Raw genomic sequence first — 57,289 nt, forward strand, 5'->3', positions numbered from 1 at the left:
TGGCTCGAGCCGGGAGATCCCAGCTTTCGCTGAGATGACGGATGAGGCGACGTGCCTGCGTCACACCGACAAACGCCGTGCACGTTCCCCGGATGACGAACCGCCCGCGACTGGCTAAAGCGCGGGCATGACCGATCACACGCCCGATCCCGCCCTGCTCGCCAAGGCGGAAACGCTCACCGAGGCGCTGCCGTATCTGCAGCGTTACGCCGGCAAGACGTTCGTCGTGAAGTATGGCGGCCACGCGATGGGCGACCCAGAGCTCCAGCGCGATTTCGCCGAGGACATGGTGCTGCTCAAGGCGGTCGGCATCAACCCGGTCGTCGTCCACGGCGGCGGGCCCCAGATCGGCGCGATGCTGAAGCGGCTGGGCGTCGAATCGCGCTTCGTCGACGGTCTGCGCGTCACCGATGCGGAGACCGCGCAGATTGCCGAGATGGTCCTGGCAGGCTCGATCAACAAGGAAATCGTCGGCTGGATCGGCCAGGCCGGCGGCCGCGCGGTCGGCATCTCGGGCAAGGACGCGGGCCTCGTCCTCGCGCAGAAAGTCGGCCATGGCCGCGAGCCGGACAAGCTCCAGGGCATTGAGCGCCATGTCGACCTGGGCTTCGTCGGCGAGCCGATCGCGGTCGACCGGACGATCCTCGACACGCTGCTCGCCGCCGACATCATCCCGGTGATCGCACCGATCGGCATCGGCGCCGACGGCCACACCTACAACATCAACGCAGACACGATGGCCGGCGCGATCGCGGCGGCAATGGGCGCCGCGCGGTTCTTCCTGCTGACCGACGTGGTGGGCGTGCTCGACAAGCAGGGCGAATTGCTGACCGATCTTGATCCCGCGAAGATCGCCGAACTGCGCGCCGACGGCACGATCACCGGCGGCATGATCCCGAAGCTGGAGACGTGCGTCGCGGCGGTCGGCTCAGGGGTCGACGCCGCAGTGATCATCGACGGCCGCGTCCCCCACGCGATGCTGCTGGAGATATTCACCAAGCAAGGCGCGGGGACGCTGGTGAGCGCGAACGGGCGGGCGCGGTAAGGGGGAACTCCCTTCGCGTCCTGCCCGAACATATTCGTCATCCCAGCCTTATTCCGTCACCCCAGCGAAAGCTGGGATCTTCCCGGTTCGGGCCCCTGCTCTCGCCACGCGGATACCCCAGCTTTCGCTGGGGCGACGTTTTGCGGTGGGGGTGGCGCTGCAATGGCGGTGTGACAGGACGCAGGCGGTCCGACGAACGGGCGGGAACATCACAGGGCTTCTCGTTCTCCCCCCGCCCCGTTATATCCGGACCACACCAGCGGAGACCTACGCCCTTGATCGCCCTTCTTCAGATCGTCCAGTTGCTGCTCACCGTCATCTGGTGGATCATCGTCGTACAGGCGATCTTGTCGTGGCTGATCGCGTTCAACGTCATCAATACGCACAGCGATTTCGTCCGTACCGTATGGACCGCGCTGCAGCGAATGACCGAGCCGATGTATCGCCCGATCCGCCGAATCCTGCCCGATTTCGGTGCGCTCGACCTGTCGCCGCTGGTCGTGCTGCTGATCCTCTACATCCTCAGCAACATCGTCATCCCGAACATCGCGCAGAATTACCTCGTCGCGACCTATTGAGCGAGAAGTCCGCTTGGCGCGCGGTCGATGACGGTCTCGCGATCGCCGTCCGCGTGACGCCGCGCGGTGGACGGGATGCGCTCACCGCCGGGACAGACGAGCATTTCGGCACGCGCTTGGCGGCGGCGCCCGTCGACGGGGCAGCGAATGCCGGTCTCGTTGCGCTAGTCGCCAAGACCTTCGGGGTGTCCAAGCGCGCCGTGACCATCGTTGCCGGCGAAACCTCCCGGCTGAAGCGCCTGCACATCGCCGGAGATGCCACTGTGCTGGCGGAAATCGCGTCCGCGCTCTATGGCCCGCGGGCATGAGCGCGACCATCATCGACGGCAAGGCCTTCGCCGCCGGCCTCCGGGCCCGTATCGCAGACGGCGTCACCGCCTTTCGTGCACAGGCGGGCCGCGCGCCCGGTCTTGCCGTGGTGCTGGTCGGCGAAGATCCCGCGTCCAACGTCTATGTCCGCTCGAAGGGCAAAGCGACGCGTGAGGCTGGCATGGAGAGCATCGAGCACCGGCTCCCCGCCGACGTGCCGGCCGAAAACCTGCTCGCGCTGGTCGCGACGCTGAATGCCGATCCGAAAATCGACGGCATCCTCGTTCAATTGCCGCTGCCCAACCATATTGACGAGCAGGCTGTGATCTCGGCGATCGATCCCGACAAGGACGTCGATGGCTTCCACCCGATCAACGCGGGCCGACTTGCCACTGGCCTGCCAGGTTTCGTGCCCTGCACGCCGTTCGGCTGCGTGCTGCTGTTGAAAAGCGTGCTACCAAACCTGAGCGGGCTCGAAGCCGTCGTCGTCGGCCGGTCCAACATCGTCGGCAAGCCGATGGCGCAACTGCTGCTCCGCGAGAGCTGCACCGTGACGGTCGTCCATAGCCGCACCAAGGACGTCCCCGCGCACATCCGTCGCGCCGACATCGTCGTCGCCGCAGTCGGGATCCCGGAGATGATCAAGGGCGACTGGCTGAAGCCCGGCGCGACCGTCATCGACGTCGGTATCAACCGCACCGATGCCGGGCTGGTCGGGGACGTCGATTTCGCCAGCGCCGTCGCGGTCGCGGGCGCGATTACGCCGGTGCCGGGTGGTGTCGGACCGATGACGATCGCGTGCCTGTTGCGCAACACGCTGGTCTCGGCAGGACGCCGCGAGAACGTCGCGATCAATGAGGCTGCACTGTGATCGAGCTCTTCGTATCCTCGCTGATCACGTTCTTCGTGGTCATAGATCCGCTGGGCTGCGCACCGATCTACGCGGGGCTGTCAGCCGGCGCATCGGCGACACAAAAGCGCGCGATGGCGTTCCGCGCGGTGGGTGTCGCGGCCGCGATCCTGCTGGTGTTCGCGCTGTTCGGCGAGGCGCTGCTGAAGGGCCTCGGCATCAGCCTGGCGAGCTTTCGCATCGCCGGCGGCATCATGCTGTTCCTGATCGCGCTCGAAATGGTGTTCGAGAAGCGTACCCAGCGCCGCGAGGATCGCGCGGCGAAGGTCGCGGAGGATCCCGAGGTCGAGGACGTCTCGATTTTCCCTATGGCAATGCCGATGATCGCGGGGCCGGGCTCGATTGCATCCGTCATGCTGCTGATGGGCCGCAACGAGGGGATCGAGCGATCGGCGGTGGTGCTCGCCGCGACGGCAACGATCCTGCTGCTGACTTTGGTCGCGCTGCTGGCGGCGGGGCCGCTGATGCGGATCCTCGGCGCGAAGATCGAAGCGGTGATCACGCGTCTGCTGGGCGTGCTGCTCGCGGCGCTAGCGGTGCAGTTCGTGCTCGACGGCCTGTCGGTAGTGCTGCGCTAACCGCCGCAACTCTAGCCGTCATCCCCGCCTCAGCGGGGATGACGGCGCGTCAGTCCACCTTGAACAACCGCAACGGTGACTTCGCGGGCAGCGGTAGCGGGGTCAGCCAAGTTGGCACCTCATTCTTCGCCAGTTCGGCATAGAACCCCTTCGGGTTGCGCGCCTTGTAGTTGGTCGATTCGGCCGCGTTCGGGCACAGCAGCAGCATTGTCGCGCCGTGACGCCTGATGATCGCATGTGCCTCGTCCGCGGTCCGCCCGAACGCGTGCTGGACGTCGAGGATCGCGTCGCCGTTGCGGTGATACGGCCCCGCCACCGCATCGTGATGCGTGATCGTGATCAGCCGCGGCCCCATGTCGACGAAGGTGAAGATCGTCTGCGCCGGATAGCGGTTCAGCGCGAGCAGCACGGTGGTGCGCAGGCAGTTGCCGGTCGCCGAATTGACGCGCTTTTCATACGGCTTCGGTCGGTCGATCGGCAGATACTGGAGCACCATCCCGGCAAACAGGCCCGACACGATCAGGAACGCACCGACGGTCCCCAGCACCCGCACGAACACCGATCGGTTGCCAAGAAGCCAGGGCAGGATCACCCAGCCGAGCGCGGTCGATCCCGGGATCGCCAGCAACTGCGCGGCGGGACCTGCACGCACCTGCCAGAGCAGCATCGCGCAGGCGAATGCAGTGAACAGCGCGACCGCCGCCCAGCCGACCGCACGGGCGTCGCGCCGCGCCCGCCACGCCGCGAGGATGGCGCCGATAAGTCCTATGATCGGCAGTGTCGCGAGCGCGAATCCGACGCGGAAACTGTGCTTGTAGATCGGCTTGGCCTCGCGGACATTGTCCAGCCAGTTGCGTTGCAGCTCGGGCGAGATCCCCTCGGGCCGCCCAAGGCATTGCGGGAACACCAGCGCGAAGCCGATGACGATCGCGCCCCCCGCAGCGACCGCCAGCGCCAGCCGCGCGCCCCGCGAAGCCGGCCCGAACCGCGCCAGCAAGAACAGCAGCATCCCCGCCGCAATCATCACACTCAACCACACGGGCGTCAGCGCATCGCACCGCATCGCCTGGTTGGCGTTCGACGCGAACAGCGCGAACCCAAGCGTGCTGCCACCACCCAGGGTCAGCGCATAGATCGACAGCCGGTCAGCCTCGGTGCGGTCCCATACCCAGCGCAGCGCGATGATCGCCCCCGCCATTGCCGCATACGGCAGCAGCTCCAGTCCGATCGACAGCGACACCGCGCTCGCGATCCCGACCATGGCGCCGCCACGACGCGCGTTCGTATCGCACAACCCCGCGACCGTCAGGCTGAGCATCGCCAGCTGCCAGCCATGATGATCGATCCGCTCTGGCATGAACATCAGCATCGTGCCGGTCGCACCGACCATGACCACGATCGCCAAAGGCCACGCATAGGGGCTGATCAGTCGCCTCACGGTCGCCCCGATCCCCAGCATCGCGATCGACAGCGGCAGCAACGGCGCGATCCCGCACGCGAGGCGCTCCGCCCAGCTGTTGCTGGTGAACAGCCGGAAGAACAGGATCAGCCCGGCGATCGGCAGATCGACGATCCGGCTCCAGTGGATGTCGAACCCGAACGGCGGATTCAGCCGGTAGTTGCGCAGATCGTACCAGCCCTGGCCGTCGAGCAGCGCACGCACCTGCATCAGCCGCATGTTGTCGTCGGTATCGCCCAGCGACAGCCAGCGGACCTGCCCCCAGCGATCAAACATCGACCACGCCGCCACCGCCACCCAGGCGAGCAGCGTCAACGCGATCCAATGCCGATCAAGTTCGTCCAGCAACGTCCGTTCCGTCGACGGCTTCGGCGAGGGCCCCTGATCCAAAACGCTTTCCTCCTGCCCGCACGCACACTAGATGCGCGGGCTTGTGTTCGAGGCCGCTCTATCGCGGTACGGGTAAAGAACAAGGCGGGCATGCAGGCGATTTGGCGACATATGGAGCAGATGCGGTCGAGCGGCGTGCTCGGCCAGCTCGTGCGCTTCGGCATCGCCGGCGGGATATCCAGCGTCGTCTATTCGCTCGTCTACCTGCCGCTGACCGCCTATGTCTTCCCGCCACGCCAGGCGGTAGCCGCAGTGCCGTTCGCCTTCGCCGTCGCAGTGGTGGTCGGGTTCTTCCTGCACAGTCGCTGGAGCTTCAAGGGCCACGCGAAGGAGCCGGGCGCGGCGCGGCACGTCAAGTTCGTGATCGTCCAGGGCTCGGGACTCGCGCTCAATGCGGTCATCACGTGGATCGGCACCGCCCTGCTCCATCTGCATCCCTGGGTACCGCTGATCCCCGCCGTCTTCCTTGCCGCGATCGTGACGTTCGTGCTCAACCGTTTCTGGGTTTTCAACTGAAATGACTCTCAATCGCAGGGCCAAATACTGATGGACCGCATCGTCTACGACCGGATGGCCGCGCATGACTCCACGCATTGGTGGTACCGCGCGCGCCGCGACATCCTTGCCGATTACCTGACCCGCTACGGCGCATTGCCGAAAGATGCGAAGATCCTCGAGATCGGTTGCGGCACCGGGCACAATTTGCCGATGCTGGCCGAGTTCGGCGAAATCGACGCGATCGAGATCGATCCCGCCGCGCGCGAGATCGCGAGCGAACGGCTCGGCAAGCCGGTCGGCGCCGCGCCTTTGCCCGAGCTGCCGGGCGTACCGCGCAAGCATTATGACCTGATCGCGGTGCTGGACGTGGTCGAGCATATCCAGGACGATGTCGCCGCGCTGAAGGCGATGGCCGATTGCCTCGCGCCCGGCGGCAAGATCCTGATCGCGGTACCCGCGCATGCCTGGCTGTGGAGCGCGCACGACGTGGTGAATCATCATCACCGGCGGTATTCGAAGGCGACGCTGAAGGCAGCGATCGAGACGGCAGGGTTGAAGCCCGAGAAGCTCGGCTATTTCAACTCGCTGCTGTTCCCGCTGGCGGCGGCGGCGCGGATCGCCGGGCGGATGACGGGGCGCGACGACAGCGATGATTCGCCGCCGCCGAAGCTGGTGAACGGGCTGTTCGAGAAGATTTTTCGGCTGGAACGGCATCTGGTCGGGCGCGTGCCGATGACGCCGGGGGTTTCGATCGTGACGTTGGCGGTGCCGCGGTAACCTGCCTCGTGATCTTCCCCGTTTCCTAACCCGTTCGTCCTGAGCGAAGTCGAAGGACAGGCCTCGCGCGCAGGTGCTTCGACTTCGCTCAGCACGAACGGAGGGGGGGCGGGCTTGAACGCTTTGCGAATTTCACAAGCTACCACCCCGGCGAAGGCCGGGGCCCAATTGGGGAACGTCGCTAATTTCGGGCGCGCTTCGTTACTGCGACCTTCCCAATTGGGCCCCGGCCTCCGCCGGGGTGGTGTGAGGATTGGGGTGAGGAGTATTCGTCACTCGGTGCGGATTGGAGGGGACGCGTCTGGCAACCGCACCGTCTCAACCGGCTCCGCCCGAAACCCCAGAGTAGCCTTGCCCTGGATCGGTCCGGCCACATCCGCGACGATATACAGCGGCCGGCGCTTGGACTCGACGTACAGCCGCCCGAGATACTCGCCGATCATCCCCAGCACGAACATCTGCACCGCGCCCAAGAATACGGTGACTAGCATCGTCGAGGTCCAGCCCTGCACCGCGCTGCCCGAGAGCCAACCGATCGCGATATAGACGAACAGCAGCAGCGACACGCCGGTCAGCGCGAGCCCGGCATGGCTGGCGAACCGCAACGGCGCGGTCGAGAAGCCGGTGACGGCGTCGAACGCCAAGCGGATCATCTTGGCGAGCGGGTAGTTCGTCTCGCCGGCAAGTCGCTCGGCGCGATCATAGGGGAAGGGGACCTGCTTGAAGCCGATCCACGCAACCATCCCGCGGATGAACCGCGCCTGCTCGGGTAGCGACAGGAACGCGTCGAGCGCCCGCCGGCTCATCAACCGGAAATCGCCGGTATCGAGCGGGATCGGGGTATCCGTCATCCGCGTCAGCATGCGGTAGAAGGCGGCGGCGGTGGCCTTTTTGAACATCGTCTCGCCCGCGCGCTGGCGGCGCACCGCATAGACGACGTCGGCCTGGCTCGCCGCCATCGCCGCGCGCATGTCGGATAGGAGTTCGGGTGGATCCTGGAGATCGGCGTCGATGATCAGGATCTGCTCGCCCGCGCACAGGTCGAGGCCGGCGGTGAGCGCAAGCTGGTGCCCGTGGTTGCGCGAAAGGTTGATTGCGACCAGCCTCTGATCTGTCGCGGCGAGGCGCTGCATCACACCCCAGCTGTCGTCGCGCGATCCGTCGTTGATCAGGACGATCTCGTAATCGTCGCCGACCGCGACCTTTGCCGCACCGGAAATCCGCGCGTGCAGGATGTCGAGGCACGCCGCCTCGTTATAGCAGGGGACGACAATCGAGAGTGCTGGCGAGAGTGCTGGCGATAACGCAGGACGGTTCATAGCGTCCATCTAGCGCCCGCTGCGCCCGCCGTCATCGTCGGATATCGGGCTACACCCGCTCCACGGTATGTACTGCATCCGCCGCACGCAGCCCCGCCATCAGCCGCATCAGCTGCTGCACGTCGTGCACCTCGACGTCGATCTCGTTGGTGTGGAAGCTCTTGTCGCGCGTATCGAGCCGCAGGTTGATGATGTTCGCCTTGTGCCCGCCGATGATCGTCGAGACGATGCCGAGCGACCCCGGCTCGTTCTTCACCATCACCGAAATCCGCGCGACGGCACCTTCGGTCTCGTCACCCCAGGCCACGTCGACCCAGTCGGTCTCGTTCTCCGAGCGTTCGGCGAGTTCGGCGAGGACCTTGCAGTCGATCGCATGAACCTCGATGCCGGCGTCGGGCCGGCGCAGCCCGACGATCCGGTCGCCCGGCACCGGATGGCAACACGTCGCAAGGTCGTAGGCCACGCCGGGGGTGAGCCCCTTGATCGAGATCGCGCTCGATTGCGGCGCCAGCGCATGCGTCACGTCCGCACCCGCCGAGCCCGGCATCAATGCTTCCATAACCGCCGCATCGGACAGCGTCCGCCGCGCGATCGCCACCATCAGCGACGATTCGTCGGGCAGTTTCAATCGCTTGAGCGCGTGGCTCAGCGCGTCCGTCCCGATCTGCGCAGGCAACCGCGTGACGATATCCTCGTACAAGGTCCGGCCAAGCGTGGTCTGCTCGACGCGTTCCTTCTGGCGAAGATGGCGGCGGATCGCGGCGAGCGCCTTGCCCGTTGTCGCGACGTTCAGCCATTGCGGCTGCGGCGACTGGCCCTTCGACCGCAGGATCTGAACCTGGTCGCCATTCTCGATCACCGTCGACAGCGGCACGACGCGACCGTTGACCTTCGCGCCGACCGCCTGATCGCCCAGATCGGTATGCACCGCGTACGCAAAGTCGATCGAGGTCGCGCCCTTGGGCAGCTGGATCAGCTCGCCCTTCGGCGTGAACGCGAAGATGCGATCGGTGTACATCGCCATCCGGGTGTGTTCGAGCAGCTCTTCCGGGCTCTCGGCCGTATCGAGAATCTCGACCAGGTCGCGGATCCAGCTCACCTGGCGGTCGTTGCCGGTGATCTGCTGCTTGTACGCCCAGTGTGCGGCGAGCCCGAACTCGGCCTGCGCGTGCATGTCGGCGGTGCGGATCTGGATCTCGATCCGCGCGCTGTCGGCATGGATCACCGAAGTGTGCAGCGACCGGTACCCGTTGCGCTTGGGCGTCGAGATGTAATCCTTGAACCGCCCCGGCACCATCGGCCAGCGCTGGTGGATGATCCCGAGCGTCCTGTAGCAATCCTCCTCGGTCGGCACGATCGCGCGGAATGCCATTACGTCCGACAGCTGCTCGAAGCTGATGTGACGCTCGGACATCTTGCGGAAAATCGAATAGGGATGCTTCTCGCGCCCCGAGATATCCGCCTCGACACCGGCGCGCGACAGCACCAGCTTCAGTCCGGATGCGATCTTGGCGATGCGGTCACCGTCGCCCTTTTTCAGCTGTTCCAAGCGGCGGTTGATCGACTCCGATGCCTCGGGTTCGAGTTGCTCGAACGCGAGTGACTGCATCTCGCGCATGAACTCGTACATGCCGATCCGCTCGGCGAGCGGCGCGTAGATGTCCATCGTCTCCTTGGCGATGCGACGGCGCTTCTCGGGCTTCGCGATGTGATGCAGCGTGCGCATGTTGTGGAGGCGGTCGGCCAGCTTCACCAACAGCACGCGGATGTCGTCGGACATCGCCAGCAGGAACTTCCGCAGGTTCTCCGCGGCGCGTTCGTTTTCGGTCTGTGCTTCGATCTTCGACAGCTTGGTGACGCCGTCGACGAGGCGCGCGACCGAGGGACCGAACAGCCGCTCGATCTCCTCCGGGGTCGCGACCGTGTCCTCGATCGTGTCGTGGAGGATCGCGGTTGCGATCGTCTCCGCGTCGAGATGCAGGTCGGTGAGGATGCCCGCCACCTCGATCGGATGGCTGAAATACGGGTCGCCGGATGCGCGCTTCTGCGACCCGTGCGCCTGCATCGAGAAGACATAGGCGCGGTTCAGCATCGCCTCGTCGGCGTCGGGATCGTAGTCGAGGACGCGATCGACGAGTTCATATTGGCGCAGCACAGCCCCTTGATGGGGCCGGGGTGCGCCGCTTTGCAACAAATTCCTCGTTATTTCGCGTGGTTGTTGCACGCGGCCAGCGCTTCGGCGTCATACGCCGTGCCTGCGACCGTGAAACTGGCGAGTGGACCAACCCGCTTGGCGACTGCGGCGCAGAGGATCACGTCGCGCTGCGGCGCCTTGCTGGACACGAACGCCGCGTTCTCCCAGCGCCACGGGGTGCCGTTGGTGATCAGTCGCGTCGAGGCGGGCGCGGCGGCGGGGACCGCGACATAGTAGTTTACCGGGACCTGTGCCGATGCCGGCGTCGCGATCAATGCGGCAAACCCTGTCGCAAGCGCGGGTGCGGCGGTCAGAATAGCGCGGGTGATGACGGACATCGGTCGACTCCTAAAAGGTTTCTAATTGCTACCTATTCCGATTAGTTGCGAGTTGCAACCTAAAATCGAGGAGCATTTCGCTTCGTGATTTTATGCGGTAACATCGCTGTCCAAGAAGGAAGACGCCGTGGGCAAATTGCGCGAACCCCTGCTGGAATGCAGTCTCCCCGCCGCACTGGAGGCGATGGGCGAGCGCTGGTCGTTCCTGATCCTGCGGGCGTCGTTCAACGGCCTGCACCATTTCGAGGAGTTCCAGTCGGAACTCGGCATCGCGCGGAATATTCTGGCGAACAGGCTGGCGCGGCTGGTCGAGCACGGCATCCTCGAACGCCAACCGATCCCCGAGGATCGGCGGAAGATCGCCTACGGGCTGACCGACAAGGGTTTTGCGTTGCTGCCGACGATGATCGCGCTGCGGCAATGGGGCGAGCGCTGGGAGACGTGTGTGCCGGCGTTCCCGATCCTGGTCGATGCGCGCGACCGGCGGCCGTTGCAGCCGGTCTCGGTGCGATCGCATGACGGGCGCGTGCTGACCAAGGGCGACCTGATCTGGGCGCTGCCGGGGGAAGTTGCTGGAGATGGCGAGCAGGCTGAGGCGGCGGAGTAACCTCCGGCAACTCATGCCTGCTTGTTCTCCCGCGAAGGTGGGAGCCAGTCTGGACCCCCGCCTTCGCAGGGGAACATGCTTTCTTCGGATTATTGAGTAGGTAGCGCGTCCAACACCGCGCGGATCGCGTCGGGCAGGGGCACCGGCCGGCCGGTCTCGAGATCGACATGCACGCTGACCATGGTGATCACCGTATGCAGCGCCCCCGTCTCGGCATGCGCCAGCTCGAAGCGTTTCGTCAGGCTCGTCGTACCCAGCTTCTCGATCCGCACGAACGCTTCCACCGTATCGCCGAGACGGAACGGCTTCAGGTAATCGATCTCGGTCCGCCGCACGTTGAACTCAGTGGTCGGCCATACATCCGGCAGCGCCTCCGCGATCCCGGTCCATTCCCAGAACTCGGTCACCGCGACGTCGGCATATTCGAGATAGCGCGAGTTGAAGACGATGCGCTGGCCGTCGATCTCGGCATAGCGCACGCGAAACCGCGTCGAGAAGGCGAAACCCGGCCGCACGTCAGAAGATCAGCTTCACGCCGACCAGCGCCAGCACGGTCGCGAGCACCGGTACCAGCACGCGGTCGGAAACGCGCGTCGCGATCAGGCTGCCGACGATGATGCCGGGGATCGAGCCGACCAGCAGCGACACGAGCAGGTCGACGTCGACCGAACCGAGAATCCAGTGGCCGATCCCGCCGAGCAGCGTCAGCGGCACGGCATGCGCGATGTCGGACCCGACCAGTCGGTTGATCGGCAGCGTCGGGTACAGAATGAGCAGCGCGGTCATGCCCAGCGCACCAGCCCCGACCGAGGTGAGCGACACCAGCACGCCGAGCACCGCACCAAGCAAAATAGTCAGCCAAGCCTGGCGCTCGCCCCCGACCGTGCCGATCCGCGGAGTCAGCCACGCAACGATCTTACCGCGGAAGAAGGTGGCGACCGCCGACAGAATCAGCGTCACGCCGAGCACGGCGGTGATCGCGTGGCCGGTGCCAGACGATTTCTCGCCGAGATGGTTCAGCACCAGCAGCGTCGCGATCGCCGCGGGAACGCTCCCGGTGGCGAGCCGACGGACGACGCGCCAGTCGACCGTGCCGCGCCAGCCATGCACCGTCGTGCCGACCGTCTTGGTCGCCGACGCGTAGAGCAGGTCGGTGCCGACCGCGGTGGCGGGGTGGAAGCCGAAGACGAGCACCAGCAGCGGCGTCATCAGCGACCCGCCACCGACACCCGTCAGCCCGACGATGAGGCCGACGAGCACGCCGGCCACCGAATATAACGGATTGATATCCACGCTGGCGGGTTAGCCGGCGCCACGCGCGGGCGTGTTGACGCCCATCGACTGGAGATATTTCTTCACGTTGCGCGCCGCCTGGCGGAGCCGCTGTTCGTTCTCGACCATCGCGATCCTCACATAGCCCTCGCCGTTTTCGCCGTAGCCTACGCCTGGAGCAACGGCGACGTGCGCGTGAGTCAGCAATTGTTTGGTGAACTCAAGGCTACCTAAATGCGCCAGCGCCGGCGGCAGCGGAGCCCAGGCGAACATCGATGCGCGAGGGGACGGGATATCCCACCCGGCCCGGCCGAAGCTGTCGACCATCACATCGCGACGCTTGTGATACAGCTGGCGGTTGCGCTCGACGATGTCCTGCGGGCCGTTCAGCGCGGCGCAGGCGGCGGCCTGGATTGGCGTGAACGCGCCGTAATCGAGGTACGACTTCACCCGCGTCATCGCCGCGATCAGCGTCTTGTTGCCGACCGCGAAGCCGATCCGCCAGCCCGCCATCGAGTAGGTCTTGCTGAGCGACGTGAACTCGATCGCGATGTCCTTCGCGCCCGGTACCTGGAGGATCGAAGGCGTCGGATTGCCGTCATAATACAGCTCCGAATAGGCGAGGTCGGAGATGATCCAGACCTGGTTCTCCTTCGCCCACGCAACGAGTCGCTCGTAGAAGGCGAGATCGACTGCCTCCGCCGTCGGGTTCGACGGATAGTTGACGACCAGGATCGAGGGGCGCGGCACGGTGAACGCCATCGCGCGCTCCAGGCTCTCGAAATAGGCCTCGTCGGGGGTCGTCGGCACCGCGCGGATCGTCGCGCCGGCGATGATGAAACCGAAAGTATGGATCGGATAAGACGGGTTCGGCGCGAGCACGACGTCGCCTGGCGCGGTGATCGCGGTAGCCAGGCTCGCGAGTCCCTCCTTCGAGCCCATCGTGACGACGACTTCGGTCTCGGGATCGACGTCGACGCCGAAGCGGCGGCCGTAGTAGTTCGCCTGCGCTTTCCGAAGTCCCGGAATGCCCTTCGACTGCGAATAGCCGTGTGCGCTGGGCTTGCGCGCGACTTCGACGAGCTTCTCGATGACGTGCTCGGGCGGCGGCAGGTCGGGATTGCCCATGCCAAGATCGATGATGTCCTCCCCGCCCGCGCGCGCCGCCGCCCGCATCGCGTTCACTTCGGCGATGACGTAAGGGGGCAGGCGTTTGATGCGGTAGAAATCTTCGGACATGATCAGCCTCGAGCTGGAGGAGCGGGTGCTGTACCGCAGGTAAGGGGAAGCGTCACCCACTCCGTCACCCCGGGCATCGAAGCTGTCGTCATCCCCCGTAGTCGCTACCGCCGCCAACTTCGTCAGGCCGTTACGACCTTCACGCTGAGACGGCCGTGACGTCCGGTATCGCGTCATGCCCGTCACCACCGACCGCCGTCGCGCTCAACCCCCGTCGCCATCAACCCCGTCACCACCAACCCCGTCACCACCAACCCCGGTCACCATCAACCCTCGTCGCCACCAACCCTCGTCACCCAACTTCCGTCACCCCAGCGAAAGCTGGGGTATCCCGGTTCGGGTCGCACCCTTCGACAACGGGGATACCCCAGCTTTCGCTGGGGTGACGGGGTTGGGGGGGCGGGGCAGGCAGATAACGGGATCGAGGAACGCTGCCATAGCGTCAAACTTGTGGCCCAGAATCACGCGCGCGTTCCAGCGTCGCAGACGACAGGATCGCGGCAGACGACGGGATTTGTGGTGACGGTACGTCGTGCGGGGCAGTTAGCTTCCGCTATCCGCGCAACTGCGTTAAGCTACCGAAAAAGCAGAGGATGCCATGGCCGATACGCCTTCCGACGCCCCGACCCTCCCCGATCTCCAGCACTGGACCTGGGTGATGGGCCGCGCGCAGCAGTTGATGATGGAGCAGGGCCTCGCCGCGATGCAGGCCAAGCCTGACGGCATCCCAGCAATTCCCGGCTTCACCGACCCGGCCACGCTGGAGCGCGCCCGCGACTTCTGGACCGAGAGCCTGACGCTGTGGCAGCGCTTCCTCGATCCCGCCAAGGCGCCCGAACCCGCGCCGATAACCGACAAGCGCTTCAAGGCGCCGCAGTGGCGGGAGCCCGTGTTCGACCTGATCCGCCAGAGCTACGAACTGATCGGCGACCACATGCTGCGCGGCGTCGAAGCGGTCGATGGCCTCGACCCGAAGCAGAAGGAGCAGCTGCGGTTCGCCACCAAGGGCTTTGTCGACGCGATGAGCCCGACGAATTTCGCGCTGACCAACCCGCAGGTGATCGAGAAGACGATCGAGACGCGCGGCGAGAATCTGCTGAAAGGCCTGCAGAACATGATGGCCGATCTCGGCCGCGGGCAGCTGACGCATACGCCGGACGGCGCGTTCGAACTCGGCCGCAACCTGGCGATGACGCCGGGCAAGGTCGTCAAGCGCACGCCGCTGTACGAACTGATCCAGTACACGCCGACCACGGACAGCGTGCTGACGACGCCGCTCGTGATCTTCCCGCCGTGGATCAACCGTTTCTACATCCTCGACCTGACGCCCGAGAAGAGCTTCATCCGCTGGGCGGTGGAGCAGGGCATCACGGTGTTCATGGTGTCTTGGAAATCCGCCGACGCCAGCATGAAGGATGTGGTCTGGGACGACTATGTCGCCGCGCAGGTCGAGGCGATCGACACGGTGCGCGGTATGCTCGAGGTGCCGGCGGTTCACACGATCGGCTATTGCGTGGCGGGGACGACGCTGGCGGCGACCCTGGCGCTGCTGGCGGCTCGCGGCGAGGCGGCGAAGGTTGCGAGCGCAACGTTCTTCACGGCGCAGGTCGACTTCGCGCAGGCTGGCGAACTGCAGCATTTCATCGATGACGAGCAGCTGAAGATGGTCGCCACGCTGTCGCCCGACGGGTTCCTCGACGGGCGCTACATGGCGACGACGTTCAACCTGCTGCGCGGGCGCGACCTAATCTGGAACTACGTCACGCAGAACTATTTGCTCGGCCAGGATTACGTGCCGTTCGACCTGCTCCACTGGAACGGCGATACCACCAACCTGCCGGCGAAATGGCATCTGAGCTATCTGACCGATCTGTACCGCGACAACCTGCTGGTCACGGGGACGATGACGGTGGACGGCACGCCGATCGATCTCACCAAGGTCGCGACGCCGAGCTACGTCCAGGCGGGGCGCGAGGATCATATCGCACCGGCCGAAAGCGTCTGGAAACTGACGCAACTCTTTACCGGGCCGTTGAAATTCGTGCTGGCCGGGTCGGGGCACATCGCTGGGGTCGTCAACCCTCCGGCGGCCGGCAAGTATCAATACTGGACCAATCCTGGCGCGCATACGACGCTCGCGGACTTCGTCGCCGGTGCGACCGAGACCAAGGGCAGCTGGTGGCCGGACTGGACCGCATGGCTTCGCGCGATCGATGCGGAGACGGTCGCGGCGGACGTTGCGCGGCAGCCGGGGACGGGCAGTCTGGCCGCGCTAGGCGACGCGCCCGGCGAGTATGTGAAAGCACGGTAGCGCTACCTTACGTTCACGTCATGGTGCGGTGCACAATTTTATTGTGCGCCGCCACGAATCATGTATATCTCGTCGCGACATAACTCCGGAGAGAGGTGCGTGGATGGCGGATACTGAAAAGCGAGCAGCCAAGGCTGTAAGGCCCGTCGCCACTGCGAAAGCCTCGACCCGAGCCGTCATGAAGCCGGCCGCCAAGAAGTCTGCTCCTGTAAAACTCAACGTGGCTGCATTTGTATCGCCACAGCCAAAACTATCCGCCCCGACCCCGGCCGCCCCGATTTCAGTCGCGGCGCCCTCGGGGACCCCTGTCAGCGAAACGAAGGACGCCACGATGGAAACGATTCAGAGCATCACCGAGAAGACCAAGGCCCTCTTCAGCGGCGTGAACACCGCCGATTTCACCGAGCAGGCCAAGGGCGCGATGGAAAAGTCGGCCAAGATGGTCGAGGACATGACCGCATTCGGCAAGGGCAACATCGAGGCGATCGTCGAGTCGTCGAAGATCGCCGCGAAGAATGTCGAAGCGCTCGGCCATGAAGCCGCCGATTACGCCAAGACCTCGTTCGCCAGCGCGACCGAAGCCGCCAAGACGCTCGCCGCGGCCAAGTCGCCGACCGAGTTCATGAAGCTGCAGGGCGATTTCGCGCGCACCGCGTTCGACACGATGATCGCTGAGAGCTCGCGCTCGACCGAGCGTATGCTCAAGATGTTCGGCGAGTTCGCACAGCCGATCTCGAACCGTGTCGCGATCGCGACCGACAAGATGAAGATCTCGGCGTAATCCACGCGGCGCCGTCTGCGGGTGGCGCGAGACGAGAAGGGGGCGGCCGTCGCGCGACGGTCGCCCCTTTTGCGTTTGGGGCTTTTGCCGTCGCTTATGGCGCGCCCCCTTGCTCTTCCCCCCTGGCATGCCATATTTTGACGACATGCTTTTGACCCCTGAAATGATCGCCCCGGACTCAAGGTTGGCCGCGTTGATGGCCGAGCGCCGTGACGATGGCGGTGAGGACGGTACCGGCGGCACCGGCGCCGGTGTCGCGACCAAGACCCGCGCAAAAACCAAGCAGCCGACGCCGTACCGCGTGCTGATGCTCAACGACGACTATACGCCGATGGAATTCGTCGTGCTGTGTCTCCAGCGTTTTTTCCGCATGGACATGGAAGCGGCAACGCGGGTGATGCTGCACGTCCACCAGAAGGGCGTGGGGATCTGCGGCACGTTCAGCTACGAGGTCGCGGAAACCAAGGTGAGCCAGGTCATGGATTTTGCCCGCCAGCACCAGCATCCGCTGCAATGCACGCTCGAAAAGGCATGAATCTCACGATCGTTTAGGGCGGACATTGCCTCGATCCTCCCCCTGGCGGGAGAGGATCGAAGGAAGGAAGCCTACCGCGCGGCCGGCAACCAGCGCAGGTCGAGACCGTCGAACCGGTTGATGTAGTTCGCCGCGCGTGCCAGCTGCGCTTCGTTGGTCAGCGTCACGCGGCCATTGTCGCGCGCGATCAGCCCGTCTTCCTCCAGCTGTCGCAGCATCCGGTTGACGTGGACCGCGGTCAGGCCGGTCGCGTCGCCGACTTCCTCCTGGGTGAGCTTGAGCGTGAAGGCGTTGCCGATCGTCTTGTCGGTCATCCGCATCCGGTTGCGGATTTCCAGCAGCAGTGCCGCGATCCGCGCCTTTGCCGAGGTCCGACCGAGCGCGGCCAGCCGATCGGTCAGCGCGACCTTCTCGATCTGGTTCACGACCATGATGATCGCCGACAGCCGCGGATGATCGGTGATCAGCGCACCGATCACCGACCGATCGAACGGGCACACGGTGCAGTCGGTCAGCGTGACGATCGTTTCCGGGGAATCGCGGTATACCAGCGCGGAAACCGCCAGCATGTCGCCCGGAAACAGGAAGCGCAGGATCTGCCGGCTGCCATCGTCGAGCAGGACATAGCTCATCGCCATACCGCGTTGCAGGACATAGAGCTCGGAGAAGGGATCGTTCTCGCGGAGCAATATCGTCCCGCGCCGCAATTCACGGGGGCGCTCTTCCAGCCGCGCCAAGGCAGCTCTCTCATTCTCTGTCAGGTCTATGAGATCGCCGAGACGGTCGGCGAAGCAGCTATCCTGCACTTTTGATGATTTCCCCACTGATAGGAACCACTCAGAGCAAACGTCTGATTCCCGCGCATTAAAGTCGATCAAGCGCGGCCAAGACCGGCGCGCCCTTGCGCGACGCGCCAGTGACGATAGACACCCTGCATGGACCGTATTCTCATCCGCGGCGGCAACCGCCTTTCCGGGCGCCTGCCCATCTCAGGCGCGAAGAACGCCGCGCTCACGCTGATGCCGTGCGCGCTGCTGACCGACGAACCGCTGACGTTGCGCAACCTGCCGAGGCTCGCGGACGTGGATGGATTTGGACATCTTCTCAATCAGTTGGGCGCCTCAACTGCGATCGAGGGGACGCGCCCCGAGGATTTCGGCCGGGTCATGACGATTCGCGCGGGCAAGCTTACCTCGACCGAGGCGCCCTATGACATCGTCCGGAAGATGCGCGCCTCGATCCTGGTACTAGGGCCATTGCTCGGTCGCGGCGGTGAGGCGACCGTGTCGCTGCCCGGCGGATGTGCGATTGGAAATCGACCGATCGATCTGCATTTACGTGCATTGGAAGCGATCGGCGCCGAACTGGAGATGGCCGCGGGCTATGTAAAGGCGATCGCGCCGGGTGGTCGTCTGTCGGGTGGACGCTATCGTTTCCCGATCGTCTCGGTCGGCGCGACCGAGAATGTCGTGATGGCGGCGGTGCTGGCCAAGGGCACCAGCGTGATCGAGAACGCGGCGCGCGAGCCCGAGATCGTCGACCTCTGCAACTGCCTCGTCGCGATGGGCGCGTCGATCGACGGGATCGGCACCGAGACGCTGACGATCGAAGGCCGCGACCGGCTGCACGGCGCGACCTATGCGGTGATGCCCGACCGGATCGAGGCAGGTAGTTACGCGTGCGCGGCGGCGATCACCGGCGGCGACCTGGAACTGGTCGGCGTGACGCCGTCGGACATGGGGGCGACATTCGATGCGCTGGTCGAGGCCGGCGTCTCGGTGACACCGACCAAGGACGGCGTCCGCGTAGCCTCGGACGGCAAGCTGAAACCCCTGACCCTCTCGACCGCGCCCTACCCCGGTTTCGCCACCGACATGCAGGCGCAGTTCATGGCGATGCTGTGCATGGCCGACGGTGCGAGCATGCTCACCGAAACGATCTTCGAGAACCGCTACATGCATGTGCCGGAACTGGCGCGGATGGGCGCGGATATCCAGGTGCGTGGGCGGACGGCGGTGGTGCGCGGTGTCGACAAGCTCGTTGGGGCGCCGGTGATGGCGACCGATTTGCGGGCTTCGATGAGCCTGATTCTTGCAGGACTTGCGGCGGACGGTGAGACGTCGGTAGGCCGGGTGTACCACCTTGACCGCGGGTATGAGCGGCTTGAGGAGAAGTTGAGCGCGGTCGGCGCGGATATCGAGCGCGCCAGCGACGGGTGAGGGGTCGGGGTCCTGATTAGAGCCGGGGTAGCCCTCTCCCCTCCGGGGAGAGGGTTGGGTGAGGGCCTGTTCCGGGCGATGCACCGCTTGGCTGCCCCTCACCCCGACCCTCTCCCCGGAGGGGAGAGGGAGTAAGATGCCGGGTATTTTGCGGTGGCAGGCTCGTTCGTTGCCCGAGCTGCTGGCTTCGGTTTAAGCAGCGCTATCCTTGACAGCTCCCTCTCGAAGGCGGGGCCCAGGATCAAGCAAGACCGTCCTTGGTAATCCGGTAGACATCTACTTAGCGCCGCCGGCAAAGCCGCCGTCGGTCGGGTTCGGGCTAGCCGACCCGCCGGCCGTGCCGGGCGCTGCCCGCTTCGCTTTGCTCGCTGGCATCGGCTGCGCGTTGCGCTGCCTGCGCCCGTCAGTACATGTGCTGCCCGCCATTGATGCTGAGCGTTGACCCGGTAACGAACCCACCCTCCTCCGAGCACAAGAAGGCCACGCCACGTGCGATCTCCGTAGCCTGACCCAGTCGCCCGACCGGGATCTTCGCGACGATCTTCTCCAGCACGTCCGCCGGCACCGCCGCCACCATGTCCGTATCGATATACCCCGGCGCGATCGCGTTCACGGTCACGCCCGCGCGCGCGCCCTCCTGTGCCAAGGCCTTCGTAAATCCGTGAATGCCGGACTTGGCCGCAGCATAATTTACCTGGCCATACTGCCCGGCCTGCCCGTTGATCGAGCCGATATTGACGATCCGCCCCCATTTGCGCGTGCGCATGCCGGGGAACACCGCCTTGGCCATGTTGAAACACCCGCCGAGATTGGTGTCCATCACCTCTTTCCAATCCTGGTACGTCATCTTCAGGATCGTGCCATCGCGGGTGATGCCCGCATTGTTCACGACGATATCGACATCGCCGAGATCGGCGGCGACCTGCGCGCAGCCCGCCTGGCACGCGTCGTAGTCGGCGACGTCCCATTTATACGCCTTGATCCCCGTGCGCTCGGTAAACTCACGGGCGCGGTCGTCGTTGCCGGCGTAAGTCGCAGCAACCGTAAGACCCATGTCCTGCAATGCGAGGCTGATCGCTTCGCCGATCCCGCGCGTACCACCGGTTACAATTGCGACGCGTGCCATCAGTATCTCTCCCAAGATCAGCCTTTTGCCGGAGGCTAGCCAGCCCGCACCCATCCTTCAAGCTCGCGTGACAAAATGCTGCGCAACATTTCCACGCCGACCGGGCTGTCGTTGAGGCATGGCAGGTACGCGAACTGCGTACCGCCCGCCTGCTCGAAGCTCTCGCGGCCGCGGATCGACAGTTCCTCCAGCGTCTCCAGGCAATCGGCGGAGAAGCCCGGCGCGAAGATCGCCACCTTGGTCTTGCCGGCCTTGGCCAGCGCGACGAGCGTTTCGTCAGTCGCAGGGCCGAGCCATTTTTGCGGCCCGAACCGTGACTGGAATGCGATCGTCAATTCGCGTCCCATGCGTTCACCGAGCAAACGCGCGGTCTTCTGGCAGTGGCAGTGATACGGATCGCCGAGTTGCAACGTCCGCTTCGGCATCCCGTGGAAGCTGGCAACGATCGCGTCCGGCGTGAAGTCGAGCGCCGCGAGGCCCTCCTCGAGCGAGTCCTTCAGCGCGTCGATATACAGCGTGTCGTCATAGTAAGGCGGCAGCGTGCGGATCGCCGGCTGCCATCGCAAACCGGCGAGATGCTTGAACGCCTTGTCGTTCGCGGTCGCGGTCGTTGCTGCGCAATATTGCGGGTAGAGCGGCGCGAGCAGGATGCGCTCGCAACCGGCCGCCTTCATCGCCGTCAACCGGTCTGAAATCGACGGATTGCCGTAGCGCATCGCCCAGTCGACCAGCACTTCCGGCCCGAACGAGTCCTTCAACGCCGCCGCTTGCAACCGGGTGATCGCGGCTAGCGGCGAGCCGTCCTCGCGCCAGACCTGCGAATAGGCATGCGCGGACTTTTTCGGACGCGTGTTGAGGATGATGCCGCGCAAGATCGGCTGCCACGCGATCTGCGGAATTTCTACGACGCGCGAATCGGACAGGAACTCGCCGAGGTAGCGCTTCACCGATTTCGCATCGGGGCCATCGGGCGTACCGAGGTTCATCAGCAGCACGCCGATCTTCGGCCGGGGTATCGGGGGATGGTCTGGAGGCAGGGTCATGTCGTTGGCCTTAGAGGCAAATTGCGGATGCGATAGCCCGTTGCAGACTGGAGGGCATTGGCGATCGCCGGCGCGACCGCGGGGACGCCGAGTTCGCCGACCCCGCCGGACGCTTCCTCGCTGCGGATCACCTCGACGGTGATATCGGGCGTGTCGGCAAGCCTAGGCAGGCCGATCTCGCCGAACCCGCGGACATCTGCCAGGCCACGGGTAAAGCTAGTCGACGCCCCCAACGCGGAGGCCATGCCGAAGATCAAGCCCCCCTCGATCTGCTGGCGGACGATGTCGGGGTTGATCTGCGCGCCGCAATCCACGGCAGCGACGAGGCGGTCGACCACCGGGCGTTGGTCCGCGCCCATATGCGCCTCCGCCATGACGGCGATATAGCTTCCGCGGAAGGCATGACACGCGATGCCCTGGCCACTGCCGGCGACGCCGCCGTCCCAGCCGCCAAGCGCCGCGGCGGTCGACAGGCAGCGCGCGAGCCGCGGTTCGCCGCCGAGCATGGCGATGCGGAACGACATCGGTTCGGACTGCGCGGTGCGTGCGAGTTCGTCGAGAAAGCATTCGGTGAAGAACGCGGTGTAGCCATGCGCGCCGCCGCGGAGGTGGCCGGTGGGGATGCCGATCTCGGCTGGGTGATGCTCGATCGCGTAGGCGGGAATGCGATAGACCGGCGTCGCGCCGCCCACCGCATAGCGATCGCCCTTCGTGCCGATCAGTGCGGCTTCGGTCGCGAGCCCTGGCATCGTCCGCCGCGCCATCTCGGCCCCGGTCGCAGGCGCGGCGATGTTCGCCGACCACCCCATGATCGCACCGTTGGGCGCGAGCCGCGCCGCCATCTTCGCCACCGCCGGCGCGCGGTAATGGTCGTGGAGAGAGTCCTCGCCGCGCGACCAGACCAGGTTGACGGGGCGCTTGAGCTTCACCGCCAATACCGCGGCCTGCTCGGCCACGTCATGCTTGAGCGCCGCTCCGAACGATCCGCCGATCAGCATCGGATGCACGACGATGGCATTTTCGTTGAGGTTCGCCGCGCGTGCCGCCGCCGCTCGCGCGAGTCCCGGTGCCTGGGTCGCAAGCCAGAGTTCGAGCCGGCCGTTCGAGAATGAGGCGGTCGCACTTCGCGTCTCGATCGCCGCGTGCAGGCCAAGACCCGTGCGGTAGGTCGCGGTGACCAGCTTGGCACCCTGGAAGGTCGCGGCGACGTCGCCGGTCTCCGCCATCCGCGTGCCCGGCCGAGCGAGCGCGGCGTCGAGCGCTGCATTGATCGACCCGGAGCCGGGCATGGGAGCGTGATTCTCGAACCGCGGCGCGAGCGCGTCGAGTGCCTTTTGCGCGGCCCACCACGTCGTCGCCACTGCCGCCACCCAGTGCGGGTTCTCAACCACCGACAGCACGCCGCGGATGCGGTCGGCGGCGGCACGGTCGACCCTTGTCAGGCGCCCGCCGACGGGGCCTTGGCGGATCGCGGCGTGGACCATGTCGGCGAGGCGGACGTCGCCTGCGAAGTTGGCCGAGCCATCGACCTTCGACGGGGTGTCGAGGCGGGGGACCGACTTGCCGACCAGCTTGCCGGCGCCCTGGATACCCAGCGGGAGGGGATCGGGAAGTTTGCACTTCGCAGCGTCCTCGGCGAGTTCGGCGAAGCGGATGCGTTTGGTTTGGTACGTGCAGAAGCCGGCGTCGACGTTGACCTGGGTCCAGTCGGCATCCCACCGCTTCGCCGCCGCCATGCAGAGCAGTGCGCGGGCGCCTGCGCCAGCCTCGCGACAGGCTTGCTCGAACATCCGGATCGAGCTCGAGCCGCCGGTGAGCATTGGCGGCTGCATGGTGCCGTGGGGAACACGGTCGAACAGGCCCTCGAACAGGACGTGCGTGGCGATCGGGTTGGCGTAGAGCGGGTTGAGCGGGGCGGGCTCAATGCCGATCGTGCGCCAGTCCGCACCGAGCTCGTCCGCGACGATCTGGGGGAGGGAGGTGTAGACGCCCTGGCCATGTTCGACCTGCGGGACGGCGACCGTGACATGGCCGTCGGTGCCGATCTTCAACCATGCGCCGAACGGCGTTTCGCCGGGGTTGGCGACGAGGTTGGGTACGTAGCTGCGCGGCCACAGGCCCCAGGCGACCACAAGGCCGATCCCCGCACCGCCACCCACCAGTATCCCGCGCCGATTGATCGTCATGCTGAGCGCTCTAATCCTTCTCCCCCACGGGGAGAAGGTGGCGCGGAGCGCCGGATGAGGGGAGTGGGTCTCGGGCGCCGTCCCGGAGACTCACTCCCCTCTCCCTTCCGTCGCCTTCGGCTCCTCCCTCCTTCTCCCCGTAGGGGCGAGGGACGTTAGGCCAGCGCTCGGTATGTGGCTTTCAGCGAAACCTTGTCGATCTTCTCCGTCCCCAGCCGCGGCAAGGGCGCGTCGGAAATCCAGATCCGCTGCGGCACCTTGAACGCCGCGATATGCTGATAGAGAAATCCGCACAGATCTTCCGACGTCAGGGTCTCACCCTCGCGCAGCACGACGACGGCGCCCGGCACCTCGCCGAACTTCTCGTCCGCCAGCCCGAACGCCGCCGCCTCGGCCACCGCTGGGTGCTCGTACAGCGCGGCTTCAACTTCCTGGCACGAGATGTTCTCGCCGCCGCGGATGATGATGTCCTTCTTGCGGTCGACGATGAACAGATAGCCCTCTTCGTCGAGATAGCCGATGTCGCCGGTGCGGAAATAGCCGTCCGCGGTGAACGCCGATGCGGTCGCATCCGGCCGGTTCCAGTATTCCTTGAAGTTGCAGATGGTGCGAATGCAGACTTCGCCGCGCGAACCCTGCGGCTGTGCGTGCCCCGCATCGTCGAGGATCGCGAGATCGACCAGCGGCGCCGACGGCCGGCCGGCGGAATTGGGTTTCGCGAGATAATTGCTGCGCCAATTGCCCGTCCCGACGCCGTTCGTCTCGGTCAGGCCATAGCCGATCAGCGGTGCGCTTCCGCCCATTTCCTCATCGATCCGGCGGACATGCTCCACCGGCCGCGGTGCGCCGCCTGCCGCAAAATCGGTCACCGTCGACAGATCGTAGTTGGCACGGTCGGGGTGGTTCAGGATCTCGAAGCTCATCAGAGGCACGCCGACGAAGTACGTCACCCCCTCCGCCGCGATCAGGCGCATCGCTTCGCCCGCGTCCCATTTGGGCATGAGCACGAGTTTGCGGCCCATTGCGAAGCTCTGGAGGAACACCGGGACTTCGGCGGTGACGTGGAACAGCGGGATCGTCAGCAACGTGGAGGGCTGGCCGACCGGCGGGTTGCCCTGCGCAGTGGCGATGCCGACCATCACCATCGCCTGGCCGAGATAGTTGAAGATGCCCTGCACGACCGCGCGGTGTTCGGACAGCGCGCCCTTCGACTGGCCGGTGGACCCGCTCGTGAACAGGATCGTCGCGTGATCCTCCGGCCCGAGCAGTGGCAGGTCGGCAGTGTGATCGTCCTTGGCGAGCACCGGCGCGAGCGCACCACCAAGTGCGTGCGAATCGTCGATCTCGACAACAGGTGCGCGCAGCCCCGCGATCTGCGCAAGCCGCTTCACACGCGGTGGGTCGGCGAACACCAGCGTGCAGTCGACCTCGCCGATCGCCGTCTCCAGTTCCTCGGACTGCCACCAGCCGTTGAGCAGAGTCGCGACGCCGCCGGCCATGACGATGCCCATATAGAGCACGATCCACGACGGCGAATTGCGCATCGCGATGCCGACGCGGTCGCCCTTCGCGATGCCGTACCCGCCGACCAGCGCCCGCGCGCACCGTTCGGAGGCGGCGTAGACCTCGCCGAACGTCAGCCGCTCGCCGCCCGACACGAGGAAGACGGTGTCGCGGTGCTCGTTGGCGTAGTGCGCGAAATAATAGCTGAGCGCAGGCGGCGCGGCGGCGATGGTCGGCAGCGTGACGCCGAACCGCTCGGCCGAACCGAGCGCCAGCATGCCGTCGGGCGCGGTCAGCGCGGCCATCGTCGAATCCATAGCCACATCGAGCTCGGTCCGCATATCGCTCTCCTACTTGGTCTTATCGTTATCGGCCTTTATGCAGGGGCGAACGCGTGGGGAAAAGCCTTTGATCCTGTCGACCATTTCAGCTGCCGTCGGCAGCCACATCCGCTTCGAGGATCTCGGGTTGCACCCCGACGTCTTCTCGATCGGCTTCTTCACGCTGCGCTGGTACAGCCTTGCCTATATCGGCGGGATCCTGCTCGGCTGGTGGTATCTGCTGAAGCTGCTCGCCCAGCCCGGCGCACCGATGGCGCGGCGGCATGCCGACGACCTGGTGTTCTACGCCACGCTCGGCATCATCCTCGGCGGGCGGCTCGGCTATGTGATCTTCTACGCGCCCGAGATGTTCCTGCATCCCTTGCGCATCTTCAGGCTCTGGGATGGCGGCATGTCGTTCCACGGTGGGGTGATCGGCACGTCGATCGGGCTGATCCTGTTTGCACGCAAACACCAGCTCAACTGGTTGCGCGTGCACGACTATATCGCGTGCTGCGTACCCTTTGGGCTGTTCTTCGGGCGGCTGGCGAACTTCGTGAATGGCGAACTGTGGGGCAAGCCGACGACCGTCGCGTGGGGGATCATCTTTGAGCGTACCGTACCGTTCGGCATGGTCGAGCCGGCGCGGCATCCGAGCCAGCTGTATGAAGCGAGCCTCGAAGGCGTGCTGCTGTTCGCACTGCTGTGGTTCGCGTTCTGGAAGACCAAGGCGCGCTACGATCCGGGCAAGCTCGTCGGCCTGTTCGTGCTGGGGTACGGCCTGGCACGGTTCACGGTCGAGTTCTTCCGCGAGCCGGATTCGCAGTTGCGCGCGTTCGCGGAGCATACCGGGCTGCACATGGGGCAGTGGCTGTGCGTGCCGATGATCTTGGGTGGGGCGTATCTGGTAGCGACGTCGGCCAAGCGCCGCGTGCGGGTCGAGTCGATCGCGGGTACGGCGAGCGTCGCTTAACTCCCCTCCCGCTTGCGGGAGGGGTTGGGGGAGGGCATGGCCGGACCGTCATGGCCAAAGATCTTCCAGCCCCTCCCCTAACCCCTCCCGCGAGCGGGAGGGGGATAGAAGCCGCCCTTCCCGAACGCCTTGCCCGCTCGATCGCGCTCGCGGGGCCGATTCCCGTCGCGCAGTATATGGCGGCCGCCAATGCGCACTATTACGCGACGCGCGATCCTTTGGGGGCGGGGGGCGACTTCACCACCGCGCCCGAGATCAGCCAGATGTTCGGCGAGCTTGTCGGGCTGTGGTGTGCGGATTTGTGGGACCGTTCGGGTCGCCCCGAAGCGGCTTGGGTCGAGCTCGGGCCGGGCCGGGGCACGCTGGCCGCGGATGCCGTGCGGGCAATGGCCAAGGCTGGCTTCGACCCCGAGATCCATTTCGTCGAGACGAGTCCCGCGCTCCGCGCGGCGCAGGCCGAACGCGTGCCCGCCGCGACGTGGCACGATACGATCGACACGCTGCCGACCGATCGCCCGCTGATCGTCGTCGCCAACGAGTTCTTCGACGCGCTGCCGATCCGGCAGTTGGTCAAGCGCGAGCAATGGCACGAACGCCTCGTCGCCGCGCAGGACCTGCTGTTCCTGCCGATCGCCGGGAAGCCGCTGCCCGATGCGGTCATTCCCGAACCGTTCCGCGATGCTCCCGCGGGATCGATCCTTGAAACGTCGCCTGCCGCCGTCACGATCATCCGCGGCCTCGCCAAGCGGATCGCCGCGCAGGGCGGTGCGCTGATCGCGGTCGATTACGGCTATGAAGGCCCCGCGCTCGGCGACACGTTCCAGGCGGTCCGCGGGCACGCCTTCGCCAACCCGTTCGAAGCGCCCGGCGAGCATGACCTGACCGCGCATGTCGACTTCACCACGCTGGCCGCTGCCGCGCAGAGCGAAGGTGCAGTGGCCTGGGGCCCGGTAAGCCAGCGCGACCTGCTGGGTGGGCTCGGTATCGATTCGCGGACGTCTGCGCTGGCGAAGGCATCGCCTGACCGCGCGGAAGCGCTCGGCGCGGATCGCAGGAGGTTGATGGACGACATGGGGACGCTGTTCAAAGCGCTAGCCATTACCGCGCCGGGGTGGCCGACTCCGGCGGCGTTTGCAGGCTCGGGCGCATGATCGCCTATCGCAATGCCGTCCCTGCCGACGGTCCCGAGCTTGCCGAGATGGCGAAGCGCTCGTTTACCGACACTTTCGGTACGCTGTACCGTCCCGAAGACCTTGCCGTGTTTCTCGATTCTGCGTTCGGGGAGGAGGGGCTGCCGGCTCAGCTGTCCGATCCTGCCTTCACGGTGCGCGTCGCGGTGGACGAGGCGGGTGAGATCGTCGGGTTTGCCAAGATCGGCCCGGTCGCGTTTCCCGGCGACTGGCCCGTGACGACGATCGAACTTTACCAGCTTTATGTGCGTGGTGACCAGCATGGTGCCGGCGTTGGCCCGGCTTTGATGGACTGGGCGATCGATGTCGCACGGGCGGACGGCCGGACGGACATGATCCTCAGCGTCTATGTGGACAACCACCGGGCGCATCGATTTTACCAGCGTCACGGGTTTGTCGAGATCGGGCGGTATGTGTTCATGGTCGGGGAGCAGCCTGACGATGACCGGATCATGCGGCTGGTGTTGTGATGGTTGGCGCTTTGCTAACGCGCCAAGAATGCACCTCCCCGGCGGAGGCCGGGGCCCAGGTGGAAGGGTCGCAGTAACGATGCGCTGCCCGTTGCCAGCAGCGTCTCCTAACTGGGCCCCGGCCTTCGCCGGGGTGGCGAATATGTTTGATGTTGGGTGATTCGCTATGACTGTTGAACCAATTCGCGCCAAATCCCTTGGCGATATCCCGCACGGCTTTCTCGGCCGGCGTGGCGGCGTTTCGACTGGCGCGTATGCAAGCCTTAACGTCGGTATCGGTTCCGACGACGACCCCGGGAACATCGCCGAGAACCGCCGCCGCGCGAGCGAAGCGGTCGTCCCCGGCGCGCGTCTGGTCGGCCTGTACCAAGTCCATTCCGCCGATGCTGTCACCGTGATCGAGCCGTATGACGACGCGCTCCGTCCACATGCCGATGCGCTGGTCACCAATCGACCCGGCCTCGCGCTTGGCATCCTCACCGCCGACTGCGCGCCCGTATTGTTCGCCGACCGCGAGGCGGGTGTCGTCGCTGCAGCCCATGCCGGCTGGAAAGGCGCGCTGGGCGGCGTCACCGATTCGACGATCCTCGCGATGGAGGCGATCGGCGCGCGCCGCGACCGGATCGTCGCCGCGGTCGGGCCGTGCATCGCCCGCGCGAGCTACGAGGTCGACGAGGCCTTCATTCGGCGCTTTTGCGAAAGCGATCCGGAGAACGAGCGTTTCTTCGCCGACGGTCGCGCGAGCCATTACCAGTTCGATCTCGAAGCCTATGTCGTCAGCCGCCTCGCCATTGCCGGAATCGGCCGGATCGAAGCGCTCGGGCTCGACACCTATGCTGAAGAAGACCGCTTCTTCAGCTACCGGCGCGCGACCCATCGCGGCGAGCCCTCCTATGGTCGCCAGATCAGCATCATCGGCCTGTAGCGGGTCCCAAATCCCGCATTGCTCGTTTAGGCTTGCGCATATCGGCCCGCGCCAGACGGGCCACGCAGGAGCCAATGATGTCCGATACCCCCAAGACCGAAACGCCCGAGACCGAAGCCGACCTGACCGGCGTCGCCGCACGCGTCGCACCCAAGCCGTCGATCGGCGAGATCGGTGGGCGCAAGCTGAAGCCGTCGACCTTGATGATGGGCCACGGCTACGACCCCGCGCTGTCGGAGGGCTCGCTGAAGCCGCCGATCTTCCTCACCTCGACCTTCGTTTTCCCGAACGCGGCTGCCGGCAAGCGCCACTTCGAAGGGGTCACCGGCAAACGTCCCGGTGGTGCCGAGGGTCTCGTCTATTCACGATTCAACGGGCCGAACCAGGAGATCCTCGAGGATCGCCTCGGCGTGTGGGAAGAGGCCGAGGACGCGCTGGCCTTCTCGTCGGGCATGTCGGCGATCGCCACGCTGTTCCTCGCGATGGTCAAGCCGGGCGATACGATCGTCCATTCCGGGCCGCTCTATGCGGCGACCGAGACGTTGATCGGCCGCGTGCTCGGCAAGTTCGGGGTGAAATGGCTCGACTTCCCGGCGGGCGCGACGCGCGAAGAGATCGACGCGGTGATGACCGAGGCCGCCAAGGGCAGCGTTGCGCTGATCTACCTGGAAAGCCCGGCGAATCCGACCAACGCGCTGGTCGACGTCGAGGCGGTTGCGGCCAGCCGCGACGCGATCTTCAAGGGTGAGAAGCCCCCGATCGCGATCGACAACACGTTCCTGGGGCCGCTGTGGTTCCAGCCGCTCAAGCATGGTGCGGACATCGTCGTGTACTCGTTGACGAAATATGTCGGCGGGCACTCGGATCTCGTCGCGGGCGGCGTGCTGGGGTCGAAGGCGCACATCAACACGATCCGGACGATGCGCAACACGATCGGGACGATCACCGATCCGAACACGGCGTGGATGTTGCTGCGATCGCTGGAGACGCTGGAGCTGCGGATGAGCCGTGCGGGCGAGAATGCCGCGAAGGTGTGCGCGTTCCTGCGCCATCATCCGAAGGTGGAGCGGGTCGCGTATCTCGGCTTCCTTGAGGACGAGCCCGGCATGGAGCGTCAGGCGGACATCTATCGCCGGCATTGCACCGGCGGGGGCTCGACCTTCTCGCTGTATCTCAAGGGCGGAGAGCGCGAGAGCTTCGCGTTCCTCGATGCGCTGAAGATCGCCAAGCTGGCGGTGTCGCTCGGCGGGACGGAGACGCTGGCGAGCCATCCGGCCGGGATGACGCATCTGTCGGTGCCGGATGCGCGGAAGCAGGCGCTGGGGATCACCGACAATCTCGTCCGTATCTCGATCGGGGTCGAGGATCCGGACGATCTGATCGCCGATTTCGAGCAGGCGCTGGAGACGATCTGACACCGCAAGGCTACCCGTCACCCGGACTCCGTTCGGGTGACGGATTTTTGGGTGAAGTCTGCGTCGCGAGCGGCTAGCACCCGGTAATGCCGATCTTCACTCCCATCCCGCAGCACGAATTCGTTGCTGCAATCCATATCCTCGCCGCCAAGCTGGTCGAGGATACCGAATGGAAGCCCGATTTCATCATCGGCATCGGTCGCGGCGGACTCGTGCCGGCGGTGTTTCTCAGCCATGCGATCGGTCTGCCGACGCTGTCGGTGGACTATTCGAGCCAGGTGAAGGATTTCGCCGACGAGCCGCTGGTGAAGCTCGCCAAGCGCACGCGCGACGGCGAGAAGCTGCTGTTTCTGGACGACATCAACGATTCGGGGCGGACGATCACGCATCTGCGCGGCGCGTTGGCGGCGGCGGGTGCCGTGGACGGCGCAGTGCGGTTCGCGATGCTGATCGATAATGTCAGTTCGGCCGAGCGGATCGATTACAGCGCGCGCGTGATCGATCGGACCGAAACGAAGGACTGGTTCGTGTTTCCATGGGAAGCGGTCGCACCGGCGAAGGCGATCGCGGAGGATGCGGCGGCGGTGCCTGAGCGGATCGCCTGAGCGCAGACGAACAAAGGGCCGGCTTCCAACGGGAAGCCGGCCCTCGCCCTCGATACGCTACGCGAGGGAACTGGGAAACTGGTGTGGTGGCCTCGGCGGGGCGCGACGTCGGCTAAGCCGCCGTCGGTCGGGTCAGGCGTCGGTCAGGCCAGGCCTGCCCGCCGACCGTGCCTACGGTGCTCCGCCGCTTTCGCAGCGAGCACCGGCCCGTTGCCGGGCTTACCGCCGGCAATACCCCGGATTATCCGACTTATCGATCGCGTTGCCGGCGAGGCCACCACCGGCGGCACCGAGGACCGCGCCGAGCGTGCGGTCACCGCGACCGGCGACGGCGTGGCCGAGCAGCCCGCCGGCGAGCGCGCCGATGATCGTGCCGCCGGTGTTGTCGCAGCCGCGGCGGCTGCGGGCGTTGTAGCGGCGGTCGTTGCCGCGATACTGGCGATAGCCACGGTCGTCGCGATAGCCACCGTCGCGGTAGCCGCCCTGATAGCCGCCCTGATAGCCATCGTAGCCCCGCTCGTAGCGCGAGCCATAACGCTGCGCCTCGGCGGCGGCGGGAACGAGGGCAGTCGCACCCAATGCGAGGGCACTGGCAGCGAGGGTAAAAGTCTTGAACATCGTGCGTCTCCCGTTGGGGATTTCCGCGGCGGCGTTGGCCGTGCTTCCATCCTCGATGAGACGCTTATGGGTGATTCGCTTTGAGCCGAGCCTGAATGCGTCCGTTATCCGTCGTTCATGCTTCCGTGCTGCGTGCGACCCCCTATGAGGGCGCGATGCGGCGCCTGCTCACACTCCTGTTCGTCGGCGTCAGCGTCTGTGCGATCGTACCCACCTGGTCCGGCGAAGCGCGGCTCGACCTGCTCGGCAAACGTCCGCAACTTACCGCGACCCGCGTCACGCTCGACCGTACCGATCCGGGTCACGTCCGCATCGGCGGGCTCACGTATCTCGGCGGCGTAGCGCTGACGAGCCGGGATCGGGCATTCGGCGGCTTCTCTTCGCTCGACGTTACCGGTGATCGCTTCACGCTGTTGAGCGACGGCGGCAACGTGGTGCAGTTCGACATGGGGCTCGACTGGCGCCCGCACCGCATCGCCTTCACCAACCTGCCCGCCGGGCCCGGTGTCGGCTGGGAGAAGCGCGACCGCGACAGCGAATCGATGGCGATCGACCCGACGACCGGCAAGATCTGGGTCGGTTTCGAGGATAGCAACGCGATCTGGCGCTATTCGCCCGGGTTCGCGCGCTACGAAGCGCGCGTGTCACCGGATGCGATGCGGAAATGGCCGGCCAATGGCGGTCCCGAGTCGATGGCGCGGCTTCCCGACGGCCGGTTCGTCGTCATCAGCGAGGAGGCGCATGAGCGTCGAACCGACTGGACCGGAACGGAGGAGGAGCGGCTGCACACGCGGCAGGCGCTGATCTTCGCGGGCGACCCGACGCAGGCCGGGGTGCCACTGCGATTCGCCTACGCACCCTATGGCCGCTCCGATCCGTCGGACGTCACTGCGTTGCCGAACGGCGACCTGCTGGTGCTGGACCGGGCTTTCCGCCTGCCGTTCCGGTTCTCGGCGCGGATATCGCGTGTCGACCGGAGCGAGGTCGCGGAAGGCCGAATCGCCAAGGGCCGCCTGATCGCGACGATCGACGCTCCGCTGATCCACGATAATTTCGAGGGTATCACGACGACGCGCGAGAACGGCGCGACGATCGTCTGGATCGTGTCCGACGACAACCAGATGGTGCTCCAGCGTACGTTGCTGCTGAAGTTCAGGCTGGAACGGTAGCGGCCCACGTCCGTCATCCCGCCCCCCAACTCCGTCACCCCAGCGGAAGCTGGGGTATTTCGCGGGGCAGGTGATGCCCGCCAAACGATGAGATCCCAGCTTTCGCTGGGATGACGGGAGAGGGCTGGGATGACGGGAGAGGGGCGTGTGGAGACGTTGCGGATTCACGCACAGACAAACGCCGACGGCCCGCCCTGCGAGGTGCAGGGCGGGCCGCGGTGATCGTCTTGTTCGCCGCCATGAGGCGGCGACCGTCAATCGTCGCTGTTAAGCGGCGACCGCCGACGATGCGATCTTCTTGACGACTTCGCGCTTCAGGCGACGAACGCGAAGCGACAGCTTGTCGTCCGAGGTCTTCACCAGCCAGTTGTCGAGGCCGCCATTATGCTCGACGGTGCGCAGGCCGTGCGTCGAGACGCGCAGCTTGACGCCCTTCTCGAGCGAATCGGAGAGCAGCGTGACGTTCTGCAGGTTCGGCAGGAACGTGCGCTTGGTCTTGTTGTTGGCGTGGGAGACGTTGTTCCCGACCATCCGGCCCTTGCCGGTCAGTTCGCAGATGCGCGACATGTGATTACCTATTCAAGTGTCGGGAGGAACCCCGGAAAGGCGCGCGGATAGCTGGCACGCCGGCTTTCGTCAACCGATTGTGCGCAATTACCATTGTGCAACCGGCCGCGTCGAGGGACGTTGTTACGCTATCGAACCGTTCAATGCGAGCCGTTCAAAAAGGGGATGTCCTATGCGTACGCTCTTGTCACTGGTCGCGATCGTCGTGCTGGTCGTGGTCGGCCTGATGTATTTCGGGATCATCAATATCGACCAGACCCGTCCGGGCGTCGTCCAGGCGCCGAAGTTCCAGGCTGATGTCGCCAAGGTCACGCTCGGCACCGAGAACAAGACGGTCGCGGTGCCGACGATCAACGTCGAGAAGCCGGCCAACAGCCAGGCGCCGAACTGAGCTTTACCGCAGGGACCGCGCGGGGCAGGGCTTGAGGCCATGTTCCCGGTCCCTGAACCCATGCGCCGCGCGCTCGACGCGGCCCGCGACGCGGCGCTGGCCGGGGAAGTCCCGGTTGGCGCCGTTGTCGTGAAGGACGGCGTCATTATTGCGACGGCGGCGAATGCGCCGCGAGCGTTGTGCGATCCGACTGCGCATGCCGAGATCCAGGCGATTCGCGCTGCCGCTTTGGTTCTGGAGAGCGATCGGCTCGAGGGTTGCGATCTTTGGGTGACTCTCGAGCCGTGCGCGATGTGTGCCGGGGCGATCGCGCATGCCCGGATCGGGCGGCTCTATTATGGTGCGGCGGATGTTAAGGGCGGTGCGGTCGAGCACGGGCCGCGATTTTTTAGTCAGCCGACGTGTCATCATCGGCCGGAGATTTACGCGGGGATTGCCGAGACCGAGGCGGCGGGAATTTTGCGACAGTTCTTCGTGGATCGTCGGTAGGACGATGCGGTCCATGATCCTCCCTGGCGGGGGAGGATCAGGTTCGGTTCACCCTTCGAGGCTCTTGGACGCCTGTTCGAACAGGTCCTTTGATAGCCCCGGCGTCGACACGATCCGCTCCAGTTCCGCGCGCATCAACCCGGCGCGCGCCGCGTCGAACCGGCGCCACCGGCCCAGCGGCGGCAGGAGTTTGGCCGCGGTCTGCGGGTTCAGGCGGTCGAGCGCGATCAGCTGGTCCGCAAGGAACCGATAGCCGCTCCCGTCGGCGTTATTGAACGCACGCTGGTTCGCCCCGAACGCGCCGATCAGCGAGCGGGCGCGGTTGGGGTTGTTCAACGTGAAGTCGGCATGCTCGGCGAGCGCGACGACGACTGCGCCGGTATCGTCGCGCGACGACTGAGCCTGCGCCTGGAACCACTTGTCGAGCACCAGCGGGTTGTCGCAATATTGGCTGTAGAAGATGTCGAGCACGGTCGTGCGGATGTCCGATGTGCTGCTGACCAGCGTCGTCAGCGCACCCATCCGGTCGGTCATGTTGTCCGCCGAATCGAACTGCGCGAACGCGAGGTCGGGTGCATCTGCCGCACCGCTCGCTGCGATATAGCCGAGCGCGACGGTCCGCAGGCGACGCAGGCCCTTCCCCTCGGGCGAATAGGCGTAGGGCTGACCCTCGCCACGCGCATACGCCTGGCGCCATTGCGTCTCCAGACGCGTGCCGAGATCGCGACGCAGGGCGTCGCGGGCGCGGAAGATCGCGTCGGGATCGACGACGGCCATCTGGTCGCCGATGAAGCTTTCCGACGGCAGCAGCACGGCTTCCGCGACGAACGCCAGATCGAGGTCGGCGTTGGCGAGCGTGTTCGCGACCGCGGCGATCACGCCGTCGTGATCCGCTTGCCCGCCTGCCGACGCGACCAGCGTGTCGAGCATCAACTGCTGCATAGCCTCGTAGCGCGCGAACGGATCGTCGTCGTGCGCGCTGAGGAAGGCGAGGTCGGCAGCGGTGCGGTCGCTTTCGACGACCACCGGGGCCGAGAAGCCGCGGTTGATCGACAGCACCGGGCGCTCGGCGAGGCCCTCGAACACGACCGTGTCGAGCATGTCGTCGAACAGGACGAGGCGTTCGTCGGTCAGCGCCGCGCCCGATTCGGCACCGAACAGCTTCACACGCAACGGCAGCACCATCGGCGATTTGACCGGCTGGCCGGGCGTCGCGGGCACCTGCTGCGCGAGCCGCAATGTCGCGCGATCGCCGTCATGCGACAGGCTCGCCGAGACGCGCGGCGTACCCGCCTGCGAATACCAGAGGCGGAACTGGGTGAGGTCGACCTGCCCACCTTCCTCCATCGAGGTGACGAAATCCTCGCAGGTCGCCGCCGTGCCGTCATAGCGGTCGAAATACAGGTCGGTGCCCGCGCGGAAGCCCTTCGGACCGAGGATCGCGGCCATCATCCGGATCAGCTCTGCGCCCTTGTTGTAGATTGTCGCGGTGTAGAAGTTGGAGATCTCCTGGTACGACTCAGGCCGTACCGGGTGCGCGAGCGGGCCGGAATCCTCTGGGAATTGCGAGGCGCGCAGGCCGCGGACGTCCTCGATCCGCTTGACCGCGCGCGAGCCCTGATCGGCGGAGAAGCCCTGGTCGCGGTAGACGGTAAAGCCTTCCTTCAACGACAGCTGGAACCAGTCGCGGCAGGTGATCCGGTTGCCCGACCAGTTGTGGAAATATTCGTGCGCAACGACCGCGGCGATCGCGTCGTAATCGTAGTCGGTCGCGGTATCCGGGTCGGCGAGGATGTAGCGCGAGTTGAAGATGTTGAGCCCCTTGTTCTCCATCGCGCCGAAGTTGAAGTCGTCGACCGCGACGATGTTGAACACGTCGAGATCATACTCGCGGCCATAGGTCGTCTCGTCCCACGCCATCGCGAGTTCGAGCGCCTTCAACGCGTGGTCGGTCTTGGGCAGGTCGGCTTCGCGGACCCAGATACCAAGCGAGACTTCCCGGCCCGACATTGTCGTGAAGCTGCCGCGGTTCACCGCGAGATCGCCGGCGACCAGCGCGAACAGATAGGAGGGTTTGGGAAAAGGGTCGTGCCAGGTCGCCCAGTGGCGGCAGTCTTCGAGATCGCCCTGCGCGACCGGGTCGCCGTTCGCGAGGAGCACGGGGAAGTGCTTCTGGTCTGCAGTCATCTTGACCGAATAGACGCTGAGCACGTCAGGGCGGTCGGAAAAATAGGTGATGCGGCGGAAGCCTTCTGCTTCGCACTGGGTGCAGAGATTGCCCCCCGAAGCATAGAGCCCCATCAACTGCGTGTTGCGATCGGGCGCGATCTCGACCTGCGTTTCGACGACGTGCGCGGTGCCGGTGAGCGGGATGACGAGCTGTTCGCCATCGATCCGCCAGTCGTTGATCGCGACGCCGTCGACCGTGACCGATAGCGGCTTCTGGCCCGCGCCGTCGAGCCGGAGCGGCGCGGCGTGGTCGCCGTTGCGCGTGACCGATAGCGTTGCCGTTACGCGGGTGCTCGACGGATCGAGGTCGAAATCCAGCTTCGTCTCGGGGACCATCCACTCCGGCGGAGAATACTCCTCGCGGCGAATGACGAGCGGGTGGGCGAGACTGTTCTGGATGTCGAGCATATGCTGGGGAATATAGGGCCGCGGCCGCCTATCGCCAGCCAAAGCTTGCGCGGGTGACGGTGGATGCTACGCCGCTGCAACACATTCCCTTTGCAAGGATTTCCGGATGTATCGTCCTCTCGGCGCGCTCGCGTTGCTCGCGCTTTCTACCTCCGCCCTTGCTCAGACTGCGCCCCAGGCTGCCCCCGCGCCGGCTCCGGCGACCGCCCCGAATGCTGCCGAATTGAACGCCAAGCTCGCCGCGCCGCTGCCGGCCGATCAGGCGGCGATGAAGGCGCATGTGCTGTTCCTCGCATCGGATGCGATGAAGGGTCGCGAGGCCGGCAGCCCCGAGTTCGACATCGCCGCGCAATATGTCGCCGCGCAATTCTATGCCGCCGGTCTGCGGCCGGGTGGCGATCAGGGCGGCTATCTCCAGACCGTGCCGCTCGTTTCGTACAAGGCGGCGAGCAAGGGCGATTTCGTCTGGACCGGTCGCGGGCCTGTGCAGCCGCTCGTGTTCGGTGAGGATTACGTGCCTGCCGCGAACGGCGCGAAGGCGGAGACGAGCGTTTCAGCGCCCGTCGTGTTCGTCGGCTACGGCATCGACGCGCCGCAATATGGCCAGGACGATTACAGGGGCGTCGACGTCCGCGGCAAGATCGTCGCCTATTTCGGTGGCTCGCCCGCGCGTTTCGGCGGTGAGGAGCGCGCGTTCTTCGGCTCGGGCGGCACCAAGGCAGCGATCGCGCAGGCCAAGGGCGCGGTCGGCGTGATCACGCTGGAGAGCCCGCGCTCGGCAAAGGTGCGGACGTTCGCCAAGCTGGCCGACTCCTACGCGACACCGCGGATGACGTGGGCGAACCTCGACGGTACCGGCAAGGTCGATGCGCCCGGCGCACCGTCGCTCGGCACGGTCAGCATGGTCGGCGCGGCCAAGCTGTTCGCCGGCGCGAAGACGCCTTGGAGCAAGGTCGTGAAGCAGGCGGACAGCGACAATGCGAAGTTCAAGGCGGTGGCCTTGGTGGGTACGCTGACGGTCGCGACCAAGACGAGCTTCGTGCCCGCCGCGAGCAGCAACGTCGTCGGCATGATCCCCGGCAGCGATCCGGTGGTCGGCAAGCAGGTCGTCGTGCTGTCGGCGCATCTCGATCACATCGGCATTACCAAGCCTATCAAGGGTGACGCGCTCAATAACGGCGCGCTCGACAATGCGATCGGCATCGCCAGCCTGATCGAGGAGGCCAAGCGCTTCACGGCCAGCGGGCAGGGCCCCAAGCGCACGATCATGTTCCTGGCGGTCACCGGCGAGGAGATGGGGCTGGTCGGCAGCGATTACTTCACCAACCACCCGACCGTGCCGCTGACCTCGATCGTCGCGGACGTGAACCTCGACATGCCGATCCTGACCTACAAGTTCGAGGACATGGTGGTGTTCGGTGCCGAGCGTTCCACCATCGGTCCTATCGTCCAGAAGGCGGTCGCGGCGATCGGCGTCGGCCTGTCGCCCGATCCGATGCCGGAGGAGGGCATCTTCGTCCGCTCGGATCATTTCCGCTTTGTTCAGAAGGGGATCCCGTCGGTGTTCCTGTGGCCGGGTCAGAAGGGGCCGGGCAAGGCCGCGGTCGCGTATTTCATGGCGAACAATTACCACAAGCCGTCGGACGACCTGACCCAGCCGATTATGTGGGATCAGGGCGTGCGGTTCGTCGATGCGAACTACCGGATCGCGCGCGAGATCGCCGACGGTGCGCAGCGGCCGGTGTGGAACACGGGCGATTATTTCTGGACTTTGTACAAGGGGCCGATGGCGCCCACGGGGACAGGGAACTGAGCGTATGAGCAGGCTGCTGGTCTTCGGTCTAGGCTATACGGCATCGCGGCTTGCCGAGCGGCTCGCGGCGGATGGCTGGCATGTCGTCGGTACGACGCGGGACGGTCGCGATGGTACGCTCCGTTTCGACGATGTTGATGCGGTGACGGCGGAGATGGCGGCGGCGACGCACATCCTGTCGTCGGTGCCGCCCGAGCATGACGCGGATCCCGTGCTCGGACGCTATGGTTCGCTGTTGCTGCGGACGCGGGCGTGGACCGGGTATCTGTCGTCGACTGGCGTGTACGGCGATGCGCAGGGCGCGTGGGTCGACGAGACTGCGCCGATCGGTGGCGGTCGTCGGAGCGCGCGGGCGGCGGCGGATGCGGACTGGCTCGCGATCGGCGCGCGGACGTTCCGGTTGCCAGGGATCTATGGTCCGGGGCGCTCGCCGCTCGACCGGGTGCGGCAGGGCAAGGCGCACAGGATCGAGCAACCCGGCCAGGTGTTCAGCCGCGCGCATGTCGACGATATCGTCTCGGGCGTGATTGCCGGGTTCGATGCGCCGGCGGGGGCGTATAACCTCGCGGACGACGTGCCAGCGTCGCAGAACGACGTGGTGGCGTTCGCGGCGATGCTGCTCGGGATGCCCGCGCCGCCGTTCGTGACGCTCGAGGAGCTATCGGCGATGGGGCGAGGGTTTTATAACGAGAACCGGCGGGTGGCGAACGGCAAGGCTAAGCGCGTGCTCGGCTGGACGCCTGCATGGCCCGACTACCGCGCCGGTCTGCGTGCGCTGAGTGCGATGACCAAGCCGATCCCGGACAGGATCGCGCCGGCGACGGCCAGCGTCGACCAGTGATAGCGCTCGAAGATCGTCGATAGCAGCATCGCGATCACCGGCACGATGACGCCCGAATAGGCCGCCTTTGCCGGGCCGATCGCGCGGATGACGTTGAAATACAGCGGGAAGGCAAGTGCCGACGCGAACACGCCGAGATAGAGGATGCCGGCGACATAGCCGAAGCGAGGCTCGAACACCGGCGGGCCGGTGGTGATCCAGGCGAAGGCGGCATCGAGGCACGCGCCGATCAGCATCGCCATCGCGAGCGTCGGCGCCATCGGATAGCGCTTGGCGAACGCGCTACCCTGGATGACGTTGGCGACCGAGGCGGCCATCACGCCGCACAAGGTCAGGACGATACCGATCGTCGCCGAGCGCGGGCCGTGCGGATCGACCCGCGCTTCGTTGACGAACAGCAACGCGACCCCCGCCATCGCCACCGCGCACCCGACCATCAGCTGCCGCCCGAGGCGTTGCTTGAGGAAGATCCGCCCGAAGATCGCGTTGGGGACGAGCAGGAGGGCGAACACTACGGCGACGAGGCCGGAGGTGACGTAATGCTCGGCGCGGTAGACGAAGTTGAAGTTGAAGGTGAACAGCGCGATGCCGATCACCGCCGCGAACGCGTAGCCGCGGGCGTCGAATTTGAAGCTTTCGCGCTTGGCCGTCGCATAGATCGCCATCGCGATGCTCGCGATGAGGAAGCGGTAGCTGATCGACCAGCTTGGCGGCACCACCGCGATCTGGTCGCGGATGACAAGCCAGGTCGAGCCCCAGATCAGGGTGACGATACCGAACGGGATCAGCACTGCGGCCCGGGTCGACTGCGGTGGGTCGGTAGGGCCGGGCGTCATAACTCCCGGATCGCGTCGGCGAGCAGGGCGACCGCGTCCGCTGGGCTGTCCCAGGCGGTGACGAGGCGGATTTCTCCCGCCGCCCAGTCATAGAAGTCGAAGCCTTTCGCACGGAGGGCTGCGGCTTCTTCGGGGGTGGCTCGGAGGAAGACTTCATTCGCCTCGACCGGGTGGACTAGGCGATTGCCGGCGGCTGCCGCGAGCTTGGCGGCGGCGTCGTTCGCGGCCTTGGCGTTGGCGAGCCAGAGGTCGTCCTCGAGCATGGCCAGGATCTGCGCGGCGAGGTAGCGGCCCTTCGACAGCAGCAGGCCTGCGCGCTTGCGGCGGTATTGCGTGACGGCGGCGAGGTCGGGCTTGAAGAAGACCAAGGCCTCCGCACTCATCGCGCCGTTCTTGACGAAGCCGAAGCTCAGCGCATCGACGCCGGCACGCCACGTCATGTCGGCGGGCGAGCAGCCGGCGTGGACCATCGCGTTGGCGAAGCGTGCGCCGTCCATGTGGAAGCCGAGGCCCCGTTCCTTGGCCAGCGTGCCGATCGCGGCGACTTCGTGGGGTTGGTACACGCGGCCGTATTCGGTGGCGTTGGTGATCGAGATCGCGTGCGGCTGGACGCGGTGGACGTCGTCGGCGATCGCGTCGATGACGGCGCGGATCGTGTCGGGCGTCATCTTCGCGCCGTCGCCGTCGGCGAGGAACAGCTTGGCGCCGTGGGTGTAGAATTCGGGCGCGCCGCCCTCGTCGTTCTGGATGTGCGCGTCGCGGTGGCAGACGATGCCGCCGTGCGGGGGGCAGAGCGCGGCGAGCGCGAGGCAGTTGGCGGCGGTGCCGGTCGGGACCCAGAGCACCGCGACCTCGGTCTCGAACAGCGCGGAGAGGCGGCCGTCGAGCTGTTGGCTCCACGCATCACCGGCATAGGCGGTGTCGAGCGTGTCGGCGGCGGCGATCGCGGCCATGACGTGCGGATGGATCGTGGCGGCATTGTCGGAGAAGAAGCGCATGGGGGAGACATGCTGCGATGCGGTGGTGGCGTCAACGGGGCGTCTCGCTGAGTTGCAAGTCGACGCTTTACTCATCCACCCCGGCGAAGGCCGGGGCCCATGTGGGGGCGGTAGGTAACGAAGAACTGCGCGTCGTTGCTGCAACCTTTCCAATTGGGCCCCGGCCTCCGCCGGGGTGCTGCTGAGTGGACGGATGGTGCCGATGGGGGTGCTACTGCCCCTCGTCGGGCCCTTGTTCTTCTTCCGGAGGCCGGCGATCTTCGCGCGGCGGCGGGCCCTCCTGGCGGTCGCGGCGGGAGGGGCCGACGGAGATGGTGCCGTCCTGGCCCATCTTCAGGTTGAAGCCCAACCCCTCGATCTCACCGCCGAGCGGCAGCACCGAATTGTCCTGGTCGTCCGAGGGCAGTGCGTCCGGATCGACTTCCTCGACCGCCGGCGCCGGTGCCGCGATCGGTGCGATCCCCAGCGCGGACTGCATGAAGTCGCGCCAGATCCGTGCCGGGATGCCGCCGCCCGACAGGCCGGGGTTGGAGGTATTGTCGTCGTTGCCGACCCACACGCCGACCACCAGATCGCGCGCGAAGCCGACGAACAGTGCGTCCTTGTTGTCCGATGTCGTGCCGGTCTTGCCGAACGCATCGACTGTCAGGTTCGCGCCGCGACCGGTACCGGTGCGGATCGAAGCGGCCAGCAGGTCGAGCATTTCGCCGTGAATCTTGTCGGGCATCGCGGTCGCGCCGCCGGTCAGCGACTGGTACCAGCCCTTCTCGCGAACGTCGGCGAGGCCACGCGGCTGGACCGGATATTGCTCGCGCGCGATCGCGGCATAGGCGGCGGTCAGTTCGAGCAGCGATACGGTCGAGGTACCGAGGCCGATCGTCGCCTCGTTCGGGATCGGCGTCGAGATACCGAGGTCGCGCGCCGCCTTGATCACCGCCTTTACGCCGACCTGTTGCGTGAGGCGTGCGGCGGCGACGTTGGACGAGCGCGCGAACGCCTGGCGGAGCGTGATCGTGCCTTGATAGCGTCCGTCGGCGTTCTTCGGGGTCCAGTCGCCGATCGTCACCGGCCGGTCCTCGATCGTCGAATCAGGCGTCATGCCCTGGCGCATCGCGGCAAGGTATACGAACAGCTTGAAGGTCGAGCCGGGCTGGCGCCGCGCCTGGGTGGCGCGGTTGAACGGACTTTTCGCGTAGTTCTTGCCCCCGACCATCGCGACGACGCGGCCGTCGGGACGCATCGCCACGAGCGCGACCTGCGCGTCACGCAGGCCAGCGCGCGCGACGGTGCGTTCGGCGGCGCGTTGCAGGCGCGGATCGAGCGTCGTCTGGACGGTCGCCTCGGTCTTGATCTCGCCGGCCTGGTCGCGTGCTTCAGGCAGGATCCAGTCGGCGAAATAGGTGCCGTTGGGGAGCTGCGACGGGCGGCTGCCGAGCACGCGCTGCGGCTGGACCGAATCACCCTCCGCCTTGGTCAGGAAGCCCGCATCGACCATCGCGCCGACCACGACGGCCTCCCGCTTGCGCGCGCCTTCGAGGTTGGAGGTGGGGGCGAGGCGCGACGGCGCCTTGACCAGCCCGGCGAGCATTGCCGCCTGCCCGACGTTCAGCTTGTCGGGCGTACGACCGAAATAATGCTTGGCCGCCGCGCTGATCCCGTAGGTGTTGTCGCCGAAATAGACGTTCGAGAGATAGCGCGAGAGGATCTCGTCCTTCGACAGCCAGGCCTCCAGCCAGAACGCGATCATCGCCTCGCGGATTTTCCGCGTCGCAGTGCGGTCCGAATCGAGGAACGCGTTCTTGGCGAGCTGCTGGGTGATCGTGCTGCCGCCCTGGCGCACGCCGCCCGAGCCGAGATTCGCCCAGGCCGCGCGCGCGATACCGCGAGGGTCTACGCCCCAGTGCGAATAGAAACGCCGGTCCTCGATCGCGAGAAAGGCCTGGGTGACGTGCGGCGGCAGCTTGGCCGCATCGACCGGCTTGCCGATGATCGCGCCGCGCCGTGCGATCGGCGTACCGTCGTCCGCGGTCAGTGTGATCGAGGGCGGGGTCGGCGGCTGCAGCGACTTCGACAGTGGCGCAGTGATCGCCAGCCAGATGATCGCCACGACCAGCAGGATGATGCCGATCCCGGTACCGCGCAGCACCCAGCGGCCGATCGGCCGGGAGCGGCGTGGTGGGCGCGGGGCGACATAAGCGTCGGTAAGATCGCGCTCATACGGTTCGGAATCGTCGCCGTCACGATTGCGCTCATATTTCTGACGCAGGCGTTCGCGTTCGGTGATCAGCCGCTCGCGTTCATAGGCATAGGGCTCGCGGTCGCTACCCGCGCTCGAGCCACTGGAACGGTTGGTATCGAAGGGATCGGGGCGCATCGGATCGTTCCAGCGGGTCGGCCAAGCGGCGGACATCGGGTGTATTATCGTTCTATGACAGCTCGGGCAAGCCTGTGCGGCTGCATTCCGCCTTTGCGCATGCTTAACGTGTACAGGGGCTTAGCGACAGCGCCGTCGCCGACCGGTGGCGATGATCGCAAGGCGAGAACGGACCGAAGGCCTGTTGTCATCGTGCGGTGAAACGGGGAAGAGCATGTCGATGACGTTCGAACAGGATGAAACCGTGGCCGCTTCCGACACTCTTCCCCTGGTAGTTGGCATCGGCGGCACGATCGGCGGCGTTTCGTCGACCGAGCGTGCGCTGCGCATCGCGCTCGATGCGGTCGAGAAACAGGGATACCGGACGCAGATGTTCGGCGGTGCCGACATGGCGCGCCTGCCGCTCTACGATCCCAAGGCGACGACGCGGACCCCCGACGAGCTGGCGTTCGTGGCGGCGGTGCGCGAGGCGTCTGCGGTGATCATTGCCAGTCCGGGCTATCACGGCAGCATCTCGGGCGTGGTGAAGAACGCGCTCGACCTGCTGGAGGAAACCGCGCGCGATCCCGAGCGGCCGTATCTGGCGGACATGCCGGTCGGGCTGATCGCCACGGCTTACGGATGGCAGGCGACGGGCAGCACGATCGCGGCGCTCCGCTCGATCGTCCATGCGCTGCGCGGGTGGCCGACGCCGTTCGCGGCCGCGATCAACACGCAGATCACCAAGTTCGATGCAGAGGGCGGCGCGAACGATCCTGCGGTGATCGAGCAGCTGCGCCTGGTGGGTCACCAGGTGGCGCGGTTTGCGCCACTGGCCGAGCCTTCCAACTAAGACGGGCAAAGCGGGCGGCACGAATACGAGGTCTCGCGCCGCCCGCTTTGCCGCGGGCGTCAGCGCAAGCCGCCGCCCAGCGCGCGGTAGAGTTCGACCGCGTTGCTGTCGCGGACCAGCCGCGTCGCGAGCAAGCTCTGCTGGGCAGTGTAGAGCGAACGTTGCGAATCGAGCGTGTTCAGGAACGGATCGATCCCGGCGCGAAAGCGAAGCTGCGACAGGTTGAACGCACCCGCTGCGTTGTCGCGCAGCGATGTCTGGGCTTCGAGTTGGCTGTCGATGGTGCCGCGGCGGGCAAGTGCATCGGCAACTTCGCGGAAGCCGGTCTGGACGCTGCGCTCGTACGTCGCGAGCATCGCGTCGCGCGTCGCCTTGGCGTAATCCAGATTACCCTTGTTGCGGCCAAAGTCGAAGATCGGCTGGGTGATCGTCGGTGCGACCGACCAGCTCTGGCTGCCATTGCCGAACAGGTTCGACAGACCGAGGCTGAGCGTGCCGAACGCCGCGGTCAGCGAGATGTTCGGGAAGAACGCCGCGCGGGCCGCACCGATATTGGCGTTGGCGGCGATCAGCTGATGCTCGGCCGAGGCGATGTCGGGGCGGCGCAACAACACCTCCGACGACAGGTTTGCCGGCAGGTTCTCGAGCGTCGGCGTCTTCTCCGGCATTTGCGCGGGAAGCAGCGCGGTCGGCAGGCTGGTCCCGGCCAGCAGGTTGAGAGCGTTCTGGTCCTGCGCGATCAGCGTCGTCGCATCGGATATGTCCGACCGCGCCTGATCGTAGGTCGTCCGTGCCTGGCGCACCTCCAGCTCGGATGCGATGCCGATGCGGAAGCGATCCTGCGTCAGCTTGAGGGTCTGCCCGAACGCCCGCTCGGTATCCCGCGCGATCTTCAGACGATCCTGGTCGGCGGCCATCGTCAGCCACGCCGTCGCCGTCTCCGCGATGAGCGCGACCTGCGCGGCGTTGCGATTCTCCTGCGCCGCGAAATACGCTTCCTGCTGCGCCTGAGTCAGATTGCGGACACGGCCGAAGAGATCGATCTCCCATGCGGACACGCCGACGTTCGCCGAATAGATATCGGTTCGCCCGCTGCCCGCGACGGCACCGGTACCCGCGCCGGTCCCAGTTCCGGTCCCAGTTCCGGTACCCGTTCCTGTCCCGGTACCACCACTGACGGCGCCGAACGGTGACTTCTGATAGGTCGCACTGCCGGTCGCACCGATCGTCGGGAACAGGTCGGCACGCTGCACGCGGTACTGCGCGCGGGCCTGTGCGACGTTGGCGACCGCGATGCGGACATCGCGGTTGTTGTCGAGCGCGAGGCGGATCACGCCGCGCAGCCGATCGTCCGTGAAGAACGCCTCCCACGCGGTATCCGCGGGTATGATCGCTCCGACCGCGTCGGTCGCTGCGTAGGCGGGACCAGTGGGGGTCGCAGGCGCCACCGGGAGCTCGGGCCGAACATATTTCGGCGCGAGGTTGCACCCGGCGAGCGTGAGCCCGGCAGCGAACGTGAGGGCTGTTTTGCGCGAGAACATTGTGATCAGGCCTCCTGCGGCCGCTGGTCGTGGGGCGTATCGTCGCCGTCACGGTGGTCCGTATGGGTCGTCTTGGCCGGCCTGTCCTGCTTGAACAGGCGCTTCACCAACAAGAAGAACAGCGGCACGAAGAAGATCGCGAGGATGGTCGCGGACAGCATGCCGCCGACCACCGCCCAGCCGATCGCGTTCTGGCCGCCGGCACCCGCACCACTCGACAGAGCGAGCGGCAACACGCCGAAGATGAACGCGAACGACGTCATCAGGATCGGGCGAAGGCGAAGCTTGGCCGCCTCGACCGCGGCATCGGCCGCGTTCATCCCGTCCCGCATCTTCTCCTCGGCGAATTCGACGATCAGGATCGCGTTCTTCGCCGCCACGCCGATCGTCGTGATCAGGCCGACCTGAAGGTAGATGTCGTTGTTGAGCTTGAAGATCGTCGCCGCGAGCACCGCGCCGAGGACGCCCAATGGCACCACCAGCAGGACGGCGATCGGGATCGACCAGCTCTCGTACAACGCCGCGAGACAGAGGAACACGATCAGCAACGACAGCGCGTAGACATAGGTCGACTGGCCGCCGGACAGCTGCTCCTCGTAGCTGAGCCCTGTCCACTCATAGCCGATGCCGGCCGGCAGCTTGGCCGCCATCTCCTCCATCGCCTTGATCGCGGTACCGCTGCTGACGCCCGGCGCCGGCGAGCCCATGATCTCGAACGAGGCGACGCCGTTATAGCGTTCCAGACGCGACGGGCCGAATTTCCACTCGGTCGTCGAGAAGGACGAGAACGGGGCCATCGCGCCGCTCGTCGTGCCGCGGACGTAGAAGTTGCCGAGATCCGCAGGCGAGGTGCGGAACGGCGCGTCGGCCTGCACATACACCTTCTTCACGCGACCACGGTCGATGAAGTCGTTGATGTAGGCGCCACCGAACGCGGTGCTGACGGTCGTGTTGATGTCCGCCTGGCTGAGCCCCAGAGCCCCGGCCTCCGCCTGATCGACGTTCAGTTTCAGCTGCGGCGCATCCTCCAGGCCGTTCGGACGGACCTGCATCAGGCGCTTGTCCTGGCTGGCCATGCCGAGCAGCATGTTGCGCGCCTCGAGCAGCTTGTCGTGACCGACGCCGGCATTGTCCTTCAGCATGAAGTCGAAGCCGTTGGCGTTGCCGAGTTCCTGCACGGCGGGTGGCACGAAGCCGATCACCATGCCGGCGCGGACCCCGGCGAGCGCCTGGTTGGCGCGTCCGGCGACCGCGGCAACGGTGTTCTGCGCACCGCTACGATCTTCCCAGGGCTTGAGCTGGATGAAGGCGATGCCGACATTCTGGCCCTGGCCGACGAAGCCGAAGCCGCTGATCGTGAAGATCCCGGAGACGTTCGCCTTCTCGTCGATCAGGAAGTGATCGCGGACCTTGTCCATCGTCCGCGCGGTCTCCTCCATGGTCGTGCCCGTCGGCATCGAGACCTGCGCGAACATGACGCCCTGATCCTCCTCGGGGAGGAAGCCCGAGGGCAGGCGCAGGAACACGAACGCCATCGCGACGACGATCAGCGCGTAGACCAGCATCGTGCGGACCCAGCCCTTCTCGACGCGGCGCAGGCCGTTGCCATAGCGGCCGACACCCTTGTCGAAGGTACGGTTGAACCAGCCGAAAAAGCCCTTCTTCTCGCCGTGTCCATCCTTGGCAGGCTTCAGTATGGTCGCGCAGAGCGCCGGCGTCAGGATCAAGGCGACGAGCACCGACAGCGCCATCGACGACACGATGGTGATCGAGAACTGACGGAAGATCACGCCGGTCGAGCCGCTGAAGAACGCCATCGGCAGGAACACGGCGGACAGCACGAGACCGATGCCGACCAGCGCGCCGCTGATCTCGTCCATCGACTTGCGCGCGGCTTCCTTCGGCGAAAGCCCCTCCTCCTGGATCAGGCGTTCGACGTTCTCGACGACGACGATCGCGTCATCGACGAGCAGGCCGATCGCCAGCACCATGCCGAACAGCGTCAGCGTGTTGATCGTGAATCCCGCGACCTGGAGCACGGCAAGCGAGCCGAGCAGCACGACCGGTACCGCGATCGTCGGGATCAACGTCGCGCGGAAGTTCTGGAGGAACAGGAACATCACGAGGAAGACGAGGACGATCGCCTCGATCAGGGTGTGGACGACCTGCTCGACCGACAGCCGCACGAACGTCGAATTGTCGATCGGGAACGCGACCTTGACGTCGGGCGGGAACTGCTTGGCGATCCGGTTGACCTCGGCCTTCACCAGCTTGACGGTATCGAGCGCGTTGGCACCCGGCGCCAGCTTCACGCCGAAGCCCGCTGCCTGCTTGCCGTTGTAGCGCGCCTGGAAGCTGTAGTTTTCCGAGCCCATCTCGACACGGGCGACGTCCGAAAGTTTGACGGTCGCACCGCTCGTCGCCGAGCGGACGATGATCGCGCGGAACTGTTCGGGCGTCTGCAGCCGCGACTGTGCGGTGACCGTGGCATTGAGCGCCTGGCCCTTGACCGCGGGCAAGCTGCCGACCTGACCAGCGGATACCTGGGCGTTCTGCGCGGTCAGTGCCGAGGTGATGTCGGTGACGGTCACGCCGAGGTTCGACATCTTGAACGGATCGACCCAGATCCGCATCGAGTACTGCGCGCCGAACACCTGCGTGTCGCCGACGCCCTTGATACGGCTGAGCGGATCCTGGAGTTTCGAGGCGATCATGTCGCCCAGATCGACCTGGTCGTGGCTGCCGTCCTCCGAATAGGCGGCGATCACGAGCAGGAAGTTGGCGGTCGCCTTGGTCACGCGGAGACCGGCCTGCTGCACTTCCTGCGGCAGGAGCGGCGTCGCCTGCTGCAGCTTGTTCTGCACCTGGACCTGAGCGATGTCGGGATCGGTACCCTGCTCGAAGGTGAGCGTGATCGCGAGGTTGCCCGAGCCGTCCGAGGTCGAGGCGAAGTAGCGAAGGTTGTCGATGCCCTTCATCTGCTGCTCGATGATCTGCGTCGTCGTGTTCTCGAGCGTCTGCGCGTCGGCGCCCGGATAGGACGTCGCGACCGTCACCTTGGGGGCGGCGATCTCAGGGAACTGGGCGATCGGCAGCGAGCGGATCGCGAGGATACCGGCCATCATCAGGATGATGGCGATGACCCACGCGAAGATGGGTCGATCGATGAAATAGCGTGACATGGGCGGTTACTTTCCGGCCTGCGTGTTGCCGGCGGCGGACGCGCCCGCGCCGTTGCCACCCTGAGCCGCGGCCTTGCCGATCTGCTGCGGTGCGGCTGGCTTGACGGTCGTGCCGGGGCGCAGGTTGAGCAACCCTTCGACGATCAGCTTGTCGCCGGGCTTCAGGCCGCTTGTGATGATCCACTTGTCGCCGATCACGCGGTCGGTGACGACGGTGCGTTGCTCGACCTTGTTCTGTGCGTTGACCACCATCGCGGTCGCGCCGCCGCGCGGATCGCGACTGATACCCTCCTGCGGCGCCATGATCGCCTGGGTCCGCGTACCCTCGACCAGCTTGGCGCGAACGTACATCCCCGGCAGCAACAGGCCGTTGGGATTGGCGAAGCTCGCGCGCAGCGTCACCGCGCCGGTGGTCTGGTCGACCGTGACTTCGGAGAATTGCAGGCGGCCCTCGATCGGATAGGTCTGGCCGTTGGGGAGCAGCAACTGGACGCGGGCGCTGCCATCGCTGCGCGTCACGCCGCCGGATGCCATCGCTGCCTTCAGGTCGAGCAGCTGCGCCGCCGACTGCGTCACGTCGACATAGACGGTGTTGGTGCGCTGGATCGTTGCGAGCGCATCGGTCTGGCCGGTCTGAACCAGCGCGCCGACGGTCGCGATCGACCGGCCGATGCGACCCGAAATCGGCGCCTTGATGCGCGTGAAGCCCAGGTTGACGCGGGCGGACTGGACCGCGGCCTGCTGCGCTGCAACATTGGCGCGAGCCTGTTGTGCGGACGCCGTCGCGTTGTCGGCTTCCTGCTTGCTGACCGCGTTCAGGGCGACCAGCTGGCCGTAGCGCTGGGCCTGGAGACGTGTCGCGTTGATCTGCGACTGGGCGGCGCCGAGCTGGCCCTGCGCGCTGGCGAGCGCAGCACGGTAGGGGGCGTCCTCGATCGCATACAGGACCTGGCCCGCGCGCACCATCGCACCCTCGGTGAACAGGCGATCGCGAATGACGCCGCTGACCTGCGGACGCACTTCCGACGTCTCGACCGCGGCGATACGACCGGGGAGTTCGGATGTCAGGACCACCGACTCCTGCGCGACCGTGACGACGCCGACGGTTGGCGTCGGCGGCGGCGGCGGAGCCTCTTCCTTGCTGCACGCTGCCATGAGCGCCAGAGCGGCGAGGGCCACCGATCCCTTGAGGTTCAATCGCTGCATGTTGAGTATCCCGACGTCCGTGCAGATGAGTATGCGCGGAATGAACGTTCATTCCGCTTGCATGCCCGCTAGGATTGTGCGAGCGGCCGGTCAACCAAAAAACGCGTCGGGATTTTGATTTTGAGTGCAGTGCAGCATGAAATGGGAAGTCGGGAGCGTATCGTCTCGTCGGCCCGTCATCTGTTTGCGACACAAGGGTTTCATCAAACCCCGATGTCCGAACTGGCGGTGGCCGCGGGCGTCTCCGTGGGCCAGATCTATCGCATATTCACCGGCAAGAACGCGGTGATCCAGGCGATCGTGATGGACGACGCCGCCGCCAAGATGGCCGAGTTGCAGACCATGAACGACTCCGTGAAGTCGAAGGGACTGTCGATCGAGGAAGGGTTCGTCGAACTGGCACGGCGCGCCTTGTCGAAGGGTGACGAGGCGCTGTCGTTCGAGATCATGGCCGAGGCGCACCGCAATACCGACGTCGCCGACACGATCGCCGATCTGTGCCGCGGTTTTCGCCGGATGATCCGCGAACTGGCCTGCCTCGCCAATCCGGACTTGCAGGAAAACGAACTGGAAGGCGCCGAGGAGCTGATCCTGGCCTTCATGTTCGGGCTGGGCCATCGCACCCTGTCGCGCCCGCGCCTGTCGGAGGACGAGACCGCTCGGTTGACCGGGCGGATGATCCTGGCGGCGGTCCGCGCGCTGTAACCGGCTGTAGAGCGCCTATCGTACCGCCGCGCGCAGCGTGACGCGGACTCCGGCATGGGCGGAGTCGTATTCGACGATCGATTGCAGGCTTTGCGCCATCGCGCGGATCAGCTTGGTGCCCAGCCCGGTGCCGCGCGGCGTGGCGTCTTCGGGAAGCCCGCAGCCATCGTCCTCGACCGCCAGCAGGAACACGTCGTCATCGATCCGCTGAAGGGCCACCCGGACTTCGCCGCCGCTTGCTGGATAGGCGTATTTGCACGCGTTCGTGACGAGTTCGGTGACGATCACGCCGAGCGATACCGCGCGATCGGTCGGCAGGCGGATCGGTTCGGCCGCCAGCCTGAGCGCCCGCGGTAGTGCTTCGGTCGACCAGGTCTCGGCCAGTTCGTCGACCAGCGCGCCGAGATATTCCTGCATGTCGACGCTCTCGACGTCGTTGCTCGTGTAGAGGCGGCGATGGACCTGCGCGATCGCCTGGATACGCCGCTGCGTATCCTCCAGCGCCTCGCGTGCCGAAGGATCGGTGAGCGCGCTGGCCTGCAACCGGACCATCGCCGAGACGAGCTGCAGCGAGTTCGCGACCCGGTGGTTCACTTCGCCGAGCAGCGCCTCGAGACGGGCGTTGCTGGCGCGGAGATCGGCTTCCGCCGAGGCCTTCTCCTGTTCGAGCAGCGCCCGCGCGCGCACCTGTTCGAACGAGGCGGCGAGCAAGTCGAAAAAGTCGTCGCCAACGGTCTTCACGACGTAGTCGGCGGCACCGGCCTTCAATGCGGCGACCGCGATCCGGCCCTCTTCCGAGCCGGTCACGTACACTACCGGCGGGGTCTCGGGCAGGCGGCGAAGCGCCTCGAGCGTTTCGAGGCCGTCCATGCCCGGCATGTAGTGATCGACCGCGATCAGGTCGAAGCGTTCGGCAGCGGCCTTCACCACGCCCTCCGCACCAGTCTCGGCAAGCGTCATCCGGTAGCCACGGCGTTCCAGCGCGCGCGCTGCCAGCCGGCGGATACCGGCGTCGTCGTCGATGTAGAGGACGCTGGGGGAAAAGGCGGGCGTACCGGTCACTCAGTCCTCGGCGTCTGGAACCTGGATGACCGACAGGAACAGCCCGAGCTGGCGAATCGCCTGCGCGAAACTCTCATAATTCACGGGCTTGGTGATGTAGACGTTGCAGCCCAGATCGTAGCAGCGTTCGATCTCGACCTTGTCGTCGGTCGTGGTGAGCACGACGACGGGCGTACGGCGCAACGGGCTACCGTCCGCCTTGATCCTGGCGAGAATGTCGGTGCCGCTCATGTCGGGCAGGTTGAGATCGAGCAGGATCATCGCCGGTCCGCTCTTCGCCGGGCCGTCGGGCGCGTTGAACAGGAATTCGAGCGCGGTCGTGCCGTCCGTGAAGTGGCGGATATCGTTCAGGATGCCCGCGCGGCGGATGTTCTTCTCGATGAGGCGGGCATGGCCCTCGTCGTCCTCGATCATCACGATTCCGACGGATTTGTGATCGTTCATGATGCGTCCTGGATGGTCAGTATGGCAGGTAGATTGAGCCGGAAGGTCGCGCCGTCGCCGAGCGTCGACTGCACGTCGATCGTGCCGCCGAGACGATAGGCGAGCGCGCGGACATGCGCGAGTCCGATGCCTTCGCCGGGCTGGTCCTGCGCGCCCGAGCGGCGGAACAGGTCGAACACGCGCTGGTGATCGCGCGGGTCGATGCCGCGGCCATTGTCGACCACCGACAGGATGACGCGGTTGCGCTCGGTACGCCCTCTAACGACGATCTCGCCCGGGCGGCCGGGTTTCAGATACTTGGTCGCGTTCTCGATCAGGTTCGACAGGATCTGTTCGAGGGCGAGGCGATCGGTGACGATCGACGGCATCGGCCGCTCGACGCGCACCTCGGCGCCGCGATCGTCGATGATGTGCTGGATGGAACCGATGATCGTGTCGACGAGCTGAGCAGGGTCGATATGCTCGGGCGCGATCGTCCGGCGGCCTTCGCGCGCAAGCTTCAGGATGGCGTTGATCAGCCGGTCCATCTTCTGCGTCGAGGTGCGGATGAAGCCGATCGCCTCGGGGAGATCCTCGCGCGCCGCGAGTCGGGCGTCCTCGGTTAGGATGTGGGGCGCCTCCGCCTCGGCACGATCGACCAGTTCGGCGAGCGGGGTCGCGGCACTGGCCAGTTCGGCCGTGAAGCCCATCACGTTGACCAGCGGCGAGCGCAGATCGTGGCTGACGATATAGGCGAAGCGCTGAATTTCCTCGTTCGCGCGGCTGAGGTCGGCGGTGCGCTCGACGACCTGCTCCTCCAGCGTCTCGTTGAGGTTGCGCAGGCTGTCGCGCGACGCCGCCAGATCCGTGGTGTAGCGGCGGATCACCAGGATCGCGAGAATGGCGACGATCGCGAGCAGCACCGCGGCGGTGCCTGCGACCGACAGGAACAGCGCACTGGTCCATTGCTGCCGGCCGCTGCGGATTGCGAGCAAACGGACCTCTTCGGCGGCCATCGCCTGCAAGCGGTAGCGGATACCGCGCATCAGCGGGACGCTGGCATCGACCGTGAACCGGCGCTGCGCCTCCGCCATCCGGCCGGCAGCGACCAGCGTCATCGACTGAGTCCGCAACGCGCGCAGGTCCGCGACGCGCGGTTCGATCAGGTCGAGCCGATCGATCTGGTGCCGATTGTCGCGGGTCAGGTGACGAAGATCCTGGATCGCCGGCACCAGCTTGCCCGCCGTGCGTGCATAGGCGGCGGCGAACAGGGGCTGGCCGGTAAGGACATAGCCGCGCCGCGCCGTTTCCGACTGTTCCATTTCGATCTGGAGCGTCGCGATAGCCTGGCGGACGTCCTGCGTATGGAGGATTTCCGCGGTGTAGGTTCGGTTGCGGACCGTGATCCAGCCGATCGCGACCGCTGCGGCGGCGAGCGCGATGAAGCCGAGCGTCATGAACGCGACAAGCCACCGCGCGACGCGCCCTTCGGAAGAGGGCAATTTCAAGCGTACGCGCACCATAGGTGACCGGATTACGGCACTGCCGGTCGTTACGCCAGCGCTACCGACGCGCGGTTGCTCTAGAGCAACAAGTCTTGCGCGCTGGCCTTGCCGACCCGGCCGCCGCCGCTGCGCCGGTCCATCTCGTGGTTGGCGGTGAAGCGGATGTCGGGGTCGCGGTCGGTCATGAACGCCATCAGCGTCTCGTGATCGAGTTCGGACCATTCCTTGCCGCGATCGGGGCCGTAGCGGACGCGCGGGATCAGGCCGGGATCACGCGACCATTCGACCAGTTGCGCAAAGCTCGCCTCGTTGAGCATGTCGCGCAAGTGGAACGCGGTGACGTACGCGTCGGGGAAGGCGCGGTGCGCCGGCAGGCCGCGCTCGTGATCCATGCCATGGGGTTTGCGCCAGTAGCGCAGCACCTGGTTCGAGAAGCTCGGGCTATCGGGCCAGAGCCGCAGCGCACATTTCCAGGTGCAGATCCATTCGGCATCGCGGGTCAGCGCAGGGGTGCAGAATTTCTGCTCGAAATCGGCGCGGTGGGCGGCGAGCGCGAGGCGGCGGGGCCAGGGGTCGAGGACCTGGCGGGCGCAGTCATGCCACCACGGCGCGTCGGCGACCTGTTCGTCGAGGATATGGTGGATCGCCTGCGTGACCGGCGGGATCAGGCGACCGGGATTGACCAGCAGACTGCCGCCTTCGCCGTAGAGTTCCCAGCGTCCGTCTTCGCCGAGCGCGACGTCCTGCCAGCCGATCTCGCACACGCCGTGCGCGGGCGGGGCGGAGCCGGTGGTCTCCAGGTCGACGACCCGGATCATCTGCGGTTGCGGTTTGGGCTTCGGATAGGGTGGCGCCATGCCCGCCATGTGGGGACAAAAGCGCGCTTAATCCAGCGCGTATGCGCCTAATCCAGCGCGTATGGGTCTTCTACGTCGAGTTCGCGGACGCCGCGGCGCTGGCGGGCGCGGTCGACGAGCTTGCGCAGGCCTTCGCGACGATCGCGCGCCATCGGGATGTCGCGCAAGCTGAACTCGCCGCCGCTCGTCGTGCGGTCGCTGGAGGTGAGCCTGATCGTGCCGATGTCGGTCATCTGGTTCAGCAGCGAGTAGCCGAGGCGGACGTCCTTGACGCGGTAGAGCTCGATCTCGTCGATCGTCTTGAACAGGATGCCGCGCTTGATGATCAGGCGCTGGTCGGTGATCTCGTAGCTGGCGCTGCGGTTCTTCAGCCAGCGGATGCCGATGAGGACGAAGCCCACGCCGGCGAAGCAGGTGAGCAGCGTGCCCCAGCCGGCAAAGCTGCCGAGCAGCCAGCGGCGCGTGCTGGAGCGGAATTCGTCGACTGGGCGCTCCACGGGGGACTCCTTGGGGTGGTGGGAGAAAGTAGGCGAGAGGGGTGGCGAGTCAATCGGTTCGCTGTTCTCTCGCGACGGCGGGAGTCCAGGGTTCCAGAAGGTGGCGTTCGTGGCTCCTGGGCCCCCGCCTTCGCGGGGGAACGGTTAGGTTTGCGTTGCGTGGTGCATTGAGCATCGTGCTGCTCGCTCAGCGTCTCATTCTGCAAGAACTCATCCACCTGCACCTCCCCGGCGGAGGCCGGGGCCCAGTTGGGGGACGTTGCTAAACGGAGCGTGACGCTTCGTTATATCCGCCTTTCCAACTGGGCCCCGGCCTCCGCCGGGGAGGTGCAATGCTTATGGTTAGGGTCGGGTTACCCCACTTGCGAAGAGTTGCGCGTCGACCTCTGCAAGCAAAGCATCGAGCGCCGTCTGGTCCTTCGCCTCCGCCCGGACTGTCAGCATCGCCTGGGTGTTCGACGCGCGGAGAAGCCACCAGCCTTCGTCGGTCGTCACGCGCGCGCCGTCGGTAAGGGTCATTTCCGCCCCTTCCGCTTTCAACCGCACGATCACCTCGTTCACCACCGCGAACTTGCGCGTGTCGTCGACCGGAAAGCGCAGGTCGGGCGTCGCGACCAGCGCCGGCATCGCATCGCGCAGTTCGGTCAGCGAGCGGCCTGACAGATGCACCGCGCGAATCAGCCGAACCGCTGCGTATTGCGCGTCGTCGAAGCCGTAATATTCGCCGGCGAAGAACAGGTGCCCGCTGAGTTCGCCACCAAGCGGCGCGCCGGTGCGGGTCATCGCGGTCTTCATGAGGCTGTGGCCGGTTGCGGCCATCACAGGCTCGCCGCCGAGTTCGGTGATTCGGTCGAACAGCGCCTGGCTCGACTTCACGTCGGCGACGATCGGCGCACCTGGGTGTTCGCGCAGCGCAGGTTCGACCAAAATGGAGAGAATCTGATCGCCCCAGATCACACGACCCAAGCCGTCGACCGCCCCGATCCGGTCGCCATCGCCGTCGAAGGCCAGTCCGAAATCGAGGTTCTTTTCCGCGACCAGGCGTTTCAGATCGGCGAGGTTCGCCTCTTCGGTAGGATCGGGATGATGGTTGGGAAAATTGCCGTCGACATCGGCGAAGATCACATGATGCTCACCCGGCAGGAGCTTCACGAGCTTCTCGATCACCGGGCCGGCGGCGCCGTTGCCGGTGTCCCAGCCGATCCGGTACGCGCCGCCCGCATAGCCCAGCATCAGCCGGGCGACATAGGCATCGAGCACGTCGGCCGTCGTCACGTCGCCCGCGCCTTCGCTCCAGGCGCCCGATGCGGCGAGCGCGGCGAGGTCCTGGATGTCGTCGCCGAAAAATGGCGCATGCGCGTGCACCATCTTGAAGCCGTTATATTCGGGGGGATTGTGGCTGCCGGTTACCTGGATGCCGCCATCCACTTCTAGCGTCGCCTCGGCGTAATAAAGCATCGGCGTCGAGCTGAGACCGATGCGAACGACGTCGACGCCACCTGCGGTAAGGCCAGCGACGAGCGCGGCTTCGAGCTCGGGGGAGGAGGTGCGACCGTCATAGCCAACGGTCACGCGCGTTCCGCCTGCGGCGCGGACGCGGGTGGCGAAGCCTCGGCCGATTGCCGTGGCGT

General features: G+C 66.0%; 52 protein-coding genes (1 of these 52 only partly in view). 25 read left to right on the forward strand and 27 right to left on the reverse strand.

All coding sequences use genetic code 11. The features are described 5' to 3' along the window. The first annotated feature begins 127 nt into the window (after nt 1-127). The 5 genes from argB to SJY41_RS16565 all read left to right on the forward strand — a co-directional run bounded on the left by argB (nt 128) and on the right by SJY41_RS16565 (nt 3,420). Nucleotides 128-1,045 carry an acetylglutamate kinase gene (gene argB / locus SJY41_RS16545; protein WP_380783311.1) on the forward strand — a complete coding sequence of 306 codons (918 nt, stop codon included), beginning with the start codon at nt 128-130 and terminating at the stop codon, nt 1,043-1,045. Between the two features lie 275 nt (nt 1,046-1,320). Continuing rightward, a complete protein-coding gene (locus SJY41_RS16550) occupies nt 1,321-1,623 on the forward strand; it encodes a YggT family protein (protein WP_380783312.1) in 303 nt (100 codons plus the stop codon). Then, a complete protein-coding gene (locus SJY41_RS16555) occupies nt 1,620-1,931 on the forward strand; it encodes a DUF167 domain-containing protein (RefSeq protein WP_380783313.1) in 312 nt (103 codons plus the stop codon). Before SJY41_RS16550 ends, SJY41_RS16555 begins: the two co-directional genes overlap by 4 nt. After that, nucleotides 1,928-2,803, forward strand: a complete 876-nt coding sequence (gene folD / locus SJY41_RS16560; protein ID WP_380783314.1) for a bifunctional methylenetetrahydrofolate dehydrogenase/methenyltetrahydrofolate cyclohydrolase FolD — start codon at nt 1,928-1,930, stop codon at nt 2,801-2,803. Before SJY41_RS16555 ends, folD begins: the two co-directional genes overlap by 4 nt. Continuing rightward, nucleotides 2,800-3,420 carry a MarC family protein gene (locus SJY41_RS16565; RefSeq protein WP_380783315.1) on the forward strand — a complete coding sequence of 207 codons (621 nt, stop codon included), beginning with the start codon at nt 2,800-2,802 and terminating at the stop codon, nt 3,418-3,420. Before folD ends, SJY41_RS16565 begins: the two co-directional genes overlap by 4 nt. A gap of 49 nt (nt 3,421-3,469) precedes the next feature. Here the strand turns inward: SJY41_RS16565 and SJY41_RS16570 are convergent, their stop codons facing one another. Beyond that, entirely contained in the window at nt 3,470-5,227 is a 1,758-nt protein-coding gene (locus SJY41_RS16570) for an AcrB/AcrD/AcrF family protein (RefSeq protein ID WP_380783316.1), read from the reverse strand. A 132-nt stretch (nt 5,228-5,359) separates the two neighbouring features. Here SJY41_RS16570 and SJY41_RS16575 point away from each other — a divergent pair, with 132 nt between their 5' ends. Next, complete coding sequence (locus SJY41_RS16575) at nt 5,360-5,785, forward strand: GtrA family protein (protein WP_380783317.1); 426 nt, start codon at nt 5,360-5,362, stop codon at nt 5,783-5,785. Nucleotides 5,786-5,815: 30 nt separating this feature from the next. Continuing rightward, nucleotides 5,816-6,544, forward strand: a complete 729-nt coding sequence (locus SJY41_RS16580; RefSeq protein WP_380783318.1) for a class I SAM-dependent methyltransferase — start codon at nt 5,816-5,818, stop codon at nt 6,542-6,544. Nucleotides 6,545-6,816: 272 nt separating this feature from the next. Here SJY41_RS16580 and SJY41_RS16585 read toward each other — a convergent pair whose 3' ends face one another. Genes SJY41_RS16585 through SJY41_RS16595 form a run of 3 tightly spaced genes read right to left on the reverse strand, consistent with a single transcriptional unit; the run spans nt 6,817 to nt 10,395 of the window. After that, complete coding sequence (locus SJY41_RS16585; RefSeq protein ID WP_380784172.1) at nt 6,817-7,863, reverse strand: glycosyltransferase family 2 protein; 1,047 nt, start codon at nt 7,861-7,863, stop codon at nt 6,817-6,819. Between the two features lie 49 nt (nt 7,864-7,912). After that, a complete protein-coding gene (locus SJY41_RS16590) occupies nt 7,913-10,018 on the reverse strand; it encodes a RelA/SpoT family protein (protein WP_380783320.1) in 2,106 nt (701 codons plus the stop codon). Between the two features lie 47 nt (nt 10,019-10,065). Then, entirely contained in the window at nt 10,066-10,395 is a 330-nt protein-coding gene (locus SJY41_RS16595; RefSeq protein ID WP_380783321.1) for a hypothetical protein, read from the reverse strand. A gap of 184 nt (nt 10,396-10,579) precedes the next feature. Between SJY41_RS16595 and SJY41_RS16600 the strand changes: the two genes are divergently transcribed. Next, nucleotides 10,580-11,002 (forward strand): winged helix-turn-helix transcriptional regulator, encoded by a 423-nt coding sequence (locus tag SJY41_RS16600; protein ID WP_380784173.1) that lies wholly within the window; start codon nt 10,580-10,582, stop codon nt 11,000-11,002. 89 nt (nt 11,003-11,091) lie between these two features. Here the strand turns inward: SJY41_RS16600 and SJY41_RS16605 are convergent, their stop codons facing one another. From SJY41_RS16605 to SJY41_RS16615, 3 genes are read right to left on the reverse strand one after another with little or no spacing between them, the layout of a single operon-like run. Beyond that, nucleotides 11,092-11,517, reverse strand: a complete 426-nt coding sequence (locus SJY41_RS16605) for an acyl-CoA thioesterase (protein ID WP_380783322.1) — start codon at nt 11,515-11,517, stop codon at nt 11,092-11,094. A gap of 1 nt (nt 11,518) precedes the next feature. Continuing rightward, a complete protein-coding gene (locus SJY41_RS16610) occupies nt 11,519-12,295 on the reverse strand; it encodes a sulfite exporter TauE/SafE family protein (protein ID WP_380783323.1) in 777 nt (258 codons plus the stop codon). A 9-nt stretch (nt 12,296-12,304) separates the two neighbouring features. Beyond that, nucleotides 12,305-13,513: an LL-diaminopimelate aminotransferase gene (locus SJY41_RS16615; RefSeq protein ID WP_380783324.1), complete on the reverse strand. Its 1,209-nt coding sequence runs from the start codon at nt 13,511-13,513 to the stop codon at nt 12,305-12,307. A gap of 598 nt (nt 13,514-14,111) precedes the next feature. On the opposite strand from SJY41_RS16615, the gene SJY41_RS16620 reads away from it, so the two are divergent. From SJY41_RS16620 to clpS, 3 genes are all read left to right on the forward strand, one after another. Next, nucleotides 14,112-15,824: a PHA/PHB synthase family protein gene (locus SJY41_RS16620; protein WP_380783325.1), complete on the forward strand. Its 1,713-nt coding sequence runs from the start codon at nt 14,112-14,114 to the stop codon at nt 15,822-15,824. Nucleotides 15,825-16,155: 331 nt separating this feature from the next. Beyond that, nucleotides 16,156-16,605: a phasin family protein gene (locus SJY41_RS16625; RefSeq protein ID WP_380783326.1), complete on the forward strand. Its 450-nt coding sequence runs from the start codon at nt 16,156-16,158 to the stop codon at nt 16,603-16,605. 196 nt (nt 16,606-16,801) lie between these two features. Continuing rightward, entirely contained in the window at nt 16,802-17,140 is a 339-nt protein-coding gene (clpS, locus tag SJY41_RS16630; RefSeq protein ID WP_380783327.1) for an ATP-dependent Clp protease adapter ClpS, read from the forward strand. Nucleotides 17,141-17,211: 71 nt separating this feature from the next. On the opposite strand, the gene SJY41_RS16635 is transcribed toward clpS, so the two are convergent. Then, entirely contained in the window at nt 17,212-17,877 is a 666-nt protein-coding gene (locus tag SJY41_RS16635) for a Crp/Fnr family transcriptional regulator (protein WP_380783328.1), read from the reverse strand. A 198-nt stretch (nt 17,878-18,075) separates the two neighbouring features. Between SJY41_RS16635 and murA the strand changes: the two genes are divergently transcribed. Next, complete coding sequence (gene murA / locus SJY41_RS16640; RefSeq protein WP_380783329.1) at nt 18,076-19,359, forward strand: UDP-N-acetylglucosamine 1-carboxyvinyltransferase; 1,284 nt, start codon at nt 18,076-18,078, stop codon at nt 19,357-19,359. Nucleotides 19,360-19,762: 403 nt separating this feature from the next. On the opposite strand, the gene phbB is transcribed toward murA, so the two are convergent. From phbB to SJY41_RS16660, 4 genes are all read right to left on the reverse strand, one after another. Beyond that, nucleotides 19,763-20,485, reverse strand: coding sequence for an acetoacetyl-CoA reductase (gene phbB / locus SJY41_RS16645; protein ID WP_056066403.1), 723 nt, complete (start codon nt 20,483-20,485; stop codon nt 19,763-19,765). 35 nt (nt 20,486-20,520) lie between these two features. Then, nucleotides 20,521-21,528, reverse strand: coding sequence for a ferrochelatase (gene hemH, locus SJY41_RS16650; RefSeq protein WP_380783330.1), 1,008 nt, complete (start codon nt 21,526-21,528; stop codon nt 20,521-20,523). Beyond that, the gene (locus tag SJY41_RS16655; RefSeq protein ID WP_380783331.1) at nt 21,525-23,714 is read right to left on the reverse strand and encodes a molybdopterin cofactor-binding domain-containing protein; all 2,190 of its coding nucleotides are present in this window, start codon (nt 23,712-23,714) and stop codon (nt 21,525-21,527) included. The genes hemH and SJY41_RS16655 overlap by 4 nt, the downstream gene beginning before the upstream one ends. A 155-nt stretch (nt 23,715-23,869) precedes the next feature. Next, a complete protein-coding gene (locus SJY41_RS16660) occupies nt 23,870-25,558 on the reverse strand; it encodes an AMP-binding protein (protein WP_380783332.1) in 1,689 nt (562 codons plus the stop codon). Between the two features lie 37 nt (nt 25,559-25,595). Between SJY41_RS16660 and lgt the strand changes: the two genes are divergently transcribed. The 6 genes from lgt to SJY41_RS16690 all read left to right on the forward strand — a co-directional run bounded on the left by lgt (nt 25,596) and on the right by SJY41_RS16690 (nt 31,115). Further along, nucleotides 25,596-26,510 carry a prolipoprotein diacylglyceryl transferase gene (gene lgt / locus SJY41_RS16665; RefSeq protein ID WP_380783333.1) on the forward strand — a complete coding sequence of 305 codons (915 nt, stop codon included), beginning with the start codon at nt 25,596-25,598 and terminating at the stop codon, nt 26,508-26,510. Nucleotides 26,511-26,560: 50 nt separating this feature from the next. Further along, nucleotides 26,561-27,661: a class I SAM-dependent methyltransferase gene (locus SJY41_RS16670; protein ID WP_380783334.1), complete on the forward strand. Its 1,101-nt coding sequence runs from the start codon at nt 26,561-26,563 to the stop codon at nt 27,659-27,661. Beyond that, nucleotides 27,658-28,170: a GNAT family N-acetyltransferase gene (locus SJY41_RS16675; protein ID WP_380783335.1), complete on the forward strand. Its 513-nt coding sequence runs from the start codon at nt 27,658-27,660 to the stop codon at nt 28,168-28,170. Before SJY41_RS16670 ends, SJY41_RS16675 begins: the two co-directional genes overlap by 4 nt. Before the next feature lie 166 nt (nt 28,171-28,336). Next, a complete protein-coding gene (gene pgeF / locus SJY41_RS16680) occupies nt 28,337-29,095 on the forward strand; it encodes a peptidoglycan editing factor PgeF (protein ID WP_380783336.1) in 759 nt (252 codons plus the stop codon). A gap of 77 nt (nt 29,096-29,172) precedes the next feature. Beyond that, entirely contained in the window at nt 29,173-30,510 is a 1,338-nt protein-coding gene (locus tag SJY41_RS16685) for a cystathionine gamma-synthase family protein (RefSeq protein WP_380783338.1), read from the forward strand. An 86-nt stretch (nt 30,511-30,596) separates the two neighbouring features. Further along, entirely contained in the window at nt 30,597-31,115 is a 519-nt protein-coding gene (locus tag SJY41_RS16690; protein ID WP_380783339.1) for a phosphoribosyltransferase, read from the forward strand. Between the two features lie 219 nt (nt 31,116-31,334). On the opposite strand, the gene SJY41_RS16695 is transcribed toward SJY41_RS16690, so the two are convergent. Then, entirely contained in the window at nt 31,335-31,733 is a 399-nt protein-coding gene (locus tag SJY41_RS16695; protein WP_380783341.1) for a glycine zipper 2TM domain-containing protein, read from the reverse strand. Between the two features lie 155 nt (nt 31,734-31,888). Here SJY41_RS16695 and SJY41_RS16700 point away from each other — a divergent pair, with 155 nt between their 5' ends. Further along, complete coding sequence (locus SJY41_RS16700) at nt 31,889-32,902, forward strand: esterase-like activity of phytase family protein (RefSeq protein WP_380783342.1); 1,014 nt, start codon at nt 31,889-31,891, stop codon at nt 32,900-32,902. Nucleotides 32,903-33,169: 267 nt separating this feature from the next. Here SJY41_RS16700 and rpmB read toward each other — a convergent pair whose 3' ends face one another. After that, the gene (rpmB, locus tag SJY41_RS16705) at nt 33,170-33,469 is read right to left on the reverse strand and encodes a 50S ribosomal protein L28 (protein WP_093398383.1); all 300 of its coding nucleotides are present in this window, start codon (nt 33,467-33,469) and stop codon (nt 33,170-33,172) included. 172 nt (nt 33,470-33,641) lie between these two features. Here rpmB and SJY41_RS16710 point away from each other — a divergent pair, with 172 nt between their 5' ends. Then, entirely contained in the window at nt 33,642-33,860 is a 219-nt protein-coding gene (locus SJY41_RS16710) for a hypothetical protein (RefSeq protein WP_380783343.1), read from the forward strand. A gap of 60 nt (nt 33,861-33,920) precedes the next feature. Further along, on the forward strand, nt 33,921-34,349 hold the full coding sequence (locus SJY41_RS16715) for a nucleoside deaminase (protein WP_380783344.1): 429 nt from the start codon (nt 33,921-33,923) through the stop codon (nt 34,347-34,349). A 48-nt stretch (nt 34,350-34,397) separates the two neighbouring features. On the opposite strand, the gene pepN is transcribed toward SJY41_RS16715, so the two are convergent. Beyond that, a complete protein-coding gene (gene pepN, locus SJY41_RS16720) occupies nt 34,398-36,986 on the reverse strand; it encodes an aminopeptidase N (protein ID WP_380783345.1) in 2,589 nt (862 codons plus the stop codon). Nucleotides 36,987-37,092: 106 nt separating this feature from the next. On the opposite strand from pepN, the gene SJY41_RS16725 reads away from it, so the two are divergent. Together SJY41_RS16725 and SJY41_RS16730 are read left to right on the forward strand one after the other, a co-directional pair. Further along, nucleotides 37,093-38,799, forward strand: a complete 1,707-nt coding sequence (locus SJY41_RS16725; protein WP_380783346.1) for a M28 family metallopeptidase — start codon at nt 37,093-37,095, stop codon at nt 38,797-38,799. Between the two features lie 4 nt (nt 38,800-38,803). Further along, nucleotides 38,804-39,640, forward strand: coding sequence for an NAD(P)-dependent oxidoreductase (locus SJY41_RS16730; protein WP_380783347.1), 837 nt, complete (start codon nt 38,804-38,806; stop codon nt 39,638-39,640). Here the strand turns inward: SJY41_RS16730 and SJY41_RS16735 are convergent. From SJY41_RS16735 to SJY41_RS16745, 3 genes are all read right to left on the reverse strand, one after another. Further along, nucleotides 39,553-40,476: a DMT family transporter gene (locus SJY41_RS16735; RefSeq protein ID WP_380783348.1), complete on the reverse strand. Its 924-nt coding sequence runs from the start codon at nt 40,474-40,476 to the stop codon at nt 39,553-39,555. The two genes, SJY41_RS16730 and SJY41_RS16735, sit on opposite strands and share 88 nt — an antisense overlap. Beyond that, on the reverse strand, nt 40,473-41,474 hold the full coding sequence (locus SJY41_RS16740) for a threonine aldolase family protein (RefSeq protein ID WP_380783350.1): 1,002 nt from the start codon (nt 41,472-41,474) through the stop codon (nt 40,473-40,475). Before SJY41_RS16740 ends, SJY41_RS16735 begins: the two co-directional genes overlap by 4 nt. Nucleotides 41,475-41,685: 211 nt before the next feature. Then, the gene (locus tag SJY41_RS16745) at nt 41,686-43,848 is read right to left on the reverse strand and encodes a transglycosylase domain-containing protein (protein ID WP_380783351.1); all 2,163 of its coding nucleotides are present in this window, start codon (nt 43,846-43,848) and stop codon (nt 41,686-41,688) included. Between the two features lie 220 nt (nt 43,849-44,068). Here SJY41_RS16745 and SJY41_RS16750 point away from each other — a divergent pair, with 220 nt between their 5' ends. Then, nucleotides 44,069-44,680 carry an NADPH-dependent FMN reductase gene (locus tag SJY41_RS16750; protein ID WP_380783353.1) on the forward strand — a complete coding sequence of 204 codons (612 nt, stop codon included), beginning with the start codon at nt 44,069-44,071 and terminating at the stop codon, nt 44,678-44,680. Between the two features lie 59 nt (nt 44,681-44,739). On the opposite strand, the gene SJY41_RS16755 is transcribed toward SJY41_RS16750, so the two are convergent. Genes SJY41_RS16755 through SJY41_RS16765 form a run of 3 tightly spaced genes read right to left on the reverse strand, consistent with a single transcriptional unit; the run spans nt 44,740 to nt 50,609 of the window. Then, nucleotides 44,740-46,221, reverse strand: a complete 1,482-nt coding sequence (locus SJY41_RS16755) for an efflux transporter outer membrane subunit (RefSeq protein ID WP_380783354.1) — start codon at nt 46,219-46,221, stop codon at nt 44,740-44,742. 5 nt (nt 46,222-46,226) lie between these two features. Then, nucleotides 46,227-49,403, reverse strand: coding sequence for an efflux RND transporter permease subunit (locus SJY41_RS16760; RefSeq protein ID WP_380783355.1), 3,177 nt, complete (start codon nt 49,401-49,403; stop codon nt 46,227-46,229). 6 nt (nt 49,404-49,409) lie between these two features. After that, nucleotides 49,410-50,609, reverse strand: a complete 1,200-nt coding sequence (locus SJY41_RS16765) for an efflux RND transporter periplasmic adaptor subunit (RefSeq protein ID WP_380783356.1) — start codon at nt 50,607-50,609, stop codon at nt 49,410-49,412. Between the two features lie 141 nt (nt 50,610-50,750). Here SJY41_RS16765 and SJY41_RS16770 point away from each other — a divergent pair, with 141 nt between their 5' ends. Then, nucleotides 50,751-51,314: a TetR/AcrR family transcriptional regulator gene (locus SJY41_RS16770; protein WP_380784174.1), complete on the forward strand. Its 564-nt coding sequence runs from the start codon at nt 50,751-50,753 to the stop codon at nt 51,312-51,314. A gap of 15 nt (nt 51,315-51,329) precedes the next feature. On the opposite strand, the gene SJY41_RS16775 is transcribed toward SJY41_RS16770, so the two are convergent. From SJY41_RS16775 to pgmG, 6 genes are all read right to left on the reverse strand, one after another. Beyond that, nucleotides 51,330-52,376 carry a sensor histidine kinase gene (locus SJY41_RS16775; protein ID WP_380783357.1) on the reverse strand — a complete coding sequence of 349 codons (1,047 nt, stop codon included), beginning with the start codon at nt 52,374-52,376 and terminating at the stop codon, nt 51,330-51,332. Continuing rightward, complete coding sequence (locus SJY41_RS16780; RefSeq protein ID WP_380783358.1) at nt 52,377-52,820, reverse strand: response regulator; 444 nt, start codon at nt 52,818-52,820, stop codon at nt 52,377-52,379. Beyond that, on the reverse strand, nt 52,817-54,307 hold the full coding sequence (locus SJY41_RS16785) for an ATP-binding protein (protein ID WP_380783359.1): 1,491 nt from the start codon (nt 54,305-54,307) through the stop codon (nt 52,817-52,819). The genes SJY41_RS16780 and SJY41_RS16785 overlap by 4 nt, the downstream gene beginning before the upstream one ends. Nucleotides 54,308-54,381: 74 nt before the next feature. Next, nucleotides 54,382-55,161, reverse strand: a complete 780-nt coding sequence (locus tag SJY41_RS16790; RefSeq protein WP_380783360.1) for a 3'-5' exonuclease — start codon at nt 55,159-55,161, stop codon at nt 54,382-54,384. A 47-nt stretch (nt 55,162-55,208) separates the two neighbouring features. Further along, nucleotides 55,209-55,658 (reverse strand): PH domain-containing protein, encoded by a 450-nt coding sequence (locus SJY41_RS16795; RefSeq protein ID WP_380783361.1) that lies wholly within the window; start codon nt 55,656-55,658, stop codon nt 55,209-55,211. 342 nt (nt 55,659-56,000) lie between these two features. Beyond that, nucleotides 56,001-57,289, reverse strand: partial view of a phosphoglucomutase/phosphomannomutase PgmG gene (gene pgmG, locus SJY41_RS16800; RefSeq protein WP_380783362.1) — the 3' portion only. Its footprint extends 79 nt past the window's final position; the window shows 1,289 of its 1,368 coding nt (coding positions 80-1,368); the start codon falls outside the window, past its right edge; its stop codon occupies nt 56,001-56,003.

Source organism: Sphingomonas sp. R86520 (assembly GCF_042466285.1).
Taxonomy (GTDB): Bacteria; Pseudomonadota; Alphaproteobacteria; order Sphingomonadales; family Sphingomonadaceae; genus Sphingomonas.

Bases quoted from the DNA above. Each gene is read 5' to 3' on its own strand.
- SJY41_RS16580 (WP_380783318.1), top strand. From the start codon at position 5,816: ATGGACCGCATCGTCTACGACCGGATGGCCGCGCATGACTCCACGCAT.
- SJY41_RS16780 (WP_380783358.1), bottom strand. From the start codon at position 52,820: ATGAACGATCACAAATCCGTCGGAATCGTGATGATCGAGGACGACGAG.
- phbB (WP_056066403.1), bottom strand. From the start codon at position 20,485: ATGGCACGCGTCGCAATTGTAACCGGTGGTACGCGCGGGATCGGCGAA.
- argB (WP_380783311.1), top strand. From the start codon at position 128: ATGACCGATCACACGCCCGATCCCGCCCTGCTCGCCAAGGCGGAAACG.
- SJY41_RS16675 (WP_380783335.1), top strand. From the start codon at position 27,658: ATGATCGCCTATCGCAATGCCGTCCCTGCCGACGGTCCCGAGCTTGCC.
- SJY41_RS16735 (WP_380783348.1), bottom strand. From the start codon at position 40,476: ATGACGCCCGGCCCTACCGACCCACCGCAGTCGACCCGGGCCGCAGTG.
- folD (WP_380783314.1), top strand. From the start codon at position 1,928: ATGAGCGCGACCATCATCGACGGCAAGGCCTTCGCCGCCGGCCTCCGG.
- SJY41_RS16760 (WP_380783355.1), bottom strand. From the start codon at position 49,403: ATGTCACGCTATTTCATCGATCGACCCATCTTCGCGTGGGTCATCGCC.
- SJY41_RS16695 (WP_380783341.1), bottom strand. From the start codon at position 31,733: ATGTTCAAGACTTTTACCCTCGCTGCCAGTGCCCTCGCATTGGGTGCG.
- hemH (WP_380783330.1), bottom strand. From the start codon at position 21,528: ATGACCCTGCCTCCAGACCATCCCCCGATACCCCGGCCGAAGATCGGC.
- SJY41_RS16685 (WP_380783338.1), top strand. From the start codon at position 29,173: ATGTCCGATACCCCCAAGACCGAAACGCCCGAGACCGAAGCCGACCTG.
- SJY41_RS16690 (WP_380783339.1), top strand. From the start codon at position 30,597: ATGCCGATCTTCACTCCCATCCCGCAGCACGAATTCGTTGCTGCAATC.
- SJY41_RS16770 (WP_380784174.1), top strand. From the start codon at position 50,751: ATGGGAAGTCGGGAGCGTATCGTCTCGTCGGCCCGTCATCTGTTTGCG.
- lgt (WP_380783333.1), top strand. From the start codon at position 25,596: ATGCAGGGGCGAACGCGTGGGGAAAAGCCTTTGATCCTGTCGACCATT.
- SJY41_RS16725 (WP_380783346.1), top strand. From the start codon at position 37,093: ATGTATCGTCCTCTCGGCGCGCTCGCGTTGCTCGCGCTTTCTACCTCC.
- SJY41_RS16750 (WP_380783353.1), top strand. From the start codon at position 44,069: ATGACGTTCGAACAGGATGAAACCGTGGCCGCTTCCGACACTCTTCCC.
- SJY41_RS16585 (WP_380784172.1), bottom strand. From the start codon at position 7,863: ATGAACCGTCCTGCGTTATCGCCAGCACTCTCGCCAGCACTCTCGATT.
- clpS (WP_380783327.1), top strand. From the start codon at position 16,802: ATGGCCGAGCGCCGTGACGATGGCGGTGAGGACGGTACCGGCGGCACC.
- SJY41_RS16730 (WP_380783347.1), top strand. From the start codon at position 38,804: ATGAGCAGGCTGCTGGTCTTCGGTCTAGGCTATACGGCATCGCGGCTT.
- SJY41_RS16745 (WP_380783351.1), bottom strand. From the start codon at position 43,848: ATGCGCCCCGATCCCTTCGATACCAACCGTTCCAGTGGCTCGAGCGCG.
- SJY41_RS16740 (WP_380783350.1), bottom strand. From the start codon at position 41,474: ATGCGCTTCTTCTCCGACAATGCCGCCACGATCCATCCGCACGTCATG.
- SJY41_RS16660 (WP_380783332.1), bottom strand. From the start codon at position 25,558: ATGCGGACCGAGCTCGATGTGGCTATGGATTCGACGATGGCCGCGCTG.
- SJY41_RS16655 (WP_380783331.1), bottom strand. From the start codon at position 23,714: ATGACGATCAATCGGCGCGGGATACTGGTGGGTGGCGGTGCGGGGATC.
- SJY41_RS16575 (WP_380783317.1), top strand. From the start codon at position 5,360: ATGCAGGCGATTTGGCGACATATGGAGCAGATGCGGTCGAGCGGCGTG.
- SJY41_RS16670 (WP_380783334.1), top strand. From the start codon at position 26,561: ATGGCCAAAGATCTTCCAGCCCCTCCCCTAACCCCTCCCGCGAGCGGG.
- SJY41_RS16625 (WP_380783326.1), top strand. From the start codon at position 16,156: ATGGAAACGATTCAGAGCATCACCGAGAAGACCAAGGCCCTCTTCAGC.
- pepN (WP_380783345.1), bottom strand. From the start codon at position 36,986: ATGCTCGACATCCAGAACAGTCTCGCCCACCCGCTCGTCATTCGCCGC.
- SJY41_RS16755 (WP_380783354.1), bottom strand. From the start codon at position 46,221: ATGTTCTCGCGCAAAACAGCCCTCACGTTCGCTGCCGGGCTCACGCTC.
- SJY41_RS16595 (WP_380783321.1), bottom strand. From the start codon at position 10,395: ATGTCCGTCATCACCCGCGCTATTCTGACCGCCGCACCCGCGCTTGCG.
- SJY41_RS16700 (WP_380783342.1), top strand. From the start codon at position 31,889: ATGCGGCGCCTGCTCACACTCCTGTTCGTCGGCGTCAGCGTCTGTGCG.
- pgeF (WP_380783336.1), top strand. From the start codon at position 28,337: ATGACTGTTGAACCAATTCGCGCCAAATCCCTTGGCGATATCCCGCAC.
- rpmB (WP_093398383.1), bottom strand. From the start codon at position 33,469: ATGTCGCGCATCTGCGAACTGACCGGCAAGGGCCGGATGGTCGGGAAC.
- SJY41_RS16790 (WP_380783360.1), bottom strand. From the start codon at position 55,161: ATGGCGCCACCCTATCCGAAGCCCAAACCGCAACCGCAGATGATCCGG.
- SJY41_RS16710 (WP_380783343.1), top strand. From the start codon at position 33,642: ATGCGTACGCTCTTGTCACTGGTCGCGATCGTCGTGCTGGTCGTGGTC.
- SJY41_RS16615 (WP_380783324.1), bottom strand. From the start codon at position 13,513: ATGTCCGAAGATTTCTACCGCATCAAACGCCTGCCCCCTTACGTCATC.
- SJY41_RS16620 (WP_380783325.1), top strand. From the start codon at position 14,112: ATGGCCGATACGCCTTCCGACGCCCCGACCCTCCCCGATCTCCAGCAC.
- murA (WP_380783329.1), top strand. From the start codon at position 18,076: ATGGACCGTATTCTCATCCGCGGCGGCAACCGCCTTTCCGGGCGCCTG.
- SJY41_RS16715 (WP_380783344.1), top strand. From the start codon at position 33,921: ATGCGCCGCGCGCTCGACGCGGCCCGCGACGCGGCGCTGGCCGGGGAA.
- SJY41_RS16600 (WP_380784173.1), top strand. From the start codon at position 10,580: ATGGGCGAGCGCTGGTCGTTCCTGATCCTGCGGGCGTCGTTCAACGGC.
- SJY41_RS16765 (WP_380783356.1), bottom strand. From the start codon at position 50,609: ATGCAGCGATTGAACCTCAAGGGATCGGTGGCCCTCGCCGCTCTGGCG.